Annotated in this window: 53 protein-coding genes (1 of these 53 running past the window's edge); 22 read left to right on the top strand and 31 right to left on the bottom strand. The window is 66.4% G+C overall.

The features are described 5' to 3' along the window. On the bottom strand, positions 1-3 hold the beginning of the coding sequence (locus AC5RT3_RS17430; protein ID WP_494009198.1) for a hypothetical protein. The gene continues 150 nt to the left of window position 1, outside the view; only the first 3 of its 153 coding nucleotides appear in the window; the start codon lies at positions 1-3; its stop codon lies beyond the left edge, outside the window. Positions 4-354: 351 nt separating this feature from the next. On the opposite strand from AC5RT3_RS17430, the gene AC5RT3_RS17425 reads away from it, so the two are divergent. Further along, positions 355-588 carry a hypothetical protein gene (locus AC5RT3_RS17425; protein WP_494124761.1) on the top strand — a complete coding sequence of 78 codons (234 nt, stop codon included), beginning with the start codon at positions 355-357 and terminating at the stop codon, positions 586-588. Here AC5RT3_RS17425 and AC5RT3_RS17420 read toward each other — a convergent pair. Then, a complete protein-coding gene (locus AC5RT3_RS17420) occupies positions 579-1,049 on the bottom strand; it encodes a VOC family protein (protein WP_494053609.1) in 471 nt (156 codons plus the stop codon). The genes AC5RT3_RS17425 and AC5RT3_RS17420 overlap by 10 nt on opposite strands. 71 nt (positions 1,050-1,120) lie before the next feature. Between AC5RT3_RS17420 and AC5RT3_RS17415 the strand changes: the two genes are divergently transcribed. Together AC5RT3_RS17415 and AC5RT3_RS17410 are read left to right on the top strand one after the other, a co-directional pair. Continuing rightward, complete coding sequence (locus AC5RT3_RS17415) at positions 1,121-1,516, top strand: DUF3054 domain-containing protein (RefSeq protein WP_494053608.1); 396 nt, start codon at positions 1,121-1,123, stop codon at positions 1,514-1,516. 104 nt (positions 1,517-1,620) lie between these two features. Next, positions 1,621-1,902 carry an Lrp/AsnC family transcriptional regulator gene (locus AC5RT3_RS17410; RefSeq protein ID WP_009359036.1) on the top strand — a complete coding sequence of 94 codons (282 nt, stop codon included), beginning with the start codon at positions 1,621-1,623 and terminating at the stop codon, positions 1,900-1,902. Positions 1,903-1,906: 4 nt separating this feature from the next. On the opposite strand, the gene trpD is transcribed toward AC5RT3_RS17410, so the two are convergent. Beyond that, on the bottom strand, positions 1,907-2,962 hold the full coding sequence (gene trpD / locus AC5RT3_RS17405; RefSeq protein ID WP_494124760.1) for an anthranilate phosphoribosyltransferase: 1,056 nt from the start codon (positions 2,960-2,962) through the stop codon (positions 1,907-1,909). Between the two features lie 148 nt (positions 2,963-3,110). Between trpD and ctaE the strand changes: the two genes are divergently transcribed. From ctaE to qcrB, 4 genes are all read left to right on the top strand, one after another. Beyond that, positions 3,111-3,749, top strand: coding sequence for an aa3-type cytochrome oxidase subunit III (ctaE, locus tag AC5RT3_RS17400; RefSeq protein ID WP_200859184.1), 639 nt, complete (start codon positions 3,111-3,113; stop codon positions 3,747-3,749). 86 nt (positions 3,750-3,835) lie between these two features. After that, the gene (gene qcrC / locus AC5RT3_RS17395; protein WP_494124759.1) at positions 3,836-4,624 is read left to right on the top strand and encodes a cytochrome bc1 complex diheme cytochrome c subunit; all 789 of its coding nucleotides are present in this window, start codon (positions 3,836-3,838) and stop codon (positions 4,622-4,624) included. Between the two features lie 100 nt (positions 4,625-4,724). Next, positions 4,725-5,798, top strand: a complete 1,074-nt coding sequence (qcrA, locus tag AC5RT3_RS17390) for a cytochrome bc1 complex Rieske iron-sulfur subunit (RefSeq protein ID WP_494124758.1) — start codon at positions 4,725-4,727, stop codon at positions 5,796-5,798. Beyond that, on the top strand, positions 5,776-7,446 hold the full coding sequence (qcrB, locus tag AC5RT3_RS17385) for a cytochrome bc1 complex cytochrome b subunit (RefSeq protein WP_494124757.1): 1,671 nt from the start codon (positions 5,776-5,778) through the stop codon (positions 7,444-7,446). The genes qcrA and qcrB overlap by 23 nt, the downstream gene beginning before the upstream one ends. Positions 7,447-7,560: 114 nt before the next feature. On the opposite strand, the gene AC5RT3_RS17380 is transcribed toward qcrB, so the two are convergent. After that, positions 7,561-8,331, bottom strand: coding sequence for a GntR family transcriptional regulator (locus AC5RT3_RS17380; RefSeq protein WP_494053604.1), 771 nt, complete (start codon positions 8,329-8,331; stop codon positions 7,561-7,563). 164 nt (positions 8,332-8,495) lie between these two features. Between AC5RT3_RS17380 and AC5RT3_RS17375 the strand changes: the two genes are divergently transcribed. Further along, positions 8,496-8,816 carry an HPr family phosphocarrier protein gene (locus AC5RT3_RS17375; protein WP_494053603.1) on the top strand — a complete coding sequence of 107 codons (321 nt, stop codon included), beginning with the start codon at positions 8,496-8,498 and terminating at the stop codon, positions 8,814-8,816. Between the two features lie 81 nt (positions 8,817-8,897). On the opposite strand, the gene AC5RT3_RS17370 is transcribed toward AC5RT3_RS17375, so the two are convergent. From AC5RT3_RS17370 to AC5RT3_RS17350, 5 genes are all read right to left on the bottom strand, one after another. Next, positions 8,898-9,299 (bottom strand): cytochrome c oxidase subunit 4, encoded by a 402-nt coding sequence (locus AC5RT3_RS17370; RefSeq protein ID WP_133347118.1) that lies wholly within the window; start codon positions 9,297-9,299, stop codon positions 8,898-8,900. Further along, positions 9,296-11,023, bottom strand: a complete 1,728-nt coding sequence (gene ctaD, locus AC5RT3_RS17365) for an aa3-type cytochrome oxidase subunit I (protein WP_494009209.1) — start codon at positions 11,021-11,023, stop codon at positions 9,296-9,298. Before ctaD ends, AC5RT3_RS17370 begins: the two co-directional genes overlap by 4 nt. A 10-nt stretch (positions 11,024-11,033) precedes the next feature. Next, the gene (gene ctaC, locus AC5RT3_RS17360; RefSeq protein WP_494053602.1) at positions 11,034-11,906 is read right to left on the bottom strand and encodes an aa3-type cytochrome oxidase subunit II; all 873 of its coding nucleotides are present in this window, start codon (positions 11,904-11,906) and stop codon (positions 11,034-11,036) included. 185 nt (positions 11,907-12,091) lie between these two features. Beyond that, positions 12,092-12,478, bottom strand: coding sequence for a HesB/IscA family protein (locus AC5RT3_RS17355; RefSeq protein ID WP_009359026.1), 387 nt, complete (start codon positions 12,476-12,478; stop codon positions 12,092-12,094). Positions 12,479-12,640: 162 nt separating this feature from the next. Beyond that, entirely contained in the window at positions 12,641-14,098 is a 1,458-nt protein-coding gene (locus tag AC5RT3_RS17350; RefSeq protein WP_494124756.1) for a dipeptidase, read from the bottom strand. Between the two features lie 91 nt (positions 14,099-14,189). On the opposite strand from AC5RT3_RS17350, the gene AC5RT3_RS17345 reads away from it, so the two are divergent. Next, positions 14,190-14,792 carry a DUF3043 domain-containing protein gene (locus AC5RT3_RS17345; RefSeq protein ID WP_494009212.1) on the top strand — a complete coding sequence of 201 codons (603 nt, stop codon included), beginning with the start codon at positions 14,190-14,192 and terminating at the stop codon, positions 14,790-14,792. Positions 14,793-14,867: 75 nt separating this feature from the next. On the opposite strand, the gene AC5RT3_RS17340 is transcribed toward AC5RT3_RS17345, so the two are convergent. Beyond that, a complete protein-coding gene (locus AC5RT3_RS17340; RefSeq protein ID WP_494053599.1) occupies positions 14,868-15,938 on the bottom strand; it encodes a quinone-dependent dihydroorotate dehydrogenase in 1,071 nt (356 codons plus the stop codon). A 75-nt stretch (positions 15,939-16,013) separates the two neighbouring features. On the opposite strand from AC5RT3_RS17340, the gene AC5RT3_RS17335 reads away from it, so the two are divergent. Together AC5RT3_RS17335 and AC5RT3_RS17330 are read left to right on the top strand one after the other, a co-directional pair. After that, positions 16,014-17,015 carry an alpha/beta hydrolase gene (locus tag AC5RT3_RS17335; protein ID WP_494124755.1) on the top strand — a complete coding sequence of 334 codons (1,002 nt, stop codon included), beginning with the start codon at positions 16,014-16,016 and terminating at the stop codon, positions 17,013-17,015. Then, on the top strand, positions 17,012-17,221 hold the full coding sequence (locus AC5RT3_RS17330; RefSeq protein ID WP_494053597.1) for a hypothetical protein: 210 nt from the start codon (positions 17,012-17,014) through the stop codon (positions 17,219-17,221). Before AC5RT3_RS17335 ends, AC5RT3_RS17330 begins: the two co-directional genes overlap by 4 nt. A 4-nt stretch (positions 17,222-17,225) precedes the next feature. Here the strand turns inward: AC5RT3_RS17330 and AC5RT3_RS17325 are convergent, their stop codons facing one another. From AC5RT3_RS17325 to leuA, 3 genes are all read right to left on the bottom strand, one after another. After that, the gene (locus AC5RT3_RS17325; RefSeq protein WP_494009215.1) at positions 17,226-18,071 is read right to left on the bottom strand and encodes an isoprenyl transferase; all 846 of its coding nucleotides are present in this window, start codon (positions 18,069-18,071) and stop codon (positions 17,226-17,228) included. A gap of 2 nt (positions 18,072-18,073) precedes the next feature. After that, entirely contained in the window at positions 18,074-18,826 is a 753-nt protein-coding gene (recO, locus tag AC5RT3_RS17320; protein WP_494009216.1) for a DNA repair protein RecO, read from the bottom strand. An 88-nt stretch (positions 18,827-18,914) separates the two neighbouring features. After that, complete coding sequence (gene leuA / locus AC5RT3_RS17315; RefSeq protein WP_494009217.1) at positions 18,915-20,654, bottom strand: 2-isopropylmalate synthase; 1,740 nt, start codon at positions 20,652-20,654, stop codon at positions 18,915-18,917. A 251-nt stretch (positions 20,655-20,905) separates the two neighbouring features. Between leuA and AC5RT3_RS17310 the strand changes: the two genes are divergently transcribed. Beyond that, entirely contained in the window at positions 20,906-22,858 is a 1,953-nt protein-coding gene (locus tag AC5RT3_RS17310; RefSeq protein WP_494053596.1) for a M13 family metallopeptidase, read from the top strand. 79 nt (positions 22,859-22,937) lie between these two features. Here the strand turns inward: AC5RT3_RS17310 and AC5RT3_RS17305 are convergent, their stop codons facing one another. From AC5RT3_RS17305 to AC5RT3_RS17285, 5 genes are all read right to left on the bottom strand, one after another. Then, complete coding sequence (locus AC5RT3_RS17305; protein WP_494053595.1) at positions 22,938-24,395, bottom strand: LCP family protein; 1,458 nt, start codon at positions 24,393-24,395, stop codon at positions 22,938-22,940. A 221-nt stretch (positions 24,396-24,616) separates the two neighbouring features. Continuing rightward, a complete protein-coding gene (gene era / locus AC5RT3_RS17300) occupies positions 24,617-25,573 on the bottom strand; it encodes a GTPase Era (RefSeq protein WP_494053594.1) in 957 nt (318 codons plus the stop codon). After that, positions 25,557-26,888 carry a hemolysin family protein gene (locus AC5RT3_RS17295; RefSeq protein WP_494124754.1) on the bottom strand — a complete coding sequence of 444 codons (1,332 nt, stop codon included), beginning with the start codon at positions 26,886-26,888 and terminating at the stop codon, positions 25,557-25,559. The genes era and AC5RT3_RS17295 overlap by 17 nt, the downstream gene beginning before the upstream one ends. Then, entirely contained in the window at positions 26,885-27,358 is a 474-nt protein-coding gene (ybeY, locus tag AC5RT3_RS17290; protein WP_009358798.1) for an rRNA maturation RNase YbeY, read from the bottom strand. Before ybeY ends, AC5RT3_RS17295 begins: the two co-directional genes overlap by 4 nt. After that, positions 27,355-28,440 carry a PhoH family protein gene (locus tag AC5RT3_RS17285; RefSeq protein ID WP_494009223.1) on the bottom strand — a complete coding sequence of 362 codons (1,086 nt, stop codon included), beginning with the start codon at positions 28,438-28,440 and terminating at the stop codon, positions 27,355-27,357. The genes ybeY and AC5RT3_RS17285 overlap by 4 nt, the downstream gene beginning before the upstream one ends. 298 nt (positions 28,441-28,738) lie before the next feature. Between AC5RT3_RS17285 and AC5RT3_RS17280 the strand changes: the two genes are divergently transcribed. Continuing rightward, positions 28,739-29,692 carry a GerMN domain-containing protein gene (locus AC5RT3_RS17280; RefSeq protein ID WP_494124753.1) on the top strand — a complete coding sequence of 318 codons (954 nt, stop codon included), beginning with the start codon at positions 28,739-28,741 and terminating at the stop codon, positions 29,690-29,692. On the opposite strand, the gene AC5RT3_RS17275 is transcribed toward AC5RT3_RS17280, so the two are convergent. The 3 genes from AC5RT3_RS17275 to hrcA all read right to left on the bottom strand — a co-directional run bounded on the left by AC5RT3_RS17275 (position 29,679) and on the right by hrcA (position 32,686). Beyond that, entirely contained in the window at positions 29,679-30,461 is a 783-nt protein-coding gene (locus AC5RT3_RS17275) for a 16S rRNA (uracil(1498)-N(3))-methyltransferase (RefSeq protein ID WP_494124752.1), read from the bottom strand. The two genes, AC5RT3_RS17280 and AC5RT3_RS17275, sit on opposite strands and share 14 nt — an antisense overlap. A gap of 2 nt (positions 30,462-30,463) precedes the next feature. Then, positions 30,464-31,591 (bottom strand): molecular chaperone DnaJ, encoded by a 1,128-nt coding sequence (gene dnaJ / locus AC5RT3_RS17270; protein ID WP_494009226.1) that lies wholly within the window; start codon positions 31,589-31,591, stop codon positions 30,464-30,466. Positions 31,592-31,672: 81 nt separating this feature from the next. After that, a complete protein-coding gene (gene hrcA / locus AC5RT3_RS17265; RefSeq protein ID WP_494009227.1) occupies positions 31,673-32,686 on the bottom strand; it encodes a heat-inducible transcriptional repressor HrcA in 1,014 nt (337 codons plus the stop codon). A gap of 190 nt (positions 32,687-32,876) precedes the next feature. On the opposite strand from hrcA, the gene AC5RT3_RS17260 reads away from it, so the two are divergent. Together AC5RT3_RS17260 and AC5RT3_RS17255 are read left to right on the top strand one after the other, a co-directional pair. Continuing rightward, a complete protein-coding gene (locus tag AC5RT3_RS17260; protein WP_494053589.1) occupies positions 32,877-33,725 on the top strand; it encodes a DUF3097 domain-containing protein in 849 nt (282 codons plus the stop codon). A 121-nt stretch (positions 33,726-33,846) separates the two neighbouring features. Next, positions 33,847-34,266, top strand: a complete 420-nt coding sequence (locus tag AC5RT3_RS17255; RefSeq protein WP_009358804.1) for a DUF4870 domain-containing protein — start codon at positions 33,847-33,849, stop codon at positions 34,264-34,266. 126 nt (positions 34,267-34,392) lie between these two features. Here the strand turns inward: AC5RT3_RS17255 and hemW are convergent, their stop codons facing one another. Then, a complete protein-coding gene (gene hemW, locus AC5RT3_RS17250) occupies positions 34,393-35,622 on the bottom strand; it encodes a radical SAM family heme chaperone HemW (protein ID WP_494053663.1) in 1,230 nt (409 codons plus the stop codon). 36 nt (positions 35,623-35,658) lie between these two features. Next, positions 35,659-37,512: a translation elongation factor 4 gene (gene lepA, locus AC5RT3_RS17245; protein WP_009358806.1), complete on the bottom strand. Its 1,854-nt coding sequence runs from the start codon at positions 37,510-37,512 to the stop codon at positions 35,659-35,661. Positions 37,513-37,691: 179 nt separating this feature from the next. Between lepA and AC5RT3_RS17240 the strand changes: the two genes are divergently transcribed. Next, positions 37,692-38,231, top strand: a complete 540-nt coding sequence (locus tag AC5RT3_RS17240; RefSeq protein ID WP_494053662.1) for a type II toxin-antitoxin system PemK/MazF family toxin — start codon at positions 37,692-37,694, stop codon at positions 38,229-38,231. Between the two features lie 168 nt (positions 38,232-38,399). Continuing rightward, on the top strand, positions 38,400-38,660 hold the full coding sequence (gene rpsT, locus AC5RT3_RS17235) for a 30S ribosomal protein S20 (protein WP_494009232.1): 261 nt from the start codon (positions 38,400-38,402) through the stop codon (positions 38,658-38,660). An 83-nt stretch (positions 38,661-38,743) separates the two neighbouring features. Here the strand turns inward: rpsT and holA are convergent, their stop codons facing one another. The 5 genes from holA to leuS all read right to left on the bottom strand — a co-directional run bounded on the left by holA (position 38,744) and on the right by leuS (position 46,243). Then, on the bottom strand, positions 38,744-39,637 hold the full coding sequence (gene holA, locus AC5RT3_RS17230) for a DNA polymerase III subunit delta (protein WP_494053661.1): 894 nt from the start codon (positions 39,635-39,637) through the stop codon (positions 38,744-38,746). Next, positions 39,544-41,628 (bottom strand): ComEC/Rec2 family competence protein, encoded by a 2,085-nt coding sequence (locus AC5RT3_RS17225; protein WP_494124751.1) that lies wholly within the window; start codon positions 41,626-41,628, stop codon positions 39,544-39,546. The genes holA and AC5RT3_RS17225 overlap by 94 nt, the downstream gene beginning before the upstream one ends. A 77-nt stretch (positions 41,629-41,705) precedes the next feature. Then, a complete protein-coding gene (locus AC5RT3_RS17220) occupies positions 41,706-42,614 on the bottom strand; it encodes a ComEA family DNA-binding protein (protein ID WP_494124750.1) in 909 nt (302 codons plus the stop codon). A 62-nt stretch (positions 42,615-42,676) separates the two neighbouring features. Then, on the bottom strand, positions 42,677-43,657 hold the full coding sequence (locus AC5RT3_RS17215) for a DegV family protein (RefSeq protein ID WP_494124749.1): 981 nt from the start codon (positions 43,655-43,657) through the stop codon (positions 42,677-42,679). 63 nt (positions 43,658-43,720) lie between these two features. Then, on the bottom strand, positions 43,721-46,243 hold the full coding sequence (leuS, locus tag AC5RT3_RS17210; RefSeq protein ID WP_494124748.1) for a leucine--tRNA ligase: 2,523 nt from the start codon (positions 46,241-46,243) through the stop codon (positions 43,721-43,723). 291 nt (positions 46,244-46,534) lie between these two features. On the opposite strand from leuS, the gene AC5RT3_RS17205 reads away from it, so the two are divergent. Continuing rightward, the gene (locus AC5RT3_RS17205; RefSeq protein ID WP_494053656.1) at positions 46,535-48,799 is read left to right on the top strand and encodes a PEP/pyruvate-binding domain-containing protein; all 2,265 of its coding nucleotides are present in this window, start codon (positions 46,535-46,537) and stop codon (positions 48,797-48,799) included. Between the two features lie 29 nt (positions 48,800-48,828). On the opposite strand, the gene glpK is transcribed toward AC5RT3_RS17205, so the two are convergent. Continuing rightward, positions 48,829-50,343 carry a glycerol kinase GlpK gene (gene glpK, locus AC5RT3_RS17200; protein WP_494053655.1) on the bottom strand — a complete coding sequence of 505 codons (1,515 nt, stop codon included), beginning with the start codon at positions 50,341-50,343 and terminating at the stop codon, positions 48,829-48,831. Positions 50,344-50,392: 49 nt separating this feature from the next. Then, complete coding sequence (locus AC5RT3_RS17195) at positions 50,393-52,222, bottom strand: glycerol-3-phosphate dehydrogenase/oxidase (RefSeq protein ID WP_494124747.1); 1,830 nt, start codon at positions 52,220-52,222, stop codon at positions 50,393-50,395. Between the two features lie 126 nt (positions 52,223-52,348). Here AC5RT3_RS17195 and AC5RT3_RS17190 point away from each other — a divergent pair, with 126 nt between their 5' ends. Genes AC5RT3_RS17190 through AC5RT3_RS17175 form a run of 4 tightly spaced genes read left to right on the top strand, consistent with a single transcriptional unit; the run spans position 52,349 to position 56,230 of the window. Further along, entirely contained in the window at positions 52,349-53,323 is a 975-nt protein-coding gene (locus tag AC5RT3_RS17190) for a sugar-binding transcriptional regulator (protein ID WP_494124746.1), read from the top strand. Between the two features lie 10 nt (positions 53,324-53,333). Beyond that, positions 53,334-54,203 carry an aldo/keto reductase gene (locus AC5RT3_RS17185; protein ID WP_494053652.1) on the top strand — a complete coding sequence of 290 codons (870 nt, stop codon included), beginning with the start codon at positions 53,334-53,336 and terminating at the stop codon, positions 54,201-54,203. 12 nt (positions 54,204-54,215) lie between these two features. Beyond that, entirely contained in the window at positions 54,216-55,145 is a 930-nt protein-coding gene (locus AC5RT3_RS17180) for an alpha/beta fold hydrolase (RefSeq protein WP_494053651.1), read from the top strand. Beyond that, positions 55,142-56,230 carry a glycosyltransferase family 4 protein gene (locus tag AC5RT3_RS17175; RefSeq protein ID WP_494053650.1) on the top strand — a complete coding sequence of 363 codons (1,089 nt, stop codon included), beginning with the start codon at positions 55,142-55,144 and terminating at the stop codon, positions 56,228-56,230. Before AC5RT3_RS17180 ends, AC5RT3_RS17175 begins: the two co-directional genes overlap by 4 nt. Here the strand turns inward: AC5RT3_RS17175 and AC5RT3_RS17170 are convergent. Further along, a partial coding sequence (locus AC5RT3_RS17170; RefSeq protein ID WP_494124745.1) for a primosomal protein N' occupies positions 56,227-57,671 on the bottom strand: 1,445 nt, incomplete at its 5' end. The genes AC5RT3_RS17175 and AC5RT3_RS17170 overlap by 4 nt on opposite strands.

Below are 57,671 nucleotides of genomic sequence, written 5' to 3'. Positions count from 1 at the left end.
CACACAACCTCCAAATTTGCCGCACCAAAGCAGCGGATAACGGCAGGTTACTCGTATCCCGCTTCCGAAACGCGGACTGGCATCCCAAAAGATAAGTAACCCTCCCCTAGGAATCAAGTACCAGCTACGGATGCCAAACAGTGCACGGGGGTCTACCGTCGGATGCATACCTCCTGCGGTAAGCATCCGCAGGAGGTAGAGGTCGATTGGCCCCGAAAATTGGCCAGCTTATGCAGTGGGCTTTGGCGCGCAGGCACCCGCGTATCCCCAGGACATCCCATGCCCCTATCACCTGACCACTCTGGCAAAAGCGCCGATTTGCTCCCGCTCCCCCGGTACGTCAATCAAGAAAGCATGGAAGCCGCCATCAAGGCTGCACTGCTCCAGGCCCCGGGGCTACCGATTGTCATGCTGCGCCCCGCTCCGGTAATGGTCAGAGGCGTCGCCGGCAGCGCCATCGCCTACACCATCACCCATGTTCTGGTTGAGAGTTCTGACATCGGCGAGAAGGGACTGCGATGGGAATCGTCGTGGCTGGTACGCCGGCTTCCCCCGGACACGTCGGCTCCCGGTAGGCGTCAGCCGTAGGCCTTCTGAAGTTCGGCGATGTCCAGTTTCCGCATACCCAGCATGGCCTGCATAGCCCGCTGGGAGCCCTCCGGGTCCGGTCCAGCGATCAGCGATGGAAGGACGGATGGCACCACCTGCCAGGACACCCCGTACCGGTCCTTCAGCCAGCCGCACATGCTTTCCGAGCCGCCGTCCGTCAGCGCCGTCCAGTACCGGTCCACGGCCGCCTGGTCCTCGCAGTCCACCACGAAGGACACGGCTTCGGTGAAGCTGGACCCCCGGGACCCGTTCAATGCCGTGAACGGACGCCCTTCCAGTTCAAAGTCGACGGCGATTGCCTCACCCGTTGCCCCCGGGCCTCCCTCGCCAAAACGTGAGACGTTGATGATCTTCGAATCGTCGAAGACGCTGACGTAGAACTTTGCGGCTTCTTCCGCCTGGTTCTCGAACCAAAGGCAGGTTCCGACACGACGCGGCATAGTTTGCTCCCTTCCGGCTTGAGCCTAGTCCGGATCGCCCCCCGCGGGAACGGGACGCTAAGGTCGGAACCATGAGTTTCCGGAATGTGAAGCCAGCAAAGCCTTCCTTGGCCGGCCTGGCGGCGGGAGCCGCTTTAACGGATCTGGTGCTGATCCTGGTCTTCGCCGCCATCGGCCGTGACGCGCACCAGCGCGGAGATGTGGTCTCCGGCGTACTGCTGACGGCGTGGCCGTTCCTGGCAGGGGCGGCAGCTGGATGGCTGGCGGCCCGGGCATGGCGGGATCCGCTGTCGGTGCGCAGCGGCCTGGCGGTGTGGCTTGGGAGCCTGGTCGGCGGCATGCTGCTGCGGGCCGTCACAGGCCAGACGGTGGTACTCCCCTTCGTTATTGTGGCGCTGCTGAGCCTTGGCGTTCTCCTGGTGGGCTACCGCCTGATCCTCGCCGGCATCCGCCGCCGGAAAAAATAACCCTGGACCAGCCGGACAGGCGCGGCGCGCCGGTGTAATAGGCTGGCAGCACTGACAAGCCTGCCGGGCCCTGCCGCGGCGCAACTGATCCGGAGGGGTTCAACGTGATTACCGCATTCGTTCTGATCAAGACCGACGCTTCCCGTATTCCCGAGACAGCAGAGGAGATTTCTGCGATTGACGGGATCAGCGAGGTCTATTCAGTGACGGGTGAGTGGGACCTGATCGCCGTCGCGCGGGTCCGCCGGCACGAGGACCTGGCAGACGTCATCGCCGACAAGCTCTCCAAGGTTCCCGCCGTGGTTCATACCACCACGCACATCGCGTTCCGCGCCTACTCGCAGCACGACCTGGACGCGGCGTTCTCGCTCGGCTTCGAGCAGTAGGAGCCTAGGCCCTGGTGAGGGCCACCCACTTGTCGAGCACTGCAGCGGCGGCACCGGAATCGATGGATTCTGCGGCCGTGGCGTAGGCCTTTTGCATCCGGTCCAGGAATGGCCCCTCCGCGCGACGGTCGAAGGCCACGAGCCCGGCCGCCGCGTTGAGCAGAACCGCGTCCCGGGCGGGACCTTCCTTGCCGGCCAGGACTTCCCGCACCACAGCCGCATTAGCCTGCGCGTCCCCGCCGCGCAGCTGTTCCACTGTGGCCAGGCTGATTCCGAGGTCCTGGGGCGAAAACGCTAGTTCGTTCACCGCGCCGTCCCGGATTTCCCACACCGTGGACGGACCGGTGGTGGTGAGCTCGTCGAGTCCGTCATTTCCGCGGAACACAAGCCCCCGGCTCCCCCGCCGGGCGAGAACTCCCGCGACCAGCGGCGCCATCCGGGCATGGGCAACCCCGACGGCGGAGGCCTGCACCTGCGCCGGGTTGGTGAGCGGGCCCAGGAAGTTGAACGCCGTGGGAATCGCCAGCTCCCGCCTAGGTACCGCGGTGTGGCGGAACGACGGGTGGAACACCTGGGCGAAGCAGAACGTAATTCCTGCCTCTTCAGCATTGCGCGCCACCTGCTCAATGGACAGGTCCAGGCGGACCCCGAGCGCCTCCAGCACGTCCGCGGATCCGGACGACGACGACGCCGCCCGGTTGCCGTGCTTGACCACCTTGGCACCGGCACCGGCAGCCACCAGGGCCGCCATGGTGGAAATGTTAACCGTGTTAAGTTGGTCACCACCGGTGCCGACGATGTCCAGCTTTTCGCCGGTAATCGTCACCCGGTTGGCGTGCGCCAGCATGGCATCCACGAGTCCCGAAAGCTCCTCGACGGTTTCACCCTTGGCACTGAGGGCAACCAGGAAACCCGCGATCTGCGCCGGAGTGGCTTCCCCGGACATGATGGTGTCCATCGCCCAGGACGTGTTGTCCGCCGTAAGGTCCCTGCCGCTGATCAAGGACGAGATGAGCCGGGGCCACGAGTTGGCGGACGCTGCGGAAGCCTGTGAAGTCACCTCCTGATGCTATCGAGGGAAGCTGCGGGCTGACCAATGTGAACGGGCGCGGGAACTTTTCGCAGCGAATTCGCGTCTTTGTAGAAAAAGTCCCTCGAAAAGGCGGTTTGCGTTGGGCAGCACGGACTTTTACAGACATAATGTCTATGTGACATCTGCGACCCATGCCCCCAGTACCCCGGCGCACCCCACGCTGAACCGCCCCAATATGGTTTCCGTTGGAACCGTCGTGTGGCTGTCCAGCGAGTTGATGTTCTTCGCCGGTCTCTTCGCCATGTACTTCACCCTGCGCTCCACCAGCGCGCAAATGTGGGCGGACGAGACAGCCAAGCTCAACTTCCCCTTCGCGCTCGCCAACACGATCGTCCTCGTGGCCAGTTCCTTCACTTGCCAGATGGGCGTCTTCGCCGCTGAGCGGCTCCAGCCGCGCCGGACCGGGGGTGCATTCCAGTTCTCCCGCTGGGGAATGAACGAATGGTTCCTCCTGACGTTCCTTATGGGTGCGTTCTTCGTCGCCGGCCAGGCCACCGAGTACGCCATGCTCGTTTCCGAGCACGTCTCGCTCTCCTCCAACGCCTATGGCTCTGCCTTCTACATGACCACCGGCTTCCACGGCCTCCACGTGATCGGCGGGCTCATCGCCTTCCTGCTCATCATGGGCCGGGCTTTTGCCGCGAAGAAGTTCGGGCACTTCGAAGCAACCTCTGCGATCGTCACCTCTTACTACTGGCACTTCGTGGACGTTGTGTGGATCGGCCTCTTCCTGGTCATCTACGTACTCAAGTAGCCAGCTTTGATTCTTTTTCTACAAGAGGCAGAATTTCAGGTAGCGGCTCCCAGAGCCGGCGCACGAACGACTAAAGGAACCACCACGTGAAGGCACTCTCACAAAAGCGGCGTCACCCACTTGCAGCAATAGCGCTGCTCCTGATGGGGCTCCTCCTCACGGGTGGGCTGTACGCCGTCGCCACCACAGTCAACGAGGCCAAGGCTTCCACCACCACCTACAGCGCGAACGACGTCGAAGAAGGCGGCAAGCTGTTTGACGCCAACTGCGCCACGTGCCACGGCTTCGGTGCCAGTGGAACCCAGGATGGTCCCTCCCTGGTGGGTGTCGGCGCCGCATCTGTGGACTTCCAGGTCGGCACCGGCCGCATGCCGATGCAGATGAACGGTCCCCAGGCCCTGGAGAAGCCCGTCCAGTTCAACGATGAACAGACCCGACAGCTTGCAGCCTACGTGGCTTCCCTGGGAGCCGGCCCGGCGGTTCCTGAGGAACATCTGCTGGACGAGGGCGGCAATGCCGCCGAAGGTGGAGAGCTTTTCCGCACCAACTGCGCGATGTGCCACAACGCTGCCGCCGCCGGCGGTGCGTTGACCCGGGGCAAGTTCGCACCGGGATTGGACGGGGTCTCGGGCAAGCACATCTACGAGGCCATGGTCACCGGCCCGCAGAACATGCCCGTTTTCAGTGACTCGAACATCACCCCCGAAGGCAAGCGCGACATCATCACCTTCCTGAAGCAGATCGAAACCACCGGATCTCCGGGCGGCGCGGCACTCGGGTCCCTCGGTCCCGTTGCCGAAGGCCTGTTCGTCTGGGTTGCCGGTCTGGGGATCATCATCGCGTTCACCATCTGGCTGACCTCCCGCACGTCCTGACGTCTGGCCGAGGCCCAAGAACTCCTGCTGCCCTGTCAGCAGATCGATATTAGAAAACTAACCCGGCAACCGCCGGGACGAGAGAAGGATGAGGCGAATTATGGGCAACCATAGTGACGGCAGTCCGAACCACTCGGGCACCGTAGCTACGGCTGGTCAGAATGAGGTGGAGAAGTTCCAGGACCCTGGACTTCCTCCACACCGTTTGCGCCTGGCTGACACGGACCCGAAGGCCGCAAAGCGGGCAGAACGGCAGGTCGCCTTACTATTTGGCATCTCTGTTGTTGGCACCCTGATCTTCCTGGTGGCGTATTTTGCCATCGATCTGGGGGTCGGAGAATCAGACATTGCTACCATCCGGCTGCAGAACATGCTGCTGGGGCTGGGCACTGCTTTTGCGATGCTGGGCATCGGTACCGGCATCGTGCACTGGGCCAAGGCCCTGATGCCGGACCACGAAGTCTCGGAAGAGCGCCACGCGATCCGCTACGAAGAGGACCGTGTCGCCGCCGTGCGCATCGTCGACGACATCGTCGAAGAGACGGGCATCAAGCGCCGCCCGCTGATCCGCAACACACTTCTGGGTGCCGTTGCACTGGCACCGCTTCCTGCCGTTGCCATCTTCGGCGACCTGGGTCCGCGTCCGGACAACAAGCTGGCGCACACCATGTGGGCCCCCCAGGACGGCAGGCTCAAGCGCCTTGCCCGCGACCCCGACGGCACACCCATTAGGGCCTCGGACGTCACCATCGGTTCGGCTTTCCATGTTATTCCAGAGGGCCTGAACGATCTCCATGAGGGCAAGCTCAACGAGAAGGCCAAGGCTGTTGTGCTGCTCATGCGTTTGGATCCTGCCTCACTGAACCCTTCGGAGGGACGCGAGGACTGGGGTTACAACGGCATCGTGGCCTACTCCAAGATCTGCACCCACGTCGGTTGTCCTGTTGCCCTGTATGAGCAGCAGACGCACCATCTGCTGTGCCCGTGCCACCAGTCCACCTTTGACCTCACTCAAGAGTGCAAGGTGATCTTCGGCCCCGCCAGCCGGCCGCTCCCCCAGCTGCCCATCGCAGTTGATGACGAGGGCTACCTGGTCGCCACCAGCGACTTCAAAGAACCCGTAGGACCAAGTTACTGGGAGCGTGATATGCATGAGCGCAGCATCGACAGCTGAGCCCGCTTTCGTCGCCAAAACCAAGACCGGTCGGTTTACCGACTTTGTCGATTCGCGTGTTGGCGGATCCGGAATCCTCCGGGAATTCGGCCGTAAGGTCTTCCCCGACCACTGGTCCTTCATGTTCGGCGAAGTGGCACTGTACTCCTTCGTGGTCCTGCTGCTCTCCGGCACGTTCCTGACGTTCTTCTTCGACCCGTCCATGGCGGAGACGCATTACGACGGTTCGTACGTTCCTTTGAAGGGCGTCGAAATGTCCGTCGCCTATAGCTCCTCACTGGACATCTCCTTCGACATCCGCGGCGGCCTCTTCATGCGCCAGGTCCATCACTGGGCCGCACTGCTGTTCGTGGCGTCCATTGCCGTGCACATGCTGCGCGTCTTCTTCACGGGAGCGTTCCGCAAGCCGCGTGAGATGAACTGGGTAGTGGGCGGGGTCCTGCTCATCCTGGCCATGGCAGCCGGCTTCACTGGCTACTCGCTCCCTGATGACCTGCTCTCCGGCAACGGCCTGCGGATCATCGACGGCGTCATCAAGTCCATTCCGGTTATCGGTACCTACATTTCGTTCTTCCTATTCGGCGGCGAGTTCCCGGGCACGGCAGTTATTGGTCGCCTGTACATGCTGCACATCCTGCTGGTGCCGGCCCTGATCCTGCTCATGATCGTGCTGCACCTGTTCATGGTGGTCATTCACAAGCACACCCAGTACCCCGGCCCGGGTCGCAACGACAACAACGTTGTGGGCTACCCCCTGGGTCCGGTTTACGCCGCCAAGGCCGGTGGGTTCTTCTTCATCGTCTTCGGTGTCCTGGCCCTGATGGCCGGATTCTTCACTATCAACCCGATCTGGAACTACGGACCCTACGATCCCTCCCCCGTTTCCGCCGGTACCCAGCCTGACTGGTACATCGGATTCGTCGACGGCGCCCTGCGACTGATGCCGGGCACATTCGGTGACTGGCAGGTTGAGCAGAACTGGTTCGGCTTCATCTTCTCATTCAACGTCCTGCTGCCGGCCCTCGTCCCTGCGGGCATCCTGTTCACCGTGATGTTCATGTACCCGTGGATCGAACGCTGGGTCACCAAGGACGACCGTGAGCACCACGTGCTTGACCGTCCCCGCAACGCCCCCACCCGCACCGCGATCGGCATGGCCGGCTTCGTCTGGTACTGCGTGATGTGGGCAGCAGCTGGATCCGACCTCATTGCAACCCACTTCGGTGTTTCCCTGAACGACGTCACGTACTGGCTGCGTGCACTGTTCTTCATCGGGCCGATCATTGCGTTCATCGTCACCAAGCGCGTTGCCCTGGCACTCCAGCGCAAGGACCGTGAAATCGCACTGCACGGACGTGAGACGGGCCGCATCGTGCGTCTGCCCCACGGTGAATTCATCGAGGTTCACGCACCGCTGGATGAGTACAAGCGCTACAAGCTGGTGGGATTCGAGTCACCGGAAGTCATTCCGGCCATTCCGAATGAACACGGCGTGGTGACCCGGAAGGAGAAGCGCCGCGCGCTCCTCTCCAAGTGGTTCTTCGAGGACCGGGTTGCCCCGGCAACCCCTGCCGAGCTTGAGGCCGCACACGGCCACGGCCACGCAGCGGTCGAAGCTCCAGAGGAAGCCAAGAGCCTGTCCCACTAGGTTCCACGTACTGAAGAGGCCCGGTCCACATGGACCGGGCCTCTTCTGTTTCCCAGCTGCAGCAACCCGTCACAGCCCGCTCTGCGGGCTGTCACGGGTTGGGAAGCGGCCGCCCTAGTGGTTGCGGGCCCGCCGCGCCCCCGGCCGCTGCAGCGGCACCCAGAGCTTGTACCGGTCCGCCCGGTAGTAGGACACGGAGTAGTCCACCATCGCCCGCGCCACGAACGCGTGCCGCTGGATCTTCAGCAGCGGAGACCCCACCTCGACATTGAGGAGCCGGGCCGTGGAGGGGGAAGCGGCCGTGGCCTCGATCATGTCCTCACCCCACTCCATCACCAGCCCGAACTGCTCGCTGAGTACGTTGTACAGGGATGTGGGAGGCTCGCCATCCAGGAGGCCGGGAACACGGTGCGCGGGAATGAAGTTTTCATCCACGCTCATGGGTTCCCCGTCCGCCAGGAGCAGCCGGCGGAAGCGGACCAACGGGGTTCCCTCGTCGAGTTGAAGCTCCCGCGCAAGGAACGCGCTGGCGCCGATCTGTTCGAAACTCAGCACCTTTGCCGCCGGGACCATGCCACGGCGCTGCATCTCCTCGCTGTACGAAGTCAGTTTGACCTGCAGGTCCACTTTGGGCCGGCGGACAAACGTGCCCAGTCCCACCACACGCTCGATGACCTCTTCGCCGACCAGCGCGTCAATTGCCTGCCGAACGGTCATCCTGGCAAGCCCAAAGCGCTCGGCGAGGTCGCGTTCGGATGGGAGCGCACTCCCGGGAGGGCACGACTCAGCGATGTAGGCCCGCAGGATTTCCCGGAGCTGGATATAGATGGACGTTCCGCTGGTGCGGTCAATCTCGCCCTTGATGCCCTTAGCGCCCGCCGCCATGGTCTCTCCCTGCCGTCGAATTTCCCCTTCCATTTTAGGTCAGGTCTAGACCAGCTCTGTCCGGCTCCAGCGCTGGTTGGGTGGCGACTGTGATGGGCCGATATATTTGGTCAGGAAAAAAATCAGTACCGACGGATGGGGCCGTCGCGACGAAGGAGTCCCCTTTGCCAACACACAAGGCCGTGGTTACGGCCTCTGTCGGGCTGCACGCCCGTCCCGCTGCCGTCTTCGTCCGGGCGGTTACCGACACCGGCTTGCCTGTCACCATCGCCAAGGCCGGCATCAGCGGCGTGGATGCCCGGTCGCTGCTCCAGGTCATGACGGCTGACTTCCACCACGGCTGCGAGGTGGAACTGGGCATCAGCGACACCGCCCTGGATGGGCCTGCAAGCCATCAGGAGGCCCGCGATGTCCTTCGGTCCCTTGCCGATCTCCTGGAGTCTCAGGGGGCGGCAAAGCAGCCGCCGAGGCTGACCGCTACCTAGCCGCGTCGCTGGCTTGGAACACAAACGACGTCGGGCCCCACCTGAGGTGGGGCCCGACGTCGTTCTTATGAGACTGCTTGCCTAGTGGGCGTGGTCTCCGCGGCTGTACTCGTAAACCCAGCCGATGAGCGCCACGACGGCGAGGCCAGCGGCGATGTAGAGGATCCACCAACCGACTGCCAGGCCGAGGAATCCGCCTGCGCAGGCAAGGCCGAGGACCAGCGGCCACCAGCTCCAAGGGCTGAAGTGGCCCTGCTCGCCGGCGCCCTCGTGGATCTCAGCATCGCTGCGGTCCTCGGGGCGGAGTCCTACGCGCTTGCCGGTGAAACCGAGGTATCCGCCGATCATGCCGGCGAGGCCGCCGACCAGGAGGATGCCCAGGATGCCGACCCATTCGCCCCAGTTGGTCAGGAAGCCGTATACCAGGGCTACGGGGACGAAGAAGAAGACTCCGGCGCCAAAGATCCAGGATTCGATTTTCACTGTGCGGTGTCCTTCTGGTCGGCGTTGCCCAGAACCTGGGCTGCAGGAGCGGGATTCTCAGCGGTGTGGACCTGGCGGAGCTCCGGGTGGTGCAGGTCCAGGGCGGGACGCTCGGACCGGATGCGCGGCAGCGACGTGAAGTTGTGCCGCGGCGGCGGGCAGGACGTGGCCCACTCCAGCGAGGCGCCGAAGCCCCAGGGATCATCCACTTCAACCTTCGGGGCGTTGCGCCAGGTGATGTACACGTTCCAGAAGAACGGGATAAGCGAGGCACCCAGGACGAAGGAGGCAACCGTGGAGAACTGGTTCATCCAGGTGAAGTTGTCCTCCACCAGGTAGTCGGCGTAGCGGCGGGGCATACCCTCAACACCCAGCCAGTGCTGGATGAGGAAGGTGCCGTGGAAGCCGAGGAAGAGGAGCCAGAAGTGGATCTTGCCCAGGCGCTCGTTCAGCATCTTGCCCGTGAACTTAGGCCACCAGAAGTAGAACCCGGCGAACATCGCAAACACCACGGTGCCGAACACCACGTAGTGGAAGTGGGCCACCACGAAGTAGGAGTCGGAGACGTGGAAGTCCAGCGGCGGGGAGGCCAGGATGATGCCGGTCAGGCCGCCGAAGAGGAAGGTGATGAGGAAGCCGATGCTCCACAGCATGGGCGTTTCGAAGGTAAGCGATCCGCGCCACATGGTGCCGATCCAGTTGAAGAACTTCACGCCGGTGGGCACCGCAATCAGCATGGTCATGAACGCGAAGAACGGCAGCAGGACCGAACCGGTGACGTACATGTGGTGCGCCCACACGGTGACAGACAGGGCGGCGATGGCGATGGTGGCGTAGACAAGGCCCTTGTAGCCGAAGATCGGTTTACGGCTGAAGACCGGGAAGATCTCCGAGACGATTCCGAAGAACGGCAGGGCGATGATGTACACCTCGGGGTGGCCAAAGAACCAGAAGAGGTGCTGCCACAGGACGGCGCCGCCGTTCTCCGGGTCGAAGATGTGGGCACCGAAGCGGCGGTCCGCACCCAGGGCGAACAGCGCTGCTGCCAGCGGCGGGAACGCCATGAGGACCAGGATGGCCGTGACCAGCGTGTTCCAGGTGAAGATCGGCATGCGCCACATGGTCATGCCGGGGGCGCGCATGCAGATGATGGTGGTGATGAAGTTGACCGCACCCAGGATGGTGCCGAAGCCGGACAACGCCAGGCCGAAGACCCACAGGTCCCCGCCGATGCCGGGGCTGAAGGTGGTGTTCGAGAGCGGCGCGTAGGCGAACCAGCCGAAGGAGGCGGCACCCTGCGGGGTGATGAAGCCCGAGACGGCGATAGTGGAGCCGAAGAGGAAGAACCAGAACGCCAGGGCGTTAAGGCGCGGGAACGCGACGTCGGGTGCACCGATCTGCAGGGGCATGATGACGTTTGCGAACCCGGCGAACAGCGGGGTTGCGAACATCAGGAGCATCACGGTGCCGTGCATGGTGAACAGCTGGTTGTACTGTTCCTTTGTCTGCAGGATCTGCATGCCGGGCTCGAAAAGTTCGGCACGGATGAGCAGAGCCATCACGCCACCCAGGCAGAAGAACACGAAGGACGCGATCAGGTACATGTACCCGATGGTCTTGTGGTCGGTGGAGGTGATCCAGTTGACGACGATGCGTCCCTTGGACTTGGGAACCACGGGAGCCGGCAGGACTCCGGTGGGTGCGGATTGAGTGTACGTAGCCACGTCGCTCCCCTTACTTAATTTCGTTCAGGTTCGGGTTGCGGTCGTACTCCACACCGAGGAGGCCCGTGTTGCCCGCGGCCTTCAGGTCGTCCATGTGGGCCTGGAATTCGGCCTCGGACACCACCTTCACGCGGAACAGCATTTCGGAGTGGTACTCGCCGCAGAGTTCGGCGCACTTGCCGTCGTAGGTGCCCTCTTTAGTGGGGGTAAACCGGATGTAGTTGGTCTTGCCCGGGATCATGTCGCGCTTCTGCAGGAAGGCGGGAACCCAGAAGGAGTGGATGACGTCGCGTGCGTTCAACTCCAGGTCGACGGACTTGTTAACCGGCAAGTACAGGGTTGGGAGCTGTTCCTTGTCGATGGTGTTGCCGGTCAGGTGCGCCTGGACGCCGGCCTCGTGGACGTCTTCTTCGATGACGTCCCCGGCCTTGTAGTTGAAGTCCCACGCCCACTGCTTGCCGCGGACGTCAACGACGACGTCGGCTGGCTGGGAGCGGTCGTCAATGGCCTGCTGGTCGCGGTCGGTGAAGTAGAAGAACACCAGGACCATGAACAGCGGGATGGTGAGGTAGAAGACTTCCAGGGGAAGGTTGAAGCTGGTCTGCCGCGGGAACCCGACGGTGCCCTTGCGGCGGCGGTAGGCCACGATGCACCAAACGATCAGGCCCCAGGTAATGATGCCCACAACCAGGGCGGCAATCCATGAGTTGACCCAGAGGTCCATGATGCGGTCGGTGTTGCTGGTGGTGCCACGTTCAGTGGGCAGCCACCCCTTCTCTACCTCTGGCGAACATCCGGTCAAAACCAACGCGCCGGCAATAGCCAAGCCAGTGATCGTTGTGATCGTTTTGCGTCGGCTGCCGGTTCGGTTCTGCGAACTCACAGACGGCCCTTCCTACTTGTTGCTGTTGTCCGGGCGCACATCGGCGCCCCGGGCACACTAAAAGTTTTACTACTCGGTGTAGAGCTTACCGCTCCCCCGGGCGTTTCGCCCACATGTCGGCGCCGTGCCTCCAACCAATGTTCATGGCAGGGGGCACGGCGCCGGCACCGGGCGACACAACCGGCTTAGTGGAAGGAGTCTCCACATGCGCAGGAGCCACCGGCATTGGGGTTGTCGATGGTGAAGCCCTGCTTCGAAATGGTGTCCTCGAAGTCGATGCTTGCGCCGCTGAGGTACGGGACGCTCATCTTGTCCACGACAACCTCGACGCCGTCGAAGTCCCGGACGGCATCTCCGTCGAGGAGCCGCTCGTCAAAGTAAAGCTGGTAGATCAGTCCTGAGCAGCCGCCGGGCTGCACTGCAACCCGAAGGCGCAAATCCGTACGGCCTTCCTGCTCGAGAAGACTGCGGACCTTGCCTGCTGCGACGTCGGTCAGGTTGACCTCGTGAACCGGCAGCTCGCCGGCAGCGCTGGTGGTTTCGGTGCTGTTCTCATTGGTTGCGGTGCTCATTGGCCTACCTTCTTAGGACGGGTCCTGGCGGCTCCGCCTTGGCGGTGCCAGCCCCTACGGATTGGGGTACGGGCTATAGCTACATGCTACGCGGGACAGCCTTGTAGCTCTAACTCCTGACGTAACCATGGAAGGCCGCCTCTTGTTCCCCGCGCGCCGCTTTCAGTCCCCCCGGCGCCGTAATCCCTGGCTGTTCAGCCGCACGAACATCAGCGCCTCGGCCAGGATGGCTTTCCGGAAGTCGCCGAGGTGGAGGGATTCGTTGGCGCTGTGGGCGCGGGAGTCCGGATCCTCCACGCCCGTCACCAGGATCTGCGCGTCCGGATAGAGCTCCAGCAGGTCCGCGATGAAGGGGATCGAACCGCCGATGCCGGTTTCGACGGCCGGGACACCCCAGGCCTCGCCAAGGGCCCACATGGCCACCTGTGCGGCCGGCGAGGAGGTATCGGTCTGGAAGGGGTTGCCGCTCTCCCCCGGCGTGAAGATGATCCTGGCGCCGAACGGCGCGTTGGCTTCGACGTGCCGGCGCACCGCGTCCATGGCGGCCGCGGGATCCTGGCCGGGGGCGAGCCGAAGGCTGAATTTGGCACGGGCCCGTGGCAGCAGCGTGTTGGATGCGACGGCCACCGCCGGGGCATCGATACCGATGATCGACAGGGCCGGCTTCGTCCACAGGCGCGAGGCGATGCTGCCCGATCCGGCGAGCCGGACGCCGTCGAGCACGGATGCATCGGCGCGGTAGTCGGCTTCGGGGAGGTCCACTGCGGCCTGGTCCGTGGCGACGAGGCCGTCGATGGCAACGTTGCCGTCGGCATCATGGAACGTCGCGATCAGGCGGGACAGCAGCGTGGGCGCGTCCAGCACAGGACCGCCGTACATACCGGAATGCACCGCGTGTTCCAGTACCTGCACTTCAACGGTGCCGTCCACGAGCCCCCGCAGGCTGGTGGTGAGCGCGGGAACGCCCACCTTCCAGTTGCTTGAATCGGCGACGACGATGACGTCAGCCCGCAGCAGGTCCCGGTGGGCTTCGAGGAACTGACGGAATGTGGGTGATCCGGCTTCCTCCTCCCCTTCGAAGAAGAAGGTGACGCCGAGGCCCAGCGCCTCACCGAGGACCTCGGAAACGGCGGTGTAGGCGGCAATGTGGGCCATGATGCCCGCTTTGTCATCCGCCGCACCCCGCCCGAAGAGGCGCCCGTCCTTCTCCTCTGCGGTGAATGGCTGCGTCTTCCAAAGCGTTTCGTCTCCGGCCGGCTGGACGTCGTGGTGGGCGTAGAGCAGGATGGTGGGCTTGCCCTCGGCGGCTGGACGGCGGGCCACGACGGCAGGACCCCCTGGAGTGCCGTCGTCCTTCATGCAACCGAGGACCTGCACCGGTTCAAGGCCAGCAGCACGGAGCAGTTCCGCGACTGCTTCCGCGCTGCGTTCCAGCGGCGCCCGTTCGAAGCTTGGCCAGGCAATGCCCGGGATAGCGACGAGTTCCTTGAGCCGGGCCAGGGTCCAGTCAAAGGCCTGATCGATTGACGCGCGGAGTTCTTCCGTGACGTTTTGTCCTGCCCGGCCCGGGGTGACGGGACCGGCCGAGTTGAATGCAGCAGCCTGGGGTGATGAAGTCATGGCGAAAACATTACCCCCGTCACATCCCGGCCCTTGGGAGCCCAAGACCGGGAGGGCGGCCTGCGCCGGCCTGCAAGGGTATTCTGTTCTGGTGTTCGGACGTAAAAAGGAAGCGCCCTCGGCGCAGGAATCAGTAGACCGGCAGGCGGCAGACGCTGCGGCGCAGCCTGGCAGCGTTGTTGGCAAGGGAGCCCCAACCCCCACCCGCAAGGCGCAGGAAGCGGCGCGCAAGCGTCCGCTGGTGCCGGAGGACCGCAAGGCGTCCAAGGCCGCCGAGCGCCAGGCGATCCAGGACCAGCGGCAGAAGATGCGCCAGGCGCTGGACACCGGCGACGAGAGGTTCCTCCCCCTGCGGGATAAGGGCCCGCAGAAGCGGTTCGCCCGCGATTACGTGGATGCCCGCTTCAGCCTCGGCGAATATCTGATGTTCGGAGCCCTGGTTTTTGTCCTGGTATCCCTGGTGGTGCCTGCTTCGAGCGACCTGATGATCTACGTCCTGGGTGGATTCTGGGTCATGTTCCTGGCCGTATTCCTGGACGTGTTCATCCTGTCCCGCAAACTCCGTAAGCGGCTCACGGAAAAATTCGGCGAGGTGGAACGCGGCACCGTCTGGTACGGCTCCATGCGCTCCCTGCAGTTCCGCAAACTGCGCCTTCCCAAGCCCCAGGTCAAGCGCGGCCAGTACCCGGCCTGAGCAAACGGCACCAGCTGCAGCAACAGCAAACCCCGGCGGAATCATCCGCCGGGGTTTGTCGCTTTAAGGTGATCCCTACGCCCGGCGGTTTTTCGCCAAAGCGCGGTTGATGCGGGCCGCCCAGAACGGTCCTTCATAGAGGAATGCCGTGTAGCCCTGGACGAGTGTTGCTCCGGCATCAAGCCTGTCCTGGACGTCCTGTGCCGTTTCGACGCCGCCCACGGCCACGAGCGTCAGCGCATCCCCCGTTGCCTGCTTCAGGCGCCGCAGCACCTCCAACGACCGCTGCTTCAGGGGCGCGCCCGAAAGCCCGCCCGCCCCGCATTTTTCGACCTCGCCCGCAGGGCTGCTGAGACCGGTCCGGGCAATGGTGGTGTTGGTGGCGATGATGCCATCCAGCTTGAGGTCCAGCGCCAGGCGGGCGACGTCGTCGATATCCTCGTCGCTTAGGTCCGGAGCAATCTTCACCAGAAGGGGCACATGGCGCCCCGCGGCCCGGTCTGCTTCCTGCCCTACCGCGGTGAGCAGCGGGCGGAGGGTTTCCACGTCCTGGAGCAGCCGCAGTCCGGGCGTGTTCGGGGAGCTGACATTGACCACGAGGTAGTCGGCGGCAGGAGCCAGGCTGCGGGCACTGACCAGGTAGTCGTCCACGGCGTCGGCAAGTTCCACGGCCTTGGTCTTGCCGATGTTGACGCCGATGACGGGACGGACGCCTGCGTGCCTGCGCTGCAGCGCAGCACGGGCGGCCTTCAGGCGGGGGGCGACGGCGGCGGCACCGTCGTTATTGAAGCCCATCCGGTTGATCACGGCGCGGTCCTGCACCAGCCGGAAAAGCCGCGGCTTTTCGTTGCCGGGCTGGGCCTGCCCGGTAATGGTACCCACTTCCACGTGGCCGAAGCCCAGCTCGGAGAGGGCCTCGATGCCAAGGCCTTCCTTGTCGAAGCCGGCGGCGAGTCCGAACGGCGACGGGAAGGTCACGCCAAAAGCCGTGGTCTGCAACGACGGCGCCGGAGCCGTTACTTTCTGCAGGATTTTGCCGGCCCCGGAGGCATGCGCGAACCGGATGCCCTTGAAACCGATTTTGTGGGCGCGCTCGGCGTCCATCCATGAAAAGGCCAGCCTGAAGAAGGTGGGGTAAACGCGCATGCCTCCAGTCTTCCGCCTCCGACAGCCTGTTCCAAAATCACACGGAGCGGATGCGGCCCGCATTAGCATGAATCCATGGGCTGGCAGCAGGACATCCTGGGTGAGGAGTTCGAATCCCTTGCCTTCACTGCGGCAGGCCCCGACGGCGTTGAACGGACGGCCACGCTGGTCCGGTTCCGCCCGGCCGGGGACGGCTCCGGCCAGTCCCGGAAGCCGCGCCGCGCCGTCCTCTTCCTCCACGGCTGGAGCGACTACTTCTTCAATGTGGACCTGGCACGCTTTTGGTGGACGGCGGGCTACGACTTCTATGCGCTGGATATGCACAACCATGGCCGGAGCCTGCGGCCCGAGTATCCGGGCGGCTATGTATCGGACCTTGCCGACTATGACGCGGAAATTGAAGAGGCCATCCGCCTTATCAGCCGGGAGGGTGCGGCGGGGTCGTTGACCCTGATGGGTCATTCCACCGGCGGCCTCGTGGCCGTGCTGTGGGCCAGCAGGCGGCCCGGGAGCGTGTCGCACCTGATCCTGAACAGCCCCTGGCTGGAAATGCACGGCAACAGCCTGGTGCGGCGGGCAGCCTCCGGCATGGTGGGCCCGGTGGCCCGGATCCGGCCCGAAGCCGTACTGCGGCTGCCCGAGCGCGGCTTCTACTGGCGCACGATCAGCAGCGCGGCTGAAGGCGAATGGCCCCTCGATGAACGGTACCGTCCGCCCATGGCCTTCCCTGTCCGCGCCGGCTGGCTCAGTGCGGTGCTGGCCGGGCACGCCAAGGTGGCGCGCGGGCTGAACATCGAGGTGCCCATCCTGGTCCTGCTCTCCCGCGGCAGCGCGAACGGGCTCTTTTGGTCCGAGGAGATGCGCCGCACGGACGCGGTCCTTGACGTCAACACCATCAGCGCCCGGGCCCTCACGCTCGGCCGGACGGTGACGATCGAGCGGATCGACGGCGCGCTGCACGATGTCTTCCTCTCACCCGCCGCGGTGCGTGCGGACGCTTACGGCAGGCTGGCCCGCTGGCTGTCCGCCTATGGCGGCGCTCCCCTTCCGCCAGTCCCGCCCGGGCCGCATCCATGACGGCGGAACATCACGCCGTCGGGGAACCCAGCGGCGAGTGGACAGCGGATATCCTTGGCCCCCCGTTCCAGCAGCGAACGCTGCCGCTGGCACCCGATGACGAGGGCGACGTCGTCGCGACCCTCGTGCGGTGCCCCGTCCCGGCGCCGGGACCCTCCCCCGCGCGGCTCAGCGGCTACCCCGCCGAGGGCCGCCCCGGGCTTTGAGTGTTCAGGCCTGGTCCCGGGTTACGGCGTCCACGGGCCGGGCAGCGTCGACTGCGCCCCCGTAGCGGCGGTCCCGCCGGGCATACTCTTCCACGGCAGCCCATAGCGTGCGCCGGTCGACGTCGGGCCACAGCGTATCCATGAAGACAAACTCGGCATAGGCGGACTGCCAGAGCATGAAGTTGGACAAACGCTGTTCCCCGGAGCTGCGGAGGAAGAGGTCCACGTCCGGCAGGTCCGGCTCGTCCAGGTACTTCTGGATGGTCCGTTCGGTGATGGCGTTAGGCTTCAACCGTCCGGCGGCGACGTCGGCCGCGATGGCGGACACCGCATCAGTAATTTCCGCGCGGCCGCCGTAATTGACACACATGGTCAACGTGCACGTGCTGTTGGCCGCAGTGTATTCCTCGGCCTCCTCGAGTTCCCGGATGACAGATCCCCAGAGCCTGGGCCGCCGGCCGGACCATCGGACCCGCACCCCCCACTCGTCCAGCTGGTTCCGCTGGCGCCGCAGCACATCCTTGTTGAATCCCATCAGGAAGCGGACTTCCTCCGGCGACCGCCGCCAGTTCTCCGTGGAGAAGGCGTAGACGCTGACGTATTCAATGCCCAGTTCGATGGCGCCGGCCATGACGTCCAGCAGCGCCGGTTCGCCGGCTTTGTGGCCCTCGATGCGCGGCAGTCCGCGCTGGTTCGCCCAGCGGCCGTTGCCGTCCATGACGATGGCGACGTGGCGGGGGATGAATTCCGCCGGAATGGACGGCGCCACGGCCCCGGAAGGATGCGGGTACGGCGCCACCACCGGGTGGGTGCGCTTGCGGGATACGTTGTTCTTTTTTCCCAGGGCCACTGTCAGCTTCGCTCCACATGTTTGAGGGATTTGAGGACTCGTTCGAGATGCCACTGCAGGTAGGCCGCGACCAGGCCCGCGGCCTCCTTGCGGTGCACTGGCAGGGATGCATCCGCCGTGCCCCAGTCGCCCGTCAGCAGCGCTGCCAGCAGGACGACAGTTTCGGGGGCCGGCGCAGGTGAGCCGGGAGGCCTGCAACCGCTGCAGACCATCCCGCCCAGGGGGGCCGCGAACGCGGTGTGGGGGCCAGGCAGTCCGCAGCGGGCACATTCGGTGAAGCTGGGCGCCCAGCCGCCCGTGGCCAGCGCCCGCAGCAGGTAGGAATCGAGGATCAGGCCCGGTGCGTGTTCATCCCGGCTGAGGGCGGCCAGGGCGCCGACCAGCAGGTTGTACTGGGCGGTGCCGGACTCGCCATCCACGTCCGTCAGCTTCTCCGCGGTTTCGGTCATGGCAGCAGCAACCGTGTACCGGCCGTAATCGGCCGCGATGCTCCCCCCGTACGCTCCCTTGGCCACGGCCTGGGTGACGATGTCCAGGGTGCGGCCCGAGACCAGCTGCAGATCCGCCACCATGAACGGTTCCAGCCTCGCCCCGAACCGGCTGCTGGTGCGCCGCACGCCCTTGGCCACCGCACGGACCTGGCCGTGATGCTTGGTCAAGAGGGTGATGATGCGGTCCGCCTCGCCCAGCTTGTGCGTGCGGAGCACGACGGCGTCATCCCGGTACGCGCGGGAGGCGAAAGAGTGTTGGGCCACGCTTTATCTTCCCATCCTCTTGGCTTCGCATCCCACCGGGCACAGCCGTGCCGCCGGGCAGATGTCCCGGCGGCACGGCTGGCAGGTGTCAGGCCTGTGCGTCCCGGATGGCGCGGTTCACGGCGGAGATGACAGCCTTCAAAGCGGACATGCTGGTGTTGGCATCGATGCCCACGCCCCACAGGACCCGGTCCCCCACTGCCGCCTCGACATACGCGGCGGCCAGGGCGTTGCCGCCCTCGGAGAGTGCGTGCTCGCTGTAGTCCAGGACGCGGACATCCACGCCATCCTCATGCAGGATGCTCAGCAGCGCCGCGATGGGACCGTTTCCGGTGCCGGTGCGGCTGACCTGCACACCGTCGATGGTGAGGGAGGCGTGCAGGGTCATGCCGCCGTCGTCGTCCGTTTCGGTCTTGACGGCACCGAGCGCGTAGCGCCCCCACTGCCCGTCAGCCTTGCCGGAGGGCAGGTACTCGTCCTGGAAGATCTGCCACAGCTGGGCGCCGCTCACCTCGCCGCCCACGGTATCGGTGCGCCGCTGGATGACGCCGGAGAACTCGATCTGCGCGCGGCGCGGCAGGTCCAGGCTGTGCTCGTTCTTGAGCAGGTAGGCCACGCCGCCCTTGCCGGACTGGGAGTTCACGCGGATGACGGCCTCGTAGCTGCGGCCCAGGTCCTTGGGGTCGATGGGCAGGTACGGAACCTGCCAGGTGAAGTCCGCCACGTCCTTTCCGGCGGCAGCTGCATCGCGTTCCAGGGCCTCGAAGCCCTTCTTGATGGCGTCCTGGTGGGAGCCGGAGAACGCCGTGAAAACGAGGTCGCCACCGTACGGGGACCGTTCCGGAACGGGCAGCTGGTTGCAATACTCCACGGTGCGGCGGATGTCGTCGATGTCGGAGAAGTCAATCATCGGGTCGATGCCCTGGACGAGCAGGTTCAGGCCCAGGGTGACCAGGTCCACGTTGCCGGTCCGCTCGCCGTTGCCGAAGAGGCAGCCTTCGATACGGTCCGCGCCGGCCATGTATCCCAGTTCGGCGGCGGCCACGCCGGTGCCGCGGTCGTTGTGCGGGTGCAGGGACAGGATGATGCCCTCGCGGGGGTGCAGGTGGCGGCTCATCCACTCGATGGAATCCGCGTACACGTTGGGCGTGGCCATTTCCACGGTGGCGGGCAGGTTGATGATGACCTGGCGGTCTGCCGAGGCTTCGAAGACGTCGGCGACGGCGTTGCAGACGCGGACTGCGTACTCCAGCTCTGTTCCCGTGAAGGACTCCGGCGAGTACTCGTAGGTGACGTGGGTATCACCCAGGGTTTCCTCGTACTTCTTGCACAGCCGCGCACCCTGCAGCGCGATGTCCAGGATGCCGTCTTCGTCCTGGTTGAACACCACGCGGCGCTGCAGGACCGAGGTGGAGTTGTACAGGTGGACGATTGCCTGCTTGGCGCCGACCAGGGATTCGTACGTCCGCTCGATCAGGTGCTCGCGGGCCTGCGTCAGGACCTGGATGGTGACGTCGTCCGGGATGTGGTTGCCCTCGATCAGCTGGCGGACGAAGTCGAAGTCAGTCTGGGATGCGGACGGGAAACCGACCTCGATTTCCTTGTAGCCCATGCGGACCAGCAGGTCGAACATCTTCATCTTGCGTGCCGGGCTCATGGGGTCAATCAGGGCCTGGTTGCCGTCGCGCAGGTCAACTGCGCACCAGCGCGGAGCCTTCGTGATGACTTTGTCCGGCCAGGTGCGGTCCGGCAGTTCGACTTTGATCAGGTCCTGGAACGGCGTGTACCGGTGGGCAGGCATTCCTGAGGGCTTTTGTGCGTTTCGCATTACGTGGGGCCTTTTCTGGAGATCTTCATTGAAAGGGTGGCCGGGCAACACAAACTCCGCAGCGAGGGATGGCCTTGCGCTAGATCGCGTCTGGGGCCTCGCCGCGGCAGCTAAGGAGAAGGAGCTCTGCACGCACATTCTGAGCGTAGCACGCGTGCGTAAGATGAAAGGGCACTACCGTCCGTAAAGTCCACCATGCAGACCTCTCCGGCGCTGGAGCCGGATATGGAGCCTGCAGCAAAGGAGTTTCAGTGCCCATTTCGGGGATCGACCTTTCCACCATAGATCACACGGTCCGGCCGCAGGATGACCTGTACCAGCACGTCAACGGCGCCTGGCTGAAGGCCACCGAAATTCCCGACGACCGCCCACTCGAGGGCACATTCACCGCCTTGCGGGACGGTTCCGAGATAGCCGTCCGGGACATCATCGAGGAAGCGGCGGCCAAGGCCGGTTCGGCCAGCGGGATCGAGCGCAAGATTGGTGGCCTCTACAGCAGCTTCATGGATGAGGAAACCGTGGAGGCCAAGGGGATGGAACCCATCCGGCAGCGGATTGCGGACGTCTTCGCCACTGCCTCCGCCGCCGACCTCGTTGCACTGGCAGGGCGGCTGTTCCGCTCGGACGTGGGTGGCCTCTTTTATATCTACCCGGCCCCCGACGCCGGGAATCCGGACCGCGTCCTGCTGTACACCGGCCAGGGCGGCCTGGGGCTTCCGGACGAGTCCTACTACCGTGAAGACAAATTCGCGCCCATGGTGTCCGCGTACCGGTCGCATGTGCAGACCATGTTCGGCCTTGCCGGCGTGGCAGACGCGGAAGCCGCGGCGGGACGGGTGGTGGAGCTCGAAACGAAGCTCGCGGCACACCACTGGGACAACGTCACGCTGCGGAATCCGCAGAAGACCTACAACCTGAAGAGCGCGGATGAAGCGTCAGCCCTGTTCCCCCACCTTGCCACCTGGTTTGAGGCGGCGGGCATCGACGGGGACAAGCGGCAGGAGATCGTGGTGAGCACGCCGCCCTTCTTTGAAGGTGCCGCCGGGCTCCTGGACTCCGAACCGTTGTCCGTGTGGCAGGAATGGCTCGCCATGCGCGTGATCAGTGCCGCTGCACCCTACTTGTCGTCCGCTTTCGTTGACGCGAATTTCGCGTTCTACGGCACTACCATCAGCGGCACGCCCCGCAACAAGGACCGGTGGAAGCGCGGAGTGGCCGTGGTGGAGGCTGCCCTGGGCGAGGCCGTGGGCCAGATCTATGTGGCCCGGCACTTCCCGGAGACGCACAAGGCCCGGATGCAGACCCTGGTCGCCAACCTGATCGAGGCCTACCGCCGCAGTATCACGGGGGTGGGCTGGATGGGTGAGGCCACGAAGGCCGAGGCACTGCGGAAGCTCGAAGGCTTCCGGGCAAAGATTGGCTTCCCTGACGAATGGATCGATTATTCCGCCGTGGAGATCGATCCTGCCGACCTGCTCGGCAACGTGGAGCGGGCGCACAACGCCGACGTCGACCGCCACCTTGATGAGGTGGGCAAGCCGGTGGACCGCAACAAGTGGCTGATGACCCCGCAGACGGTCAACGCCTACTACCACCCGATGATGAACGAGATCGTTTTCCCCGCCGCGATCCTGCAGCCGCCGTTCTTCACCGCCGACGCCGATGACGCCGTTAATTACGGAGGCATCGGCGCAGTGATCGGCCACGAGATCGGCCACGGCTTCGATGACCAGGGTTCGCAGTTCGACGGCGGCGGCACCCTTCGGAACTGGTGGACGGACGAGGACCGGCAGGCCTTCGAACAGCTCACGGCCAAGCTGGTAGCCCAGTACGATGCCTTGTCGCCGTCGGCCGCCCCCGGGCATCACGTGAACGGGCGGCTCACCCTGGGCGAGAACATCGGCGACCTGGCAGGCCTGGCCATCGCCTACAAGGCGTACCTGATCAGCCTGGACGGCAGGGAACCGGAAGTCCTGGACGGCCTCACCGGCCCGCAGCGCTTCTTCGCCTCCTGGGCGGCCGGTTGGCGCCAGGTGATCCGGCAGGAAGAGGCCGTCCGCCGGCTTGCCACGGACCCCCACTCCCCGAACGAGTTCCGGACGAACGCCATTGCGAAAAACCTGGACGCGTTCCACGAGGCGTTCGACGTCACTGAACAGGACGGCATGTGGATGCCGCCTGCGGAGCGGGTCAGCATCTGGTAGGTCTCCCGGGACGCTGCCCTAGCCGAAAGCGGGGCGCCACCCTGGTGGGTGGCGCCCCGCTTTCGGTTATATGGAGGATTTACTCCTGGACGATCAGGTACGGGTTGGCCTGCTGGCATGTCGCGTCGCCAGCCGTCTGGTTGACGATATCGTCGGGCAGCGCGGCCCCCGCCCCGGACCCGTAGGTGGTGCCCGAGGTAAAGTCCGTGCCAAGGTAGACCTGCACTCCTGAGACACCGGGGGCGGGAACCAGCTGGCCCGCCGGGATGCCCAGCAGTGCGGCGACGTCGGCGGCAACATCGGCGAAGTCAGAACCGTAGTAGACCACGGATTGTTCCACGGCTGCGTTTTCGAACTGGGCGGCCTGCGTGAACCCACCGGAGACCAGGGCCTGCACGATTTCCTGGGCACGGCCGGGGACACCGGTGCCGTTGGCCACCGTCACCGGCTGCAGCGCCTTGTCGTATGGTGGCGGCGCCGGAACCGTTTCGGTGGGGGCGGCCGACGGCGGTGCACTTTCGCCGGGCGCTGGCGTGGCGGGCGCGGTGGGGTCGGTCAGGTCCACGTCCTGCCGGAGCGCAGCGAAGAGCTGGGAGCCGGCTGGTTCGGCGATCTGGAGCCTGTTCGGATCAAGGTCCGCCGGTGTGGTGGGGACGGCGACGAACGCCACCTTGCTGATATCGATGTCCTTGAGCCGGTTGCCGATGGTCAGCAGGGTGGGCACGGAAGCCAGGCCTTCATCCACCGTCAGGTTCTGGGTCACGACGTCGGCGATCTTCAGCATCTTGCCGGGATCGGACAGGGTGCCGTCGTCCTTGATCTTCCGGGTCAGCGACGAGAGGAAGCCCTGCTGCGCCTTGATGCGGCCCAGGTCGCCGCCGTCGGCAAAGGCATGCCGGGTGCGCAGGAAGGCAAGTGCCTGCTCGCCCTGGACCATCGAGGTGCCAGCAGGCAGCCGCAGCCGGGAGTCAGGGTCGTACACGGCGTCGCTGATGCAGACTTCCACGCCGCCCACAGCGTTGGACAGTTCCTTCACGGCGTTGAAGTCGGCCATCATGAAATGGTCCACTTCCAGGCCGGTGATCTTGTTGACAGTGTCCACAGCGCAGCCGATGCCGGCTTCCGTCATGGCCTCGTTGATCATGATGCCGCTCCGGGCAGGGTGTTCCTGGCCGGTCTTCTCGTCCTTGCACTTGGGAATGTCCACCAGCAGGTCGCGCGGGAAACTAATGACGCTGACTCGTTTGTTGTCTTCCGAGATGTCCATCAGCATCATGACGTCCGATTTGCCGTACCCCGCGGAAAGGTCGGCTTCGCCGTACTCGGCGTTCTTGCCGTCCCGTGTGTCCGAGCCCAGGATGAGGATCTGCATCCTGCCCGTCGCGTCGCTGACCATCTCGCTGTTGCCTCCGCCGGCGTTCAAGGGCGCCTTGGAAATGTTGTTGTGGAGGCGCAGGTACCAGAATCCGGCGAAAGCCAGGCCGCAGATGATGGCCACTGACAGGACACCGGTGACGATCTTGAGCCAGACGGGCATGCCGCGGAGTGGGCCAAGATGCCGTGCGGTCCCTAAGGCGCTATCGTGCGCGTGCCGGGATACGGGTCCTGTTCCCGCTGGCGCATCAGCTTCGTTGTCGCGTATATCGCGGCCTCGAACCACGTGGTGAACCTTCCTCTAAATTCAAAATCCGGCCCATTTTAGTGGTCCAGTCTGGGAAAACGCCGGGCGTCCGCCCGGCCGCGGCGGCACAGGCCGGATCAGAAACCGAGTTTGACCAGTTGTTTCGGGTCGCGCTGCCAGTCCTTGGCCACCTTGACGTGGAGGTCGAGGTAGATCCGCGTGCCGAGCAGCGCCTCGATCCCCTTGCGCGCGTTGGTGCCCACCTCGCGAAGCCTGCTGCCGCCCTTGCCGATGATGATGGCCTTCTGCGAAGGGCGCTCCACATACAGGTTCACGCGCACATCCAGGAGCGGGTTGTCGTCAGGCCGGTCCTCCCGCGGAACGATCTCTTCGACCACCACGGCCAGGGAGTGGGGCAACTCGTCCCGCACGCCCTCGAGCGCGGCTTCCCGGATGAGTTCGGCGACCATCACCGCTTCCGGTTCGTCCGTGAGCTCGCCATCGGGATACAGCGGAGGCGACGGCGGCATGTGGCTGATCAGGACGTCAGCGACAGTATCCACCTGGAAACCGTCCGTGGCGGAGACCGGCACGATGTCCTTCCAGCCCTCCTCCCCCAGGACTTCGCGGCCGAGTTCCGCCACGGCAAGGAGCTGCTCGGTCAGTGCCTGGCGGTCCACCAGGTCCGCCTTGGTGACGATGGCGATGACCGGCTTGCGGCCCACCGCCGCCAGCTGGGCGGCGATAAATTTATCGCCGGGGCCGATCTTTTCATTGGCCGGCAGGCAGAACCCAATGGCGTCAACCTCAGCGAGGGTGTCCGCGACGAGGTCGTTCAGGCGCTTTCCAAGGAGGGTACGCGGGCGGTGCAGGCCCGGGGTGTCCACCAGGATCAGCTGGGCATCGTCCCGGTGCACAATGCCGCGGATGGTGTGGCGGGTGGTTTGCGGCTTCGCGGAGGTGATGGCCACTTTCTTCCCCACCAGGGCGTTCGTCAGGGTGGACTTTCCGGCATTGGGCCGGCCCACCAGGACTGAGAATCCTGCGTGGAAGCCTCCGAAGTCTTCCGGTGCTGCCTTATTTTTCTTGCTCACGTGGAACTCCCTGCTGGGTTGTGTCCGCCTCTTCGAGGAGGTCTTCAAAGTCAGTGTCTACTCTTGGCACCGGCGCCGCAATGATGTGGCTGACGCGGTTGCGCCGGCCTTCCAGCCGGTCGGCCCGGAGTGAAACGCCGTGGACTTCAACCTGGCTTCCCACGATGGGGACGCGGCCCAGCGCCTTGGCAAGGAGGCCGCCCACGGTGTCCACTTCGTCGTCGTCCAGCTCGATGTCGAAGAGCTCGCCCAGGTCATCGATGCTCATCCGTGCGCTGACCCGGTAGGAACCGTCTCCAAGCTCAACGGCTTCGGCGCTTTCCGTGTCGTACTCGTCCACAATTTCACCCACGATTTCCTCGATCAGGTCCTCGAGGGTGACCAGGCCGGCGGTGCCGCCGTATTCGTCGATGACGATGGCGACATGGGTGGATTCCTTCTGCAGTTCGCGCAGCAGGTCGCTCACGGGTTTGGACTCGGGGACGTACCGGACCTCGCGGGCCAGCGAGTCCACCAGGGGCGGTTCCGCGTCCGGGGCGAGTCCATGGACGGCGGCGGCCACGTCCTTCAGGTAGATGATGCCGAGAATATGGTCCGTGTCCTCGCCGATCACGGGAATCCTCGAGTAGCCGGACCGGAGGAACAGGGACATGGCCTGGTGCAGGCTCGATCCGGATTCGATGCTGACGATGTCCGTCCTGGGGACCATGACGGCGCGCACCAGCGTGTCGCCGAAGTCGAACACCGACTGGATCATCTCGGCTTCGGTGTCCTCAATCATGTCCGATTCGCTGGCGCGCTCCACCAGTTCACGGAACTCCTGCTCGCTGAAGAACGACTCGTCACCGCCGGGCGCGCCGGGCGCGGCCGAGCTGCCCAGGGCCACGAGCAAACCAGGGATGGGCCCCAGGATCCAGGTCAGGAACCGGATCGTGGGGGCCGTGAACCGGACCACGGCCGCGGAGTGCAGCCGTCCGAGCTGGCGGGGCGAAACGCCCACGATGACGAATCCGAGCAGCGCCATGATGCCCGTGGCCGCCAGCCCGGCAAGCCAGATGTTGTCCAGCAGGCTGTAGAGCAGGACGGCAACAGCCACGGCGGAGGCCATTTCGAACCAGATCCGCCAGAACCGCAGCGCACGGATGTGGGCAACCGGCTGGGCAAGGATGCGGCGCATCGCGGTGCTCCGGCTCCGAAGGAGCGCTTCCTCCGCGTCATGGCGCGGAAGGAAATTGAAAGCGGCTTCGGCGGCCGTCAGCACCGCCGCGACACCCAGGAAAAGCAGGGCCATCGCGACCAGGAGCAGAGGCGTCACTGGGTGGTCTCGGCGGGTGCTTCTTTGCCGGTGAAGCCGGACAGGAGTTCCCGCTGGAGCCCGAACATTTCGGCCTTCTCCTCGGGTTCTGCATGGTCGTAGCCCAGCAGGTGCAGGATGCCGTGGGTTGTCAGCAGCAGCATCTCATCCTGGAGCTGGTGGCCTGCGTTCCTGGCCTGGACTTTTGCCACCTGCGGGCATATGGCAATATCGCCCAGCATGCCCTGCGGCGTGGGCCGGTCAGGTGTTCCGGGGGTGAGTTCATCCATGGGCACGGACAGGACATCTGTGGAACCGGGTTCGTCCATCAGCTCAAGGTGGAGCTTTTCCATCGCAGGCTCATCCACCAACAGGATGGACAGTTCCGCCTGCGGGTGGATGTAGAGCTGTTCAAAGATGTACCGGGACAATGCAACGAGTTCCGCTTCGTCCACCTGGACCCCGGACTCGTTGTTCACCTCGATGCTCAAGCGCGTTCCCCCCGTTTTTCCTTAACTGCTGAATGTTTGGCGCGGGCCCTCTGGGCGTCGTCCCAGATGCTGTAGGCGTTGACAATGTCGCCAACCAGGCGGTGGCGGACGACGTCGGCGGCATCCAAAACCGAGAAGTTGACGCCCTCGATGCCCTGCAGGATGTCCTCCACGATTCGGAGCCCGGACCGGGTGCCGAACGGAAGGTCCACCTGCGTGACGTCTCCGGTAACCACCATCTTGGATCCGAAGCCCAGGCGTGTCAGGAACATCTTCATCTGTTCGGGCGTGGTGTTCTGCGCCTCATCAAGGATGATGAACGCGTCGTTGAGGGTGCGCCCGCGCATATAGGCCAGGGGCGCCACTTCGATCGTTCCGGCCGCCATCAAGCGGGGGATGGACTCCGGGTCCATCATGTCGTGGAGGGCGTCGTAGAGCGGGCGCAGGTACGGATCGATCTTGTCGCTCAGCGTCCCGGGCAGGAACCCCAGGCGTTCCCCGGCTTCCACTGCCGGACGGGTCAGGATGATGCGGGTAACCTCTTTTTGCTGCAGGGCCTGGACCGCCTTGGCCATGGCCAGGTAGGTCTTCCCGGTGCCGGCAGGTCCGATGCCGAAAATCACCGTGTTGTCGTCGATGGCGTCAACGTAGGTTTTCTGGTTCAGGGTTTTCGGCCGGATTGTCCTGCCGCGGCTGGAGAGGATGTCGTGGGTGAGCACCTCCACAGGGTTCTGCAACGATTGGGTGCGCAGCAGGGCCACCAGCTGCTGCAGCACCGCCGGGCTGATGATGGTGCCGCGCGCCACGAGTCCGCGGACTTCGTGGAGCAGCCGCATGATCCGGGGTACGTCATGGATGGGTCCGCTGATGGAAAGCTCGTTGCCGCGGACGTGGAAGTTGACGTCCGGAAACTGCTCCTCGATGTACCGCAGCGCCTCATCGTGGCTGCCGAGCGACTGGACCATCTGATCGGAGTTGTCGAAAAGGACCACCTCAGTCCGGATGCCCGGGAGGGAGTGGGGGAACTCCCCGCTGCTGCCCTCTCCGGTGGACCGGCGCTTTCCGTTCGCTGATTCAGTCATAGTGATGGCCTGCTGGCCTGTGGTCCCCTCAAGGTCGGTACAGATTGTCTTTCCATATTACGCCAGCAGCCGCCGGCGCCGGATACGGGAACCGGTCGCATGGACGAAGAATGACCCAGTTCCGTCATTAGGTATCAACTTCATATCGGCCTCATATCGTTCCCGTTTCAGTTGGGCGCAGGCGAGGGCTGGCGGCCGGCAGGTCCTGCAGGGTGTGCCATGCTGGAAATCCAGCTGCAACTGGATGACCAGGCCGCCCGGGGATCGGCCCTCCACGTTAGGAAAGGACAGGACGAACGTGCCGGAATCCGCTGCGCCCCTGAGGGCGGGCCGTGCCGTGGGCCGCATGCGCGGTCTCCTGCTGGCCGGAGTCCTGGCAGCTGTCCCGGTCATGACAGGCTGTATCGCCGAGGCCGGGCCGACGCCCACGGGCACACTGGCCACCGATCCCATCGCCACCGGCACGGCACAGGCGCCGTCCACGAGTGCGCCGCTGGAAACCACCCAGTCCTCGAACAAGGCACCGGTGTACTGGATTGGCCGCAGCGGCAGCGACGTCTTCCTGTACCGCGAATTCCGGGACGTCCCGGACCAGGAAAATCCCGTGACGCGGGCCCTGCGCTCCATGATGTCGGACAAGCCGCTCGACCCCGACTTCTTCACGCCCTGGCAGAACCCCGGCACGCTCGCCACCTCCATTTCGGGTAAAGACGTCATCACCGTGGACGTCTCCGAGGACGCCTTCAACAGCAACCTCGATGCGGAGATGGCCGCCCGGGCCATCCAGCAGTTGGTCTACACGGCAACCGCCGCCGCCGCCAGCTCAGGCCTGATCGACTCCGGGCAGCAGATCCGGGTCCGAATCCTGGTGGACGGGCATACGGACTACCTGGCGTTCGACCACATCCCGCTCGGCGCACTGATGACCCGGAGCACGGGCCTGGTGGCGCCCGTCTGGATTATCGATCCGCAGGAAAACGTGGAAGTACCCGGAGGCAGCGTCAAGATCACCGGACGAAGCACAACCGCCGGCGGCAAGCTCCGCTGGCAAATCCTGCGGTCCGGAACCAACGGCAGCACGGAGCCCTTCCTCACCGGGGAGACAACAGCCTCGCCCGAGCAGGGCCAGGCGGGGGTTTTCACCCTGGCCCTGACCATGCCGGCCGGCGACTACGAGCTGCGGGTGGCGCAGGCCGGAACCGGGGGCGGTCCGGACCAGTTCGAGGACACCCGCGCCTTCAAGGTGCGGTAGCCGTCCAGCGGCCTAGGATGTCGCTGGCCAGCACGACGGCGGCCGGCCCTGCCGTGGATGACCGCAGGACGTGGTGCCCCAGCAGTGCGGTCACGGCGCCTTTGTCGCAGAGCCGGGTGACTTCGCGGGGACTGATCCCGCCCTCGGGTCCTACGATCAGGAGCACCTCGCGGTGTTCCGCTCCCCCGCCGCCGGCCTGCCAACCCTCAAGGACGGTGCGCAGCGGACGGACGGCGTCCACGTGCAGGATGACCGCCAGGTCCGCGGCCTCGACGGCTGCGGAAAGCGCGGCGGTGTCGACGGCGGGGCGGACCTCCGGCACCCAGGACCGCCGTGCCTGCTTGGCGGCGGCGGTCACCACCGACTGCCATTTGGCGTGGGCTTTCGCTGCGCGGTCACCTTTCCACCGCACGATGGACCGCTCGGACTGCCATGGGATCACGGCGTCGACCCCCAGCTCGGTGGCCGTTTCGATGGCCAGCTCGTCCCGGTCGCCCTTTGCCAGGGCCTGGACGAGCACCAGCCGGACGTCCGGCCGCTGTTCGACGGTTACGGACGCGCACTCCACCTCGAGGGCCGCCGGCGCAGCAGCGGCGACCCGCCCTGTCATCCTGGTGCCGGCGCCGTCGACAATATCGACGGCTTCGCCCGGTTCAAGTCGTTTGACAGCGACGGCATGCCTGGCCTCGGCCCCTTCCAGGACGAAGCGGCCGCCCGGCGACATTCCATCCAGGGACCCGGCGGCGGTGAAGAAGACGGGGTTGCTCACCGCTACAGGTTACCGAGGCGGTCCCGAAGCTTGGCGAACATGCCGCCGCTCGCAGCCAGCTTGCCGTCAGTGATCTGCTCACCCCGGAGCTTGGCCAACTGCCGCAGCAGGTCTTCCTGGGCGGCATCGAGCTTGGCGGGAGTCTCCACCTGCAGGTGGACCTTGAGGTCGCCACGGCCATACCCGCGAAGGTGGGTGACGCCCAAACCGCGAAGCGTAATGATTTCACCGGATTGGGTGCCGGGCTTAACGTCGATTTCCTGCGTGCCGTCGAAGGTTTCCAGGCTGACCTCGGTGCCAAGGGCGGCCGCCGTCATGGGAATGTTCAAGGTGGCGTGGAGGTCGTCCCCGTCCCGGACATAAGTGGGATCGTTGTTGACCCGGATCTCCACGTAGAGGTCGCCGGAAGGTCCACCGGCGGGTCCCGCCTCACCCTGCCCGGACAGCTGGATGCGTGTTCCGGTGGCGACGCCGGCAGGAACCTTGATGGTCAGTGAACGGCGGCTCCGGATGCGGCCCTGGCCGCTGCACTCGTTGCAGGGATCCTTGATGACGGTGCCGAATCCTTCGCAGCTGCCGCAGGGGGCAGCCGTCATGACCTGGCCGAGGATGGAACGGACTGCCCGTTGGACCTGGCCGCTGCCGCCGCAGATGTCGCAGCGCTCCGGATGAGTGCCGGGCTGGCAGCAGGAGCCTTCGCAGGTGGGGCAGGTGACCGCCGTATCCACCTCGAGCTTCTTGTTGACGCCAAACACGGCGTCACGGAGGTCGATCCGGACGCTGATGAGGGCGTCCTGGCCGCGTCGGACGCGTGAGGCCGGACCGGTGGAGCCGCCGGCACCGAAGAAGGTGTCGAAGATGTCCTGGAATGCGAAGCCCTGCCCGGCGTAGCTGCCGCCGCCGAACCCGTTGTCCGTGCCGTTCTCGTTGCCGGTGGTGTCGTAGACGCGCCGCTTCTGGGGGTCCGAGAGGACTTCGTACGCATGGGTCACTGCCTTGAAGCGGTCAGCGGCCTCCTCGCCCGGGTTGACGTCCGGGTGCAGGGTACGGGCCAGCTTGCGGTAGGCCTTTTTGATTTCTTCTCCGGTGGCCTCCGGTGAGACTCCAAGGACGTCGTAGTGGCTGCTCAAAGTTCGTATCTCTTCCTTGTTGACTGCATGCAGTGGGGGTGTCCTTCCGCGGACCGGCTGCCAGGGCAACCGGCGCCCCGCTCAGGGCCCCAGAATCCGGGATAGGTAGCGGGCAACAGCCCTGACGGCGGCCATAGTGGTGGGATAGTCCATGCGCGTGGGCCCCAGCACGCCTATTTTCGCTGCGCTGTCCGGACCGTAGCCGGTGGCCACCACGGAAGCTTCGGCAAGGCCGTCGTACGGGTTCTCACGCCCGATGCTGACTGCCACGCCACGGTGGTCCTGCGCCATTTCGCTCAGCAGGCGCAGCATCACCACCTGTTCCTCCAGGGCTTCCAGGACAGGTCCGATGCTGAGCGGGAAATCCACGTTGGACCGGGCAAGGTTCGCCGTGCCCGCCATGACCATGCGCTCCTCGCGGCTGCTGTGCGCCAGGAGCTCCAGCCCGTGGGCCAGTGCCTGCGCAGCCGGCCGCTGCGCCGGGCCGACGGCGGAGACGACGCCGGGCAGGGACTGCCCTAACTGGCCCAGCGGGGTTCCGGCGAGGGAACCGAGGAACTGGGTCCGGAGCGCGGCGAGGGCGTCGTCACCGAGGTCCTGGCCGACGTCGATGACCCGCTGCTCCACCTTGCCGCTGTTGGCGATCAAAACCACCAGCACTTTCCGCGGTGCCAGCAGGACGAATTCGATGTGGCGGATCAGGGCCCGGCTCAGATGGGGATACTGGACCACCGCCACCTGGTTGGTCAGTTGCGACAGCAGCCGGACGGTCCGGTCCAGGACATCATCGAGGTCGTCGGAGCCTTCGAGCAGCGACTGGATGGCGCGGCGTTCAGCCTGGGACAGCGGCTTCACAGCCGAGATCTGGTCAACGAACAGGCGGTAGCCCTTGTCCGTGGGAATCCTGCCCGCACTGGTGTGCGGTGCGGTGATGAGCCCTTCGTCTTCCAGGGCTGCCATGTCGTTGCGGATTGTTGCACTGGATACGCCGAGATGATGCCTTTCCACCAGCGCCTTGGAACCCACGGGCTCGCGGGAGTGGACGTAGTCCTCCACGATTGCCCGCAGCACTTCCAGTTTGCGTGGCTCGCTCACACTCCACCTCCAATCCAGGGTCAGGGCGGCAGCGCCACCCTGTGCAACAAACATCAGGGAAAACCATCAGGGTTAGCACTCGACATGCCTAAGTGCTAACAGTCTATTATGACTCGCCCCGTTGTTAGCATTGGTACCGCTCCGGGCGAAATTCCGGCGGCACTGATCTAGCGCTAGGCGGAGTCGATCCATGGATTACCAGAACTGGGGGCCCCGGGAGATGTCCGGCCCCGTCCGCACCCAACTTCCCGAAGTCCCCGTTGAACGCGGCATGGTCCTGGAGGACGTGCAGTCCGGGTGGGTTGGTGCCGTGACGCGGGTGGAAAAGTCAGGCGGCATGCACGTGGTGGCGCTGGAAGACCGGCGGGGAAAGTCACGGACGTTCCGGCTCGGCTTCGGCTTCCTCCTGGAGGGCCAGGCCATCCGCCTGATGCCGCCGGCACCGCGTGCCGCTGCCGGCGCCGGAGCCGGCAGGACGGCGTCGGGCTCGGTCCGGGTCACGGGCCAGCGTGCCCAGGTGGCCAAAGCCAGCCGCATCTGGGTGGAAGGCAAGCACGACGCCGAACTGGTGGAGAAGGTCTGGGGAGACGACCTTCGAGTGGAGGGCATCGTCGTCGAACCCCTGCACGGCATTGACGACCTCGCCGGAGCGGTGGCCGATTTCCGGCCCGGGCCGGGACGGCGGCTGGGCGTGCTCGTGGACCACCTGGTGCCGGACTCGAAGGAGTCCCGCATTGCCGACGCCGTGATGGCGTCCCCCGGCGCCGCGGGGAACGTCCTGATCGTGGGCCACCCGTACGTGGATGTGTGGCAGGCCATCAGGCCCGCTGTCCTGGGGATCGAGCAGTGGCCCGTAGTGCCCCGGGGCCAGGACTGGAAGACCGGCGTGCTGGCGGCCTTCGGCTGGCCGCACGCCACGAAGGAGGACATCGGGCTGGGGTGGCAGAAGCTGCTGGGTGCCGTCCGCAGCTACGCTGACCTTGAGGCGTCGCTGCTGGGCCGCGTTGAGGAAGTGATCGACTTCCTCACGGTGCCCTGAATGGGGAGCCATGTCCCGGATAGCCAGTATTCTTGGTACTGCAGGTCCTGCGGCACTGTCCGCGGCCGCAGCAAGGCAGCACCGGCATTCCGCACTATTGCACTCTCGAAGGAAACAGACTGTGGCAGAAAACACCCGTGATCACAGGGACAGCCAGGGCGGCGCAGGCCGCTCCGAATACCATGGCGTCCCGGCGAACGCGCTGCCCCTGACGGCAGGCGAGGACAGGCAATGGGCCACCCTGGCGCACTTCGGCGGAATCCTCGGTTGCGTACCTGCGCTGCTGATCTTCCTGATCTTCCGCGACCGCGGGCCGTTCACGGCGCAGGAGTCCAAGGAAGCCCTGAACTTCAGCCTGCCGCCCACCATTGCGGCCGTGGTGGCGAACATCCTGGTATTCATCCCCGTCATCGGCAACATCTTCGCCGTCATTGCCACGCTGATCTGGATCGCCCTGACCTGCTTCTCGGTGGCGGCAGGCATCCACGTGAACAAGGGCCAGCCGCACCGGTACCAGTACAACCTGCGCTGGATCAAGTAGTCCCCACCGGCTCCCAGCCCTCGCAAGCTCGCGCCGGGGCCCTCGCCGGCGTGGGCCCATCCACCGGCTCCCAGCCCTCGCAAGCTCGCGCCGGGGCCCTCGCCGGCGTGGGCCCATCCGGGCAGGTTAGTCCGGGAGGATCCGGCGGACCACCGCGTCTGCGAGCAGGCGCCCCTTCAGGGTGAGGACGAGTTTCCCGCGGAATGCCGCGGCCGGGTCCACCAGGCCGTCGGCAATCAGTCCTGCCATTTCGTGGCGTCCGACAGCGCTCAGGGTGGCCACTTCAAGGCCCGCCTGGAGGCGAGCCTCCAGCATGATGCGTTCGACATTCCGGGTTTCCGGGTCAAGGGTTTCCCGCCCGGCAGCCGGTGAGAGTCCCTGGGCCAGGCGGCCGGCATAGGCGGTGGGATGTTTGACGTTCCACCAGCGGACGCCACCAACATGGGAGTGGGCGCCCGGGCCGATCCCCCACCAGTCGTCCCCCCGCCAGTAGGCGAGGTTGTGGCGGCACGCCTGCTCCGGTGTGCGGGCCCAGTTGCTGACCTCGTACCAGCCCAGGCCGGCCGCGGTGATCAGCTGGTCGGCGAGTTCGTACTTGTCGGCGTGGTCGTCGTCGTCGATACCCGGGACCTCCCCGCGCCGCATCTGCGCGGCGAGCTTGGTGCCGTCCTCCACGATCAGCGCGTAGGCGCTAATGTGGTCGGGCTGGTAGGACAGGGCGGTCTCCAGGGAGTACCGCCAGTCGTCCAGGGATTCGCCCGGCGTCCCGTAGATCAGGTCCAGGCTGACGGCCAGTCCGGCCTCCCTGGCCCACTGCACCACCTGCGGAACCCTGCTGGGGGTATGCGTCCGGTCCAGGACCTTGAGCACGTGCGGAACCGCCGACTGCATGCCAAAGGAAACGCGCGTGAAACCCGCTGCCTTGAGGACAGCGAGGGACTCGGGAGTCACGGAGTCCGGATTGGCTTCGGTGGTGACCTCCGCGCCGTCCTCAATGCCCCACTCGTCGATTGCCGCCCGAAGGATCCGGGCGAGATCGGCGGCGGGAAGCAGGGTGGGCGTCCCGCCGCCGAAGAAAACAGTGCTGAGCTTCCGCGCCGGAAGCCCGGACCCGGCCAGCACCCTGGCGGCAAACGCCACCTCGGAGGCGGCGGTGCCGGCATAGGCGTCCTGGGACGCACCGCCGCCGAGCTCGGTGGCGGTGTAGGTGTTGAAGTCGCAGTACCCGCAGCGCACCGCGCAGAAGGGGATGTGGACATACAGCCCAAACGCACGGCTCTCCGCGCCCTCGGCTGCCTGCGCGGGCAGCAGGCCGTCCGACGGCGCGGGGTCGCCCAGGGGAAGAACACTAGGCATTGCTGCGGCCCGTGATAGATGCGGCCACTGTCATCACTACTTCTTGGCCTTGTCCTTGGACTCGTCGGTGGTCAGCGCGGCGATGAAGGCCTCCTGGGGAACCTCTACGCGGCCTACCATCTTCATGCGCTTCTTGCCTTCCTTCTGCTTCTCCAGCAGCTTCCGCTTACGCGAAATGTCACCGCCGTAGCACTTGGCGAGCACGTCCTTGCGGATGGCGCGGATGCTTTCGCGAGCGATGATCCTGGATCCGATGGCTGCCTGGATGGGGACCTCGAACTGCTGCCTCGGAATGAGCTCACGCAGCTTGCCGGTCATCATCACGCCGTACGCGTAGGCCTTGTCCTTGTGGGTGATGGCACTGAAGGCGTCCACCTGTTCGCCCTGCAGCAGGATGTCCACCTTGACGAGGTCTGCCACCTGTTCGCCGTCGGCCTTCCAGTCCAGCGACGCGTAGCCGCGGGTCTTGGACTTGAGGATGTCGAAGAAGTCGAAAACGATCTCCGCCAGAGGGATCCAGTACCGCAGTTCCACGCGGTCCTCGGAGAGGTAGTCCATGCCCTTCATCTGGCCGCGGCGGCCCTGGCACAGCTCCATGATGGCCCCCACGAACTCGTTGGGGGCGAGGATGGTGGCGGACACCATGGGTTCCCGGACTTCCCGGATCTTGCCGGCCGGGAACTCGCTGGGGTTGGTGACGGTCAGGACGGACTTGTCCTCGAGGGTCACCTCGTAGACCACGTTCGGTGCCGTGGAGATGAGGTCCAGGTTGAATTCACGCTCCAGGCGTTCCCGGACGATCTCGAGGTGCAGCAGGCCAAGGAAGCCCACGCGGAAGCCGAAGCCCAGCGCGGCGGAGGTTTCCGGCTCGTAGACCAGTGCGGCGTCATTGAGCTTGAGCTTGTCCAGGGCGTCGCGGAGCACCGGATAATCGGTTCCGTCCAGCGGGTAGAGCCCGGAGAACACCATGGGCTTCGGATCGGCGTAGCCGCTGAGGGATTCCGACGCCGGCTTGGCAAGGTTGGTGACCGTGTCACCTACCTTGGACTGGCGGACGTCCTTCACGCCGGTGATGAGGTAGCCCACCTCACCGACGCCCAGGCCCTTGGAAGGCGTCGGCTCGGGTGAGCTGACTCCGATCTCCAGGAGTTCGTGCGAGGCCTTCGTGGACATCATCTGGATGCGCTCGCGCGGATGCAGCATGCCGTCCACCACCCGCACGTAGGTGACCACGCCGCGGTAGGTGTCATAGACGGAGTCGAAGATCATGGCGCGGGCGGGTGCGTTGGCGTCACCCACGGGTGCCGGGAGGTCGGTGACGATCTTGTCCAGCAGGGCCTCGACGCCCACGCCGGTCTTGCCCGAAACCAGCAGGACGTCCTCCGGATCGCCGCCGATGAGATTGGCCAGTTCCGCTGCGTACTTCTCTGGCTGCGCCGCCGGAAGGTCGATCTTGTTGAGCACCGGAATGATGGTTAGGTCGTTTTCCATCGCCAGGTAGAGGTTCGCGAGGGTCTGTGCCTCGATGCCCTGCGCCGCGTCCACCAGCAGGACGGCACCTTCGCACGCCGCCAGCGACCGGGAGACCTCATAGGTGAAGTCCACGTGGCCGGGAGTGTCGATCATGTTCAGTGCGTAGCTCACGCCGTCAACTTCCCAGGGCATGCGGACGGCCTGGGACTTGATGGTGATGCCGCGTTCACGCTCGATATCCATGCGGTCCAGGTACTGGGCCTTCATGTCGCGTGCCTGCACCACTCCGGTGGACTGCAGCATGCGGTCAGCCAGGGTGGACTTGCCGTGGTCAATGTGCGCGATGATGCAGAAATTCCGAATGATGGCCGGATCTGTCGCGGCGGGCACCGGGGCGGTGCGGGCCATGGGAGACACGCAGGGGTCCTTACTGTTGGCATTTCCGCGGCTGCCGGCGGGTGCACCCTTGATCAGGTTCCCGCGGTCCAGCCGCACATCGTCAACTTCAAGTGTCCCACGTCCGGGCGCGTGGCACCGCATCCCGTTGGGGGGTTTACAGTCGTGCCCGCAGCAGGGCCCGGCTGTAAGGTGGCGGAATGCCTTTCAGTCTCCGTCCCCTGGCGAACGCCGTCCGGAGCGGGCTTCGGCTGCTAAGTGCGACCGGGCCCGCTTCGTCCAAGAACCTGGCGCCGTCCCGTTCCCACGCCCGGGGGCCTGCTGCCCCTGCCGGCACAAGCCGCTACCCGGGGGATTTCCGCGGGCGCTCCGTCGTCAGCTATGCGCCCAAGCCCGACGGCGATCCGGACCCCGGCGAGGTGGTGTGGACCTGGGTGCCGTACCAGGAGGACCACTCCCGCGGGAAAGACCGCCCGGTACTGCTGGTGGGACGCAGCGGACCGTACCTGCTGGGACTGATGCTCACCAGCAGGGACCGGGTGCCCGCAGCATCCGCATCCCCCGACTACGTGGACCTGGGCGTGGGCGGCTGGGACCGCCAGGCCAGGCCCAGCGAGGCCCGGCTGGACCGCATCCTGCAAATCAGGCCGGCGGACATCCGCCGGGAGGGCGCTGTGCTGGACCGCAAGCGCTTTGACGCCGTGGCCGCAGGGCTCCGCGCGCGACACGGCTGGACGTAGGCCTTGAATGGCCAGCCCGGCGGCTGACCTGCTATTCTTTATAGCTGTGTGTCCGTGCAGGTCGACGGCCACTGATGGTTGGCCGCCATAGGTATCCCCACGCCGCTCAGTCAATGGCCAGCCTGAAAGCCCTCTAGACCATTTCCGCATTAAAAAGAGAGTTCACACGTGGCGAATATCAAGTCCCAGAAGAAGCGCATCCTCACCAACGAGAAGGCACGCCTGCGCAACAACGCAGTCAAGTCCGAGCTGAAGACGGCCATCCGCGCCGTCAACACCGCCGTTGAGTCCACGGACAAGGATGCAGCTGCTGCTGCCCTGGTTGTTGCCAGCCGCAAGCTGGACAAGGCTGTCAGCAAGGGTGTTCTGCACAAGAACAACGCAGCAAACCGCAAGTCGGCGATCTCCAAGAAGGTCAACGCACTGTAAGGTTTCCAGTTCCCCGAACTGATGATCGTGGCCGGTACCCTCGGGTACCGGCCACGCGCCTTTAAGCGGTACCGCCTGCGGACTTAGCGGCCCTGCACGGACATTGCGATGATCCTGACCGCATTCTCGACGGCGAACACAGGGTCACGCGAGAGCCCCTTGACCTGTGCGTCCGCCTCCGCCGTGGCCTGGATGGACCGGACCAGCCCTTCCGGAGTCCACCGCCGGACGTCACGCTGCGCCTGCTCCACCAGCCACGGCTGCATGCCCAGTTCGGCGGCGATCTGTGTCGCGGAGCCGGAAGCGCCGGCCACCCGGGCCACCGTGCGCAGTTTGGCCGCCAGGGCAGCCACCAAGGGAACCGGATCGGCCCCCGTGGCAAGGGCATGCCGGAGCGTGGAAAGCGCCAGGGGCCCGTTTCCGGCCATCGCAGCGTCGGCCACCTTGAATGCTGTCGCCTCGATCCTGCCGCCGTAGTACCGGTCAACCACCTCAGACGTCACGGTGGTTCCCGCATCGGAAATCAGCTGGCTGCACGCAGCGGCCAGTTCGGAAAGGTTGGCCCCTACCGCGTTGACCAGGGCCAGGACCGCGTCCTGCTCGATCCGCCGGCCGGCCGCTTTGAACTCCGCGGACACGAAGGCCATCTTGTCGGCGTCCTTCTTGAGCGGCTGGCAGTCCACCACCGGCCAGCCGCCCTTCTTGATGGCGTCGAGGAGCTTCTTGCCGCGCGCTCCCCCGCCATGCCGCAGGACCAGGACGGCGTCCGGTTCCAGATGGCCGAGGTAGGCCAGGGCGTCGGCCAGGAAAGCCTCGTTCATGGCTTCCAGGCCTTCGACCTCGATTAGTTTGCTTTCCCCGAACAGTGAGGGGCTGACCAGCATTAGAAGGCTTCCGGCCTCGTAGGCGGCGGCGTCGACCCGGCTGACCTCCACATCGGGAGACGTTGCCCGGACCTGCGACCGGATGTTGTCCATGGCCCGAATGCCCAGGTACTCCTCGGGGCCGGTGATGAGGACAACGGGTGCCGGGGCTGCATCGCGCCAGGCGGCAGCATTCGACGCCGCCGGACGGGTTGCTCGTTTTTGCGCAGCGGCCATCGGGGATCCCTTCCGGAATATTTTGTGGAGTATCCCAGCCTGCCATGTCCTGCACCGTGGTCAAAGCCGTGTTGCCGGTGCGGGGCCGCCCACTTGCGCTCCGGCAGCGCAAGAAGCGAAACCGTGGTCCGGTGAGCCGCGAGGGCAAGGCGCACAACGGCCTGGGGACGTGCCGCCGCCCACGTGGCAGCTGCGGTGAGGACCGAGAGCAGGAGCATGGACAGCAGCCCGGTTAAACCTTCCGGCCAGGGAAGGGAGGTACCCGGAAGCTGCGAGCTGACCCGTGCGATGCCCGCGACGCCGGCACTGAACGTTCCAGCCACGGCGATGAGCAACGTGGCGGGCCAGGGTGCCAGGGCAACAAGGGGAACCGCCGCGGTTCCCAGCAAGGTTACCGGCGCCACCAAAGGTGATGCGGCCACGTTCGCCAGGAGCGAGTAGGTCGAAAACTGGGGCTGCAGCAGGACAATGACGGGCCCGCACAGCAGCTGGGCGGACAGCGGAACCGCCACGGCGGCGGCCGCCCACCGGGGAATGCCGGCGGGAGTCCAGTCAATGATCCGCCTGCCCAGGACGATGATTCCCAGCGTCGCCAGGACGGAGAGCAGGAACCCGAAGCTCCCGCCCAGCCCAGGGTCGACGAGCAGGAGCCCTGTCACCGCCAGGCAGAGGAAACTCAGCCCCCGCCCGGAGCGGCCCGCGGAGAGGGCAGCCACGGCCACCGCTCCCATCACGGCTGCCCGCAGGACGCTGGGGTCCGGGCCGACGAGGACTACGAACATCCCCAATCCGGCCAGGGCCGCGGCGGCGGCGGGCGCGCGCGGCATCCGCATTTTCCGGCAGGCAAGCAGCAGCGCACCCAGGACGAGGCTGCAGTTGGCCCCGGAGACAGCGGTGAGGTGGGTCATGCCCACGGCCTTCATGGCGTTTTCCAGCCCTTCGTCCAGGGCGCTGGTGTCCCCTGTGACCATGCCCGGCAGGAGGCCTGCGGCATCAGGGGCCAGAAACGCGGCAGCACTGACAAACCGGACCCGCAGGTCCTTTGCCGCGCTCTCCAATCCGGAGCCGCCGTCGGCCGGGCCCGGCGCGGAAGAGGCAGCCAGCGTACCGGCCTCATACCGCCCTGGGTCAGCCGGACGCAGTTTTCCGGTGGCGCGGACGGCTTGTCCCGGGACCAGGGTTCCCCAGGTGCCACCTCCCATGACCACCAGCTGTGCCCGGGTGTGCAGCACCACGCCCCCAGTGGCGACTTCCCGGGTCAGGACGGGCACGGACCATCGTTCGGGCGGACTTGCATGCCCGGGCCTGCTCAGCGGACGGGGCGTCCCGGCCACCTCCACCAGCGCGACCACAGACTTCCCGTCGGCGATAGCCTCGGCGAGCGGGCCATCAAAACGCTGGCTGGAGGCCACGGAGGAATGGGCTGCAGCGGCGGCGGCGAGCAGGAGGGCAACGGCAGTGGTGGCCCGGAAGCTGCGCCGGCCCAGCGGCTGCCCGGCGGGTGTCCGCCGGCGGAGCCGCACCAGCAGCAGCACGCCGAGGGCCGCCAAAACCACACAGAGCACGGCCAGGGCAGCAGGCGTCAACCACAGGCCGGCAAGGGAAGCGCCCCAGACCATGGCGGCAGGAAGGGCAAGGCGGAGATCCGTACGGCGGCCCGGGGATCCGGTGCCGGCGTCGTCGCTGCCGGCTCCATCGCCTGGTGCAGCGCCGCCCCTCGGCTTAGGCAGGGCAAGCCCGTCCCGGATTGCGTCCATGCGGCCTGAGTATGTGCCGGAGACGGGCCGTTTCCTGCTGTCCTCCACGTTCGGCCCGTTGACGCCATAACCGGCGCCTGCTCCCTGCGCGCCGCTGACGGCGGAGTCCACGTAACGGCTCCACGGACTGGCCTTTCGCCCTGCTCCCCCTTCACCCATCAGGATGCCCGTTCACCTGCTGCGGCACGTCACACCGTCACCAGCGGCAGCAAGGCCTCAAGCAACTTGGGGCCCACACCGTCCACCGCGTCAAGCTCCTCCGCGGTCTTGAAGGGACCGTGGTCCGCCCGCCAGTCCACGATCCGCTGTGCGAGCACCGGCCCCACCTTGGGCAGGGTGTCAAGCTCGGCCGCCCCCGCGGTGTTGAGGTTGACCTTCGCACCGCCGGACCCCGGCCCGCCACCGGTGCCCACTGCACCGGCCGGTCCGGCGGACTCCGCCAACGGCGGCGTGGCTTCACCCTGCCGGGGAACATGGATCTTTTGTCCGTCCTCGACGACCAGTGCCAGGTTGAGGCGGTTGAGATCGGCGTCGGGTGTTCCGCCGCCCGTAGCGCCGATGGCCTCATGGACACGGCTCCCTGCCGGCAGGGTCACCACGCCGGGCGCGGCCACCGCACCGGCCACATGGACCACTACCGGGCCGGCGGAGCTTCCCGCAGGCTTAGTCACCTGCGGCAGGGCCTCCGCGACCTCCCCGGCGTCCCCACCGTCCCCGTCCCCGTCCTGGGATCCGCTTTCCGCCGGCGGGCCCGCGCTGATCCCGGCAAGCGGCAGGATCTGCGGACGGCCGGACGCGGCCTGCCACCAGAACACCGCACCGGCGGCGACAGCAAGGACGCCGAGCAGGACCGCAACCCGAAGCCCCAGCCGCCAGCGCAGTGCGGGGGCCAGCCCGGCAGGCCCCCCAACGCCTTCGCCACGCCCGTCTTCAAAGCCCACAGGGTCCGGCAGGGGTTCTTCACTCCCCCGGTATTCGAAGTCCCGCTCCCCTCCCCCGTCCGCCAGGAGCCCCTGCCGCCCTCCCAGGGTTGCCTGCAGGCGGGCCCTGGCATGGCGCGCCGAAGGTCCCGCTGCTCCAGCATCCCGGCGTGACATGGCTTCACGCTAAGGACATCAGCGCACCGGGCAACAGGCCCGAAAGGTGCTATGTGGACAGGCTAGGGAGTCTGGGGTCCGGACGCGCCGGCGGCAGCGTCGCGGCCGACGATAACGGCGAGGACACCCAGACCGGCGTGCGCCGCCAGCACTGCCGGGAGTGAGCTGATCTGCGCCGGCGGACACTGCGGAAGCGCCGCTGCCAGCCTGGCCGCGAGGCCTTCGGCTTCCTCCGGGTTCCCGAAATGGTGTACCGCCAGCCGGACCGCCTGCCCGGGCTGGGCCAGCGCCTCGGCGGCGACGAGCTCCTCCAGCCGGCCTACCGCCCTGGCGGCCGACCGCACCTTCTCAAGAGGTACGATCCTGCCGTTTTCCACCGCAAGGATCGGTTTGATGGCCAGCATCGTGCCCAGCAACGATGCGGCCGGGCCAATCCGGCCGCCGCGGCGGAGCTGCTCCAGGCTCGGAACGTAAAAATAGACCTTGGTCCGGCCGGCCTGGGCCGCCGCGGCGGAAGCAGTACTGACCGCGTCGGCGCCGCCGGCCGCAGCCGCAACACCGGCCTGGACCGCCATGCCCAGCGCCATTCCCACCGTCCGCGAGTCAACCACTTCCACCGGGATTCCCACCCGGGCGGCGGCCAGGCGGGCGGCATCCGCCGTGCCGGAGAGCTCGCCGGAGATGTGGATTGAGACGATCTCTTCGTACCCCAGGCGCAGCGACGCCCGGAAGGCCTGCTCGAACTGTCCGGGCGAGGGGCGGGACGTCTTGACCGGCGTCCCCGCGGCCAGGGCCAACGCGATGGTTTCCAGTATGTCGTCTTCACCCTCGCCGTAGATGTCCGCTCCCACCATGACGGGCATGGGGATCACGGTGAGCAGTCCGTCCGCTTTGAGCCCGTCCGCCCACGGTTGCGGCAGCGCCGCGGCTGAGTCCGTCACCACCGCCGTGCGGACGACGGCGGCACCGGGCCTGGGTGCGGGGCGTAAACCTGACAGGCGGGCCCGGAACCAGGGCCAGCCGGCGGCGGAACTGTCGGGCAAGGGGCCTCCTGGTGTCACTGGCCGGCCACCGGAGTTGTCCGGCGGCCGGGCCCGGCCTGCCTGCTAGGCCGGGACGATGTTGACCAGTTTAGGTGCCCGGACAATAACCGTGCGGATGCCGCGGCCGTCCATTGCGCGCTGGACATTTTCCGAGGCCAGGGCCAGTTCACGGAGTTCGTCCTCGGAAATGTCCGGGGAGACTTCCAGCCTGTCCCGCACCTTGCCCTGGACCTGGACGACGGCGGTGACCGTCGCCTGGACCAGGAGCGCGGGGTCATGGGCCGGCCAGCCGGCGTTGGCCACGGATGCGGGGTGGCCCAGCACGTTCCACATGTCTTCGGCGGTGTAGGGCGCGAAGAGGCTAAGGATGACGGCCACTGCCTCGGCGGCTTCACGGACGGCCGGATCGGCGCCGCCAGCACCGGAGTCGATGGCCTTGCGGGTGGCGTTGACCAGTTCCATCAGCTTGGCCACCACGACATTGAACTTGTTGGCATCCAGCAGTTCGGCGGCGTCCGCGATGGTGCGGTGCGTGACCGAACGCAGCGCCCGGTCCCCGGCGCTGAAGTCGGTGCCGGGATCACTGGAGACATCCTGCGCCAGGCGCCAGGCGCGGGCCAGGAACTTCGCGGAGCCGGACGGGGACACGTCGGCCCAGTCCACGTCGTCCTCCGGCGGGGAGGCGAAGATCATGGTGAGGCGGACGGCGTCCACGCCGTACTTATCCAACTGCTCACCCAGGTCCACGCCGTTGCCCAGCGACTTGCTCATGGCCTTGCCGCCGTTGAGCACCTGGCCCTGGTTCAGGAGGGCGCTGAACGGCTCGTTGGCCTCGATCATTCCGAGGTCGTTGATGACCTTGGTGAAGAAGCGGGCGTACAGCAGGTGCAGGATGGCGTGCTCCACGCCGCCGACGTACTGCCCCACGGGCATCCAGTCGTTGATCTTCTGCGGATCGAACGGGCCCTCGGTGTAGTGCGGCGAGACGAACCGCAGGAAGTACCAGGACGAGTCCACGAAGGTGTCCATGGTGTCGGTGTCGCGCTTGGCAGGTCCGTGGCAGGACGGGCACTCGACACTGACCCAGGCTTCGGCGGCGGCCAGGGGCGAGGTGCCCTTCGGGGCCAGGTCCTCACCGCGCAGGTCCGAGGGCAGCGTGACGGGCAGCTGCTCGTCCGGGACGGGCACCTCCCCGCAGGACAGGCAATGGATGATGGGGATGGGCGTGCCCCAGAACCGCTGCCGGCTCAGGAGCCAGTCGCGGAGCCGGAAGTTCACGAACTTCTCGCCGGTCCCCTGCCGCTCCAGGATGGCGATGGCGGCGGGGATGGCCTCAGCCTTGGGCAGCCCGTCCAGCTCTCCGGAGTTGATCAGGGTGCCCTCGCCGGCGGTGGCGGTGCCGGACACGGCGGGGTCCTCCTCGCCGGTGTCCAGGACCGCGCGTACGGGCAGGTCGAAGGTGCGGGCGAAGTCGAGGTCGCGCTGGTCGTGGGCGGGAACGGCCATGATGGCGCCGGTGCCGTAGTCGGCCAGGACGTAGTCGGCGGCCCAGACGGGCAGCTTTTCCCCGTTCAGCGGGTTGATGGCGTACCGGCCGGTGAAGACACCGGTCTTTTCGCGTTCGGTGGACTGGCGCTCGATCTCCGACAGTGCCTTGACCTGTTCACGGTACTCGTCCAGCGCTGCCGCGTGTTCCTCTGTCACGAGTTCGACGGCGAGCGGCGCGTCAGCGGCCACCACGAAGAAAGTGGCACCGTACAGGGTGTCCGGGCGGGTGGTGAAGACCGTGACCTCCTTGGCGGGCTTGCCGCCGTCGGCCTCGATCACGAAGTTGACGTGGGCACCCTCGGACCGGCCGATCCAGTTCTTCTGCATGGCCAGTACCCGTTCGGGCCAGTGGCCCCGGAGCTGTTCCATGTCGTCGAGCAGCCGGTCGGCGTAATCTGTGATCTTGAAGTACCACTGGTTCAGGGACTTCTTGGTGACAGTGGTGCCGCAGCGCTCGCAGGCGCCGTTGACGACCTGCTCATTGGCCAGGACGGTCTGGTCCTTGGGGCACCAGTTGACCGGCGAGTTCTTCCGGTAAGCCAGGCCGCGCTCGTAGAAGCGCTTGAAGAGCCACTGGGTCCAGCGGTAGTACTCGGGATCCGAGGTGTGCAGCCGGCGGGACCAGTCGGCGGAGATGGCGTAACGCTTGAAGGACGCGGCCTGGGTGTCGATGTTCGCGTACGTCCACTCGCTGGGATGGGCGTTCCGCTTGATTGCGGCGTTCTCCGCCGGCAGGCCGAAGGAGTCCCAGCCGATCGGATGCAGCACGTCATAGCCCTGCTGGCGGAGGTAGCGGGCCACGACGTCGCCCATCGCGAACGCCTCGGCATGGCCCATGTGCAGGTCGCCGGACGGGTAGGGGAACATGTCCAGCACGTACCGCCGCTCCCGCGATCCGTCGTCGACAGGGGTGAAGACCTTCAGGTCCTCCCACACCTGCGGCCACTTGGCCTCCATGGCCGGGAAGCTGTACGTGCCCTCCTCGGGTGCTTCCGCTGCCACTGCTGCTCCGGTCTCTGTCTCCGGCTGAACGCCCACTGCTGCCCTCTTCTGTTCTGTTACGGCACTTGTGCTGCCATAACGGCCTGATCCTCCCGCAGCGGCCCGGGAAATCCTCCCGGACACACAAAAGCCCCTCGCCATGGAGGGGCTGCCGCTCAGCCGTCCGTCATGTCGGACAGCCGGCGGCTAGCTAAGCAGAAGGATCGCACGCATGGAACTACTTTAGCGCACCTGCGGGAGCCGGGGCTGAAGGGGGCTGTACCCGGCCGGTTGCCCGTCACTAGACTGGAGCCGGCCCGTCCGGGCCCCGATCCGGCAGGTGACGCCATGCATAATGCTGCGGAGAAGGCCGCGGGAACGGAAGGCCGCTTTCCCCGGCTTGGCGGGGCAGCCGCCCTCCAGCGGGATGTTGTGGGCGGCAAGGCCGCCGCCCTGGCCCGGCTGCGGAGGGCAGGATTCCCGGTGCCGCCCGGATTCGTGGTGACCCGTGCCGCGTTTGATGACGCCTCGGGGCGCAGCGACTGGTTGCGCCTGTTGCAGGACGCTGCCCGGGCGGCTGGCCCCGGCCCCTATGCCGTCCGCTCCTCCGCCACCGCGGAAGACCTGCCGGGCGCTTCCTACGCCGGCATGTACGAAAGTTACCTCAATGTTGATCCGGCAGGCCTCGATACTGCGGTCGCCCGCTGCTTCCAGTCGGCGGAGGCCGGCAGGGTGCGGGCGTACCAGGAGTCCCGCGGCCAGACGGGCAGCGGGACCATGGCCGTGCTGGTCCAGCAGATGGTGGAGCCCATAGCGGCGGGTGTCGCGTTCTCCGCCAATCCACTGACCGGAGCCCGGGACGAGACTGTCATTTCCGCTGTACCGGGGCTCGCTGAAGGGCTCGTCTCCGGTTCCGAGGGCGGAGAAGGATGGACAGTCCGGAACGGCAGCGCCACGTGCACCCGCGGCGGAGGCGTCCTGACGGCAGAAGGCGCGACGGCGGTGGCGGCCGCGGCGCAAAGAGTCGCCGGGTACTTCGGTGCTCCCCAGGATGTTGAGTGGGCGTTGGACAGGTCCGGCCAAGTCCAGCTTGTGCAGGCGCGGCCGATGACCGCCGTTCCGGAACCGGTGGCCTGGCAGCGGCCGGGAAACGGTGTGTGGATACGCAACTTCCGGCTGGGCGAATGGCTTCCCGAACCGGTCACCCCGCTCTTCATGGACTGGCTGGTGCCATCCCTGGATGCCGCGTACAACCGGGCCGTGGCCCACTCCACCGGTGTCCAGGTGCCGATGAAACACGCAACGGTCAACGGCTGGTACTACGTTGCTCCGCCCACGCCCGGGGTGCTCCCCCACCTGCTGTTTGGCGGGACGCCGCGCTCGCTGCCCTACATCTTCAACTGCGTCGTCCGTCCCATGCTGGACCCGCCCGGTGCCGACCGCGCTGTCCTGCGAAGCCTGGAGCACGAATGGCGGACCGTGTGCCTCCCCGCCTACCGCCGCCTGGCGGAGGGACAGCCGGAGGACGGCGATGCGGCCGGCCTTCCGGACATCATCGGCCAGGTGGAGCAGGTGGTGGACGCGGCGGGCGCCTACCTCTGGTATTTCTCAGTTACCGGCGGCGCCGCCTGGAAGATGGAGATGGCCCTCGCCCGCTTCTGGCGGCGGCATCTGGCCGGCGCTTTGGCGCGCGCGGTCCGTGGGGCATCCGGGGCTGAGGGCTACCAGGTACTGCTCGGCGGGCTGCTCCCGTCCGCCCCGCCCCAGGTGCCCCATGCCGTGTACAGCATTGACTGGTTCCACAGGACGGCGGGTGAGGAGCCGGAAGCGCCGGCGGCGTCGGTCTCCGGCGGACACCACGTTTCCTCCAGTGCCGTGGACCGGCGCCGGGCGGCAGAGGCTGCCTGCCGTCGGATCCTGGCGGGAACCCGCCTCCTGCGCCGTTTCGACACCCTCCTGGCCGTTGCACAGCATTATGCCCTGCTGCGGGAGGAACAGGCCCGCGACTTCACACTGGGCTGGCCGCTGCTGCGCCGGTGCGCTGGGCGAATAGGCACAACCCTGCAGCAGGCCGGAATCATCAGCGACCCGGAGGACGTCTATTTCCTCACCCGGCGGGAGCTTCGGACCGGCGGACCGCCCCGCCACACAGATGTGTCCCGGCGCCGGGATGACTGGCTGCGGCAGCGGAAACTCGACGCGCCGCTCACGTTGGGCACCTTGCCCCTGCTGGGCAACTCATTTGACCGGATAGCCAACAAAGCCCGGACGGAACGCGCCCTTCCCGCCGGTGCTCTGAGCGGGCACCCGGCAAGCCCTGGCCGAGCCCGTGGACAGGTGCGGCTGGTTACGGGTCCGGCCGACTTCGCGGGATTCCGGCCGGGCGAAATCCTGGTGGCCAGGGCAACGGCACCTGCCTGGACTCCGCTCTTCGCCGGCGCCGCCGCCGTCGTCACGGATACGGGCAACCTCGCCGCGCATGCCTCACTGGTGGCGCGGGAGTACGGTATACCGGCCGTAGTGGGCACCGGCAACGCCACCCAGGTCCTGCACACCGGCCAATGGGTCACGGTGGATGGCAGCAAAGGCATTGTGGAAACTGGCGCAGGCTGAGCCCGGGGCCGGTCCCGCTCCGGAAAGGGCTACTTCACATCCTCGTCCACCCAGTCAATGGACTTGGTGACGGCTTTCCGCCAGAGGCGCATCTGCCGGTCCCGCTCAGCCGCGTCGAGCTGCGGCTCCCAGCGCTTGTCCTCCGACCAGTTGGCTGACAGCTCGCCCAGGTCCTTCCAGAACCCAACCGCAAGGCCGGCCGCGTAGGCCGCCCCGAGCGCCGTGGTCTCGATGACCCTGGGACGGATGACGGGGACACCCAGGATGTCCGCCTGGAACTGCATCAGTGCGTCATTGGCCACCATGCCGCCGTCGACCTTGAGCTCAGTGAGGGGAACCCCCGAGTCAGCGTTGACGGCGTCCAGCACCTCGCGGGTCTGGAAGGCGGTGGCTTCCAGCGCGGCACGGGCGATGTGGTTCTTGTTGACGAAGCGGGTCAGGCCCACGATGGCGCCGCGGGCATCCGGGCGCCAGTGGGGGGCGAACAGGCCCGAGAACGCCGGAACGATGTAGACGCCGCCGTTGTCCTTGACGGAGGCCGCCAGGGTTTCCACCTCGGGTGCGCTGCTGATCATGCCCAGGTTGTCGCGCAGCCACTGGATAAGCGACCCGGCGACGGCGATGGACCCTTCGAGGGCGTACTGCGGGGCGGCATCCCCCAGTTTGTAGCCGACCGTGGTGAGGAGCCCATTCCTGGAGTGGACAATCTCCCCGCCGGTATTGAAAATCAGGAAGCAGCCCGTCCCGTACGTGTTCTTTGCGCCGCCGGTTTCGAAGGCCGCCTGGCCGAAGGTGGCCGCCTGCTGGTCTCCGAGGATCCCGGCCACCGGGGTTTCCCGAAGCAGCTGGGAGGTGTGGACGTGGCCGTACACCTCGGAGGAGGACTTGATGCCGGGCATCATGCTGCGCGGCACGCCGAAGATCTTCAGGATGTCCTCGTCCCACCGCAGGGTCTCCAGGTCCATGAACAGCGTGCGGGAGGCGTTGGTGACGTCCGTGGCGTGGACACCGCCGTCCACGCCGCCGGTCAGGTTCCACAGCACCCAGGCGTCAGTGTTGCCGAAGAGCAGGTTGCCGGCTTCGGCACGTTCGCGGGCCCCCGCCACATTGTCCAGGATCCACTTGATCTTGGTGCCCGAGAAGTAGGTGGCCAGCGGCAGGCCGACCTTCTGCTTGAAGCGGTCGCTTCCGCCGTCCCGGGACAGTTCATCCACGATGTCCTGTGTCCGGGTGTCCTGCCACACGATCGCGTTGTAAACCGGCTCACCGGTGGTCTTGTCCCACACCACGGCGGTTTCGCGCTGGTTGGTGATGCCGACGGCGGCAATGTCGTGCCGCGTCAGGTTCGCCTTGGACAGGGCGGAGGCAACGACTTCCCGGGTGTTGTTCCAGATTTCCGCCGGGTCGTGTTCCACCCAGCCCGCCTGCGGGAAGATCTGTTCGTGCTCCATCTGCCCCGAGGAGACAATGCCGCCGGAATGGTCGAAGATGATGGCGCGGGTGCTGGTGGTGCCCTGGTCGATGGCGAGAATGTACTGGTTCATGGATGACGTCCTTGTCGGGTTGGTGGCGGTGGATGGCGGCGGGGTCCCCTTACGCCACCAGGCTGGGCGTTTCCACCCGGTGGAAGCGCTTCAGCACGTCCTGCGCGTGGAGGATTTCCGCTTTCCGGGCTGCTGCATCCCATCCAAGCGGAACAGCGAGCACTTCTGCCACCTCGTTGAGCAGTTCACCCGTGACGAGCCCGCGGAACGCGAGGGAGGTCCGCCGGATGAGGACGTCCACCAGGTGGCCCACCTGCTCGTGGGCGCCCATGAACTCGAGTTCCCGCACGCTCAGCTCGCGGGTGGAGTGCAGCAGCCGGTCCTCGCCGGCGTCGAGGTACTCCATGACCGCCTCCGCGCGCGTGCCGTAGCGGGTCAGGAGCCCGGCGGTGCGGTCCGCGTCCCGGCCGGGGGCCATGTGCGCCTTGATCCACTGCTGGACGCCAGCCTCGTCGGCGGGGAAGCCCGCACCGCCGCCGATGGGCAGCTGGGCCGTGGTCACTTTGCGGCCCTTGCCCAGCTCGGCCAGGACGTCGTCGGCCAGGTGCTCGGCGAGGGCACGGAATGTGGTCCACTTGCCGCCAACCAGGCTCAGGACGACGGCGCCCGTCCCGTCGGCTGCCGGACCGCGGCGCTCGATCCGGTAGTCGCGGGAGACGAAGCCCGGCTGGGTGGCGTCATGCCGGGGCAGGGGCCGCACGCCGGAAAAGGTGTAGACGATCTGTCCGCGGGTCACCGGGACCGAGGGGAACACGTGCCCGATGAGGTCGAAGAAGTAAGAGATTTCCTCGTCGGTGCAGACGGCGTCCTCGGCCATGTTGGCATCCACGTCGGTGGTGCCCACCAGCACGCGGTCACCCATCGGGTAGATCAGGACGATGCGGCCATCCGTGTGCTCGAAGAAGATCTCCCGGCCCCGGCAGGCCTCGAGCAGGGCCGGGTTGTCCAGCACGATGTGCGAGCCCTTGGTGCCGCCCATGAAGGACGAGGCAGAGCCCATCGCCTGGTTGGTCAGGTCAACCCAGGCGCCGGTGGTGTTGACGATGACGTCGGCGGTGAAGTCGAATTCCTCCCCTGTCAGTTCGTCCCGGAGCCGGACGGTGCTCCCCCTGCCGGTTCCGGGGTTGGGCCGGGACGTCACGGACTGCAGTGACACGTAGTTGCTGGCCCGGGCAGTGTCCCCTTGCCCCGGTGCAGTGCCCGTCCGGCCGGCCAGTTCGCCGTCCTGCAGCACGTCGAGGGTGAGCCGCTCGGGATTGTGCACGGACGCGTCGAAGTAGGTGGCCGTGTATTTGATGTCGGGCCGCAACGCGGGGAGCTCCGCCAGAGCACGCTTGCGGTCCAGGAACCGGTGCCGGGGCACTGTGCCGCCGGCCCGCGAAAAGGAATCGTAGAGGCTCAGGCCGAGCTTGATCAGGAAGGCGCCGCGCTCCGTGGGCCTGCCGTGCTGCTTGTGCGTGAGGAAGCGCAGGGGCGCAGCCAGGACGCCGGAGAACGTGCTGAAGATCGGAATGGTGGTCTGCAGCGGCTTGACGTAGTGCGGCGCAATCCGGAGCAGCCTGTTGCGCTCAACTACCGACTCCCGGACCAGGCGGAACTCGCCGTTTTCCAGGTAGCGGATGCCGCCATGGATCATGTGCGATGAAGCGCCGCTGGCACCCTGGCAGTAGTCACCGCGTTCCACGAGTGCCACGTCAACGCCCTGCAGGGCCAGGTCGCGGAATGTGCCCACACCGTTGATGCCGCCACCCACCACCAGCACTTTCGCATGCGGACGCCGCCTCAGGTTGTGCACCGGGCTTCGTTCCGCCCCCGGCTTCGGCGCTTCGGCGGACTGCCGCGGCGCGGATGGATGGACGGTTGGCTCTGTGGCTCCCACAACTACTCCTGGTGACTTTTCCTGATGCGCGGCCGCCGGACGCTGGCGCCGCCGTTCCCAAACCATGGTTGAACTGATGGAAAATGGAGTCAAGCTCAATGCACAAACGTGCAGAACGGATCGCCGATGAACCCCTCCCGGCACGCGGATGCCCTCCGCGCTGCACAGATGTACTACCTGCAGGACCTGACCATGGATGCCATCGCACGGGAACTTAGGACCTCCCGGTCAACGGTTTCCCGGCTTCTTTCCGCTGCCCGCGACTCCGGCCTGGTCCAGGTCCAGATCCGCAACCCCCTGGACACCGGGCCCGAGCTTGAGGGCATGATCCGGCACCGCTACAACGTGGACGTACACGTGGTGCCCGTCCTCGAGACGCTCAATGAAGCCGAAACCCTGGACCGGGTGGCCATCCAGGCAGCCCGGACCATCGGGCCGCTGGTGGACTCCAACACCATCATCGGGGTGGCGTGGGGATCGACCATCAGTGCGGTCAGCCGGCACCTGACCCGGAAAATCACCCATGACAGCGTCATTGTCCAGCTGAACGGGGCCGGCAACATGCACACCACCGGCATTACGTACGCCAGTGACATCATGCGCCGCTTCGGCAGTGCGTACGGGGCCCGGGTGGAGCAGTTCCCGGTGCCCGCCTTTTTCGACCATGCTGCCACCAAGACGGCCATGTGGAATGAACGCAGCGTGCAGCGCATCCTGGCCCTGCAAGCGAAGATGAGCATCGCCATCTTCGGCGTCGGCTCGGTGGATGCCGACTACCCAAGCCACGTCTACTCCGGCGGCTACCTGGACGAGGACGACCTCCACGCGCTGGCCACCTCCGATGTGGTGGGTGACGTTGCCACGGTCTTCTTCCGCGGCGACGGGTCCTCCGACGGCATCGTCCTGAATGAACGCTCCACCGGACCTGCTCTTTCCCAGCTACGGCAGGTGCGGCGCAGGATCTGCGTGGTCTCCGGCGCCTCCAAGATCGACAGCCTGCGGGGAGCCCTGGCAGCAGACCTGGCCACCGACCTGATCCTGGATGAAGCAACCGCGCGGCGGCTGGTGGATTTCGAAGGCCTCGCCACCGCGAGTGGGTAGAGTCGATGCCATGAGAACCTCACCTCGGCTCAGCCTGAACAACGGCGTGCTGGTCAACCAGCTTGGCTTCGGGCTGTACAAGGTGCCCGCTGCCGAGGCCGAAGGGCTCGTTGCGATGGCCCTGGCGGCGGGCTACCGCCACTTCGACACGGCAGCGATGTACGGCAACGAGCTGGGCGTGGCGCGTGGCATCAGCCCCCAGCTCAGCGCGCAGGCGGGCAGCGGAGGTTCAGGTGAGCTCTTTCCGGCCCTGTCCAGGGAGGACATCTTCATCACCACCAAGGTCTGGAACGACCACCACGGCTACGACGCCACGCTCCGGGCTTTCGACGAGTCGATGGTCAACCTGGGGCTGGACTACGTGGACATGTACCTCATCCACTGGCCCTGCCCGCGGCAGGGGCTATACCCGGAGACATACCGGGCACTGGAAACGCTCTACCGGGAAGGCAAGGTGCGCGCCATCGGCGTCAGCAACTTCCAGCCCGCACACCTGGACCGGCTCCTCCAGACGGCCGAGGTGGTTCCGGCCGTCAACCAGATTGAGCTCCACCCCTGGCTGCAGCAGGAGGAACTGCGCAGCAAGCACAAGGAGCTGGGCGTTATGACTGAGGCCTGGAGCCCCCTCGGCAGGGGCCAGGTGCTTGCCGATCCGGTGATCGGGGCGTGCGCGGCAGAACACCGCAGGACTCCCGCCCAGGTGATCCTGCGCTGGCACATGCAGCTTGGCCATGTGGCCATTCCCAAGGCCAGCTCCGAAGCGCGGATCCGGGAGAACCTGGATGTCTTCGGCTTCGAACTCTCCGAGCGGGACATGGCAGCGATCGCGGGGCTCGAGCGCGGACACCGCACCGGTTCCCATCCGGACAACGTCAACTAGGATCCAGTGGCAATGAAAACAACCAGCCCGGGACAGTCCTCCGCGGCCGCCTACATCAGTCCTGACCTCGCCGCCCGCACCACCGCCGCCACCGTGGAGATGGACGGGGCCACGGTGGCCTACTGGACCTCTGAACCCCTGCACGCCACCCCGCACACGCGCACCATCCTGGTCATCCACGGCTTCCGCGGCGACCACTATGGCCTGCTGCGGGTTGCCGACCAGCTTCCCGACATGCGCCTCGTCATGCCCGACCTTCCCGGATTCGGCAGTTCCGGGGCATTCCGGTCCGGCGCGCATTCAGTGGAACGGTACGGCCGGTTCATCTCGGACTTCATGGCGGCACTCGGCCTGCGCCCTGACACTGTCCTGCTGGGCCATTCGTTCGGGTCCATCATCGCTGCACACTTCGTGGCAGCCAATCCGGACGCAGTCAGCCCGCTCATCCTCATCAACCCCATCGCCGCCCCTGCGCTCGAGGGGCCGAAGGGGATCATGACCCGGCTGGCGGTGCTGTACTACCGCCTGGGTGCCCGCCTCCCCGGGCCCCTGGGGCTCGCGCTGCTGCGCAGCCCGCTGATCGTCCGTGTGATGAGCGAAGCCATGGCCAAGACGAAGGACAGCAGCCTCCGCCGCTTCATCCATGGCCAGCACCATGCCCACTTCAGCGCCTTCGCGAACCGGGACAGCCTGCTCGAAGCCTTTACCGCCTCCGTCAACAGCAACGTGGCAGAGGTGGCCGGAAAGCTGCACCTTCCCGTGCTGCTGATTGCCGGGGAAAAGGACGAGATCGCCATGCTGCCGGACCAGCACCGCCTGGCGGCGCTCCTTCCGGACGCGCAGCTCAAGGTGATTCCCGGCGTCGGGCACCTGATCCACTACGAGACGCCCGAGCCGGCCGCCCGCTACATCCGCAGCTTCCTGGAGGACCACCCCGCGTGAAGATCGTCATCGATGCCCGTTTCACCAGGACAGACCACCACGACGGCATCAGCCGCTACGGCGCAAGCCTGATTGCCGCGACGGCGAAAATCGCCGATGTTTCCATGCTGATTTCCGACGTCCGGCAGCTTGCCCTGCTTCCGGATGTCCCCTACACCCTGATCAGCAGCCCGCTGTCCCCCCGGGAGCTGTTCGTGGCGCGCACGGTCAACGCGCTGGGCGCCGACGTGGTGGTGTGCCCCATGCAGACCATGGGCAGCTGGGGGCGGAAATACGGACTGGTCCTGACCCTCCACGACCTCATCTATTACGAGCACCCGGATCCCCCCGGCTTCCTGCCCGCACCCGTCCGCCTGCTGTGGCGGCTCTACCACAAGGCATTCTGGCCGCAGCGGGTGCTCCTCAACCGCGCCGATACGGTGGCCACGGTCAGCCGGACCACGGAAGCGCTCATTGCCAAATACCGCCTGACCCGCCGACCGGTGCGGATCATCAGCAACGCCCCGCAGCCTGAGCTGGACCCCCGGCCCGCAGAGGCCGGCGCGGAGAAGTCGATCGTCTACATGGGTTCCTTCATGCCCTACAAAAATGTGGAGACCATGGTGGCCGGCATGGCGCAGCTTCCCGGCTACACCCTCCATCTGCTCAGCCGGATCACCCCGCAGCGGCGGGCGGAGCTGGAAGCCCTGGTTGCCCCGGATGCCTCCGTGGTCTTCCACAACGGGGTGACTGACGAGGAATACGCGACGCTGCTGCGGACCGCAACGGCCCTGGTGAGCCTTTCCCGCGCCGAAGGCTACGGGCTCCCCCTGGTCGAGGCCATGGCGCTCGGCACTCCCGTTATCGCCAGCGACATTCCCATCTTCCGGGAAGTGGGTGGCGACGCGGCAACGTATGTGGATCCTGCCTCACCGGGGCAGTTTGCCGAGGCGGTGGCCAGGCTCCAGGACCCCGCCACCTGGCAGGCGGTGTCCCGCAGTTCCCTGGCCCGTGCCCGAGAGTTCAGCTGGGATGAATCGGCACGGCAACTGGTGGAGGTGGCCGCCGAGATCGTCAAACGGCGCCGCCGCGGCGGGAAGCGCTAGAGCACGTCCACGCCGTCCAGCCGGAGCTGGACCGGATCCATGGTGCGCTTGGCGGCTGCAGCGGCCCGCGTCACCCGAAGCACCCGGACGACGGCGGCCGCCTGGCCGTAGGTGAAGAACAGCAGCGTCCGGACGTCCTCGGCAGGGCGGCCTGGCGCGGGCGGACCGCTCAACAGCACGTGCGCGGGCCCTGCCGTACGGAGTGCAATCCCGGCCGTGGTGAGTTGGGCTTCCACCGCGCCGGTGTAATGCTCGACGGCGGCCCTGGGCCCCGTAACCGAGGCAATCCGTACAGCCGGGGGCAACTGGAGTTCGGCACGAAGGGACAGTTCCCGCTGTGCATAGCCGGCCGGGTCCCAACGGAGAAGGGCACCGGTGGCGGCGGTGTCCCACGCCGTTACCACCACGAGTCCCCCGGCTGCCGCCGGACGGACCAGCGAGGCGGCATTGAACCAGCGCCGGACTGTGTCCTCACCGGCGCGCAGCGTTTCACGGCGCAACAGCGAGTCACCGTCCAGCAGCAGCGCCGCCGCATAGCCGTCCTCCGCAACAGGTTCCGCCCCGACCGTCGCCACGACGAGGGCCTTGCCGCCGCCCACGGACGCCTTCACCTGGTCGCCGGAGGAGGTCACCACGGTGGTGCCGGGGAACGCGCGGCCAAGTTCCTCCGCGGTGCGGAGCACGCCGGTGGCACCTTTGCGCAGCCGCCGCCCGCCGCAGTGGCCGCACCTCCAGTCAGGAGCGGGCGTGGAACACCAGCGGCACTGTGGCAGGGCGGAGGTGCCGGCCAGCGCCAGCGGCCCCTGGCACGTCCCGCAGCGGGCGGGTTCACGGCAGGTTTCACAGGCAAGCGACGGCGCATAACCGGCGCGCGCAACCTGGACCAGGACCGGGCCGCGTTCCAGGCCCTCCTTGGCGGCGCGCCAGGCGGCGCCGGGCAGGCGGGCCACCGTGGCCAATGGATCCCGTTCCTGTTCAAAGCTGTCTGCGGTATTGACTACCCGGGGCACGGTGCGGCGGACATCCTGCCGGTCCGCCTCCACGGAAAGCACCCACCCGGCTTCCACCAGGCGCTGCACCTCGGTGCTGCGGGAGTGCCCCGCAAGCAGGCAGGCCGCGCCCTCCTGCTCGGCGCGCAGCAGCAGGACCTCCCGCGCATGGGCGTACGGTGCGCGCTGCTCTATGTGGAGGTCGTCGCCGTCGTCCCAGCACACCACCAGGCCAAGGTTCCGGACGGGGGCGAACGCCGCTGACCTGGTGCCGATGGCCACGGTGGCCTGCCCGGCGAGGAGGCGCAGGAAGTTGCGGTAGCGGGGCGTCGGCCCGTCCTCCGCGGTGAGCCGGGCGACGGCGGCCTCCGGCAGCACGGCCTGCAGGGCGTCTTCCAGCCGGGCCAGGTCGCGGTAGTCGGGAACCACCAGGACTGTGCCCCGGCCGGCGG

The sequence above is a fragment of the Arthrobacter sp. Y3221159 genome (genome assembly GCF_059089885.1).
The sequence above is the reverse complement of the archived record's forward strand: the minus strand, read 5'-3'. Positions and strand labels throughout refer to the sequence as shown.

What these genes read in the sequence shown, in the direction of transcription:
- AC5RT3_RS17425 (WP_494124761.1), top strand. Translation starts at nt 355, where the DNA reads ATGGAAGCCGCCATCAAGGCTGCACTGCTCCAGGCCCCGGGGCTACCG.
- qcrA (WP_494124758.1), top strand. Translation starts at nt 4,725, where the DNA reads ATGGGCAACCATAGTGACGGCAGTCCGAACCACTCGGGCACCGTAGCT.
- AC5RT3_RS17415 (WP_494053608.1), top strand. Translation starts at nt 1,121, where the DNA reads ATGAGTTTCCGGAATGTGAAGCCAGCAAAGCCTTCCTTGGCCGGCCTG.
- leuA (WP_494009217.1), bottom strand. Translation starts at nt 20,654, where the DNA reads ATGCGAAACGCACAAAAGCCCTCAGGAATGCCTGCCCACCGGTACACG.
- AC5RT3_RS17205 (WP_494053656.1), top strand. Translation starts at nt 46,535, where the DNA reads ATGCATAATGCTGCGGAGAAGGCCGCGGGAACGGAAGGCCGCTTTCCC.
- qcrB (WP_494124757.1), top strand. Translation starts at nt 5,776, where the DNA reads ATGAGCGCAGCATCGACAGCTGAGCCCGCTTTCGTCGCCAAAACCAAG.
- AC5RT3_RS17330 (WP_494053597.1), top strand. Translation starts at nt 17,012, where the DNA reads ATGACGGCGGAACATCACGCCGTCGGGGAACCCAGCGGCGAGTGGACA.
- AC5RT3_RS17335 (WP_494124755.1), top strand. Translation starts at nt 16,014, where the DNA reads ATGGGCTGGCAGCAGGACATCCTGGGTGAGGAGTTCGAATCCCTTGCC.
- AC5RT3_RS17260 (WP_494053589.1), top strand. Translation starts at nt 32,877, where the DNA reads ATGGATTACCAGAACTGGGGGCCCCGGGAGATGTCCGGCCCCGTCCGC.
- AC5RT3_RS17220 (WP_494124750.1), bottom strand. Translation starts at nt 42,614, where the DNA reads ATGTCACGCCGGGATGCTGGAGCAGCGGGACCTTCGGCGCGCCATGCC.
- AC5RT3_RS17190 (WP_494124746.1), top strand. Translation starts at nt 52,349, where the DNA reads ATGAACCCCTCCCGGCACGCGGATGCCCTCCGCGCTGCACAGATGTAC.
- holA (WP_494053661.1), bottom strand. Translation starts at nt 39,637, where the DNA reads ATGGACAACATCCGGTCGCAGGTCCGGGCAACGTCTCCCGATGTGGAG.
- AC5RT3_RS17305 (WP_494053595.1), bottom strand. Translation starts at nt 24,395, where the DNA reads ATGCCCGTCTGGCTCAAGATCGTCACCGGTGTCCTGTCAGTGGCCATC.
- AC5RT3_RS17285 (WP_494009223.1), bottom strand. Translation starts at nt 28,440, where the DNA reads ATGACTGAATCAGCGAACGGAAAGCGCCGGTCCACCGGAGAGGGCAGC.
- AC5RT3_RS17340 (WP_494053599.1), bottom strand. Translation starts at nt 15,938, where the DNA reads ATGCGCGTTTACCCCACCTTCTTCAGGCTGGCCTTTTCATGGATGGAC.
- AC5RT3_RS17350 (WP_494124756.1), bottom strand. Translation starts at nt 14,098, where the DNA reads ATGACTTCATCACCCCAGGCTGCTGCATTCAACTCGGCCGGTCCCGTC.
- AC5RT3_RS17185 (WP_494053652.1), top strand. Translation starts at nt 53,334, where the DNA reads ATGAGAACCTCACCTCGGCTCAGCCTGAACAACGGCGTGCTGGTCAAC.
- AC5RT3_RS17240 (WP_494053662.1), top strand. Translation starts at nt 37,692, where the DNA reads ATGCCTTTCAGTCTCCGTCCCCTGGCGAACGCCGTCCGGAGCGGGCTT.
- AC5RT3_RS17380 (WP_494053604.1), bottom strand. Translation starts at nt 8,331, where the DNA reads ATGGCGGCGGGCGCTAAGGGCATCAAGGGCGAGATTGACCGCACCAGC.
- hemW (WP_494053663.1), bottom strand. Translation starts at nt 35,622, where the DNA reads ATGCCTAGTGTTCTTCCCCTGGGCGACCCCGCGCCGTCGGACGGCCTG.
- AC5RT3_RS17420 (WP_494053609.1), bottom strand. Translation starts at nt 1,049, where the DNA reads ATGCCGCGTCGTGTCGGAACCTGCCTTTGGTTCGAGAACCAGGCGGAA.
- AC5RT3_RS17355 (WP_009359026.1), bottom strand. Translation starts at nt 12,478, where the DNA reads ATGAGCACCGCAACCAATGAGAACAGCACCGAAACCACCAGCGCTGCC.
- AC5RT3_RS17180 (WP_494053651.1), top strand. Translation starts at nt 54,216, where the DNA reads ATGAAAACAACCAGCCCGGGACAGTCCTCCGCGGCCGCCTACATCAGT.
- glpK (WP_494053655.1), bottom strand. Translation starts at nt 50,343, where the DNA reads ATGAACCAGTACATTCTCGCCATCGACCAGGGCACCACCAGCACCCGC.